The organism is Klebsiella sp. Q2 (genome assembly GCF_009900705.1).
GTDB lineage: Bacteria > Pseudomonadota > Gammaproteobacteria > Enterobacterales > Enterobacteriaceae > Klebsiella > Klebsiella quasipneumoniae.
Map to the genome: position 1 here is coordinate 561,306 of NZ_JAAABE010000002.1, position 56,464 is coordinate 617,769.

Annotated in this window: 53 protein-coding genes, 2 pseudogenes and 1 riboswitch (1 of these 56 running past the window's edge); of the genes and pseudogenes, 28 read left to right on the forward strand and 27 right to left on the reverse strand. The window is 58.0% G+C overall.

Annotated elements, in window-relative coordinates:
• The first annotated feature begins 193 nt into the window (after positions 1-193).
• On the forward strand, positions 194-538 hold the full coding sequence (locus tag GT756_RS10435; RefSeq protein WP_160124753.1) for a hypothetical protein: 345 nt from the start codon (positions 194-196) through the stop codon (positions 536-538).
• Positions 539-754: 216 nt separating this feature from the next.
• Positions 755-1,609, forward strand: a complete 855-nt coding sequence (locus GT756_RS10440) for a hypothetical protein (protein ID WP_160124754.1) — start codon at positions 755-757, stop codon at positions 1,607-1,609.
• 800 nt (positions 1,610-2,409) lie between these two features.
• On the opposite strand, the gene GT756_RS10445 is transcribed toward GT756_RS10440, so the two are convergent.
• Positions 2,410-3,135 carry a type 1 glutamine amidotransferase gene (locus tag GT756_RS10445; RefSeq protein WP_048294885.1) on the reverse strand — a complete coding sequence of 242 codons (726 nt, stop codon included), beginning with the start codon at positions 3,133-3,135 and terminating at the stop codon, positions 2,410-2,412.
• Positions 3,136-3,227: 92 nt separating this feature from the next.
• On the opposite strand from GT756_RS10445, the gene GT756_RS10450 reads away from it, so the two are divergent.
• Positions 3,228-4,028, forward strand: a complete 801-nt coding sequence (locus GT756_RS10450; protein ID WP_174562434.1) for a helix-turn-helix domain-containing protein — start codon at positions 3,228-3,230, stop codon at positions 4,026-4,028.
• A 461-nt stretch (positions 4,029-4,489) separates the two neighbouring features.
• Here the strand turns inward: GT756_RS10450 and GT756_RS10455 are convergent, their stop codons facing one another.
• The 3 genes from GT756_RS10455 to GT756_RS10465 form a co-directional block, all read right to left on the reverse strand.
• Positions 4,490-5,389, reverse strand: a complete 900-nt coding sequence (locus GT756_RS10455; protein ID WP_072042515.1) for a hypothetical protein — start codon at positions 5,387-5,389, stop codon at positions 4,490-4,492.
• Positions 5,390-5,592: 203 nt separating this feature from the next.
• Positions 5,593-5,949: an ASCH domain-containing protein gene (locus GT756_RS10460; RefSeq protein WP_072206853.1), complete on the reverse strand. Its 357-nt coding sequence runs from the start codon at positions 5,947-5,949 to the stop codon at positions 5,593-5,595.
• A 251-nt stretch (positions 5,950-6,200) separates the two neighbouring features.
• Positions 6,201-7,136, reverse strand: a complete 936-nt coding sequence (locus GT756_RS10465; protein ID WP_002905496.1) for a LysR family transcriptional regulator — start codon at positions 7,134-7,136, stop codon at positions 6,201-6,203.
• Positions 7,137-7,234: 98 nt separating this feature from the next.
• On the opposite strand from GT756_RS10465, the gene GT756_RS10470 reads away from it, so the two are divergent.
• Both GT756_RS10470 and GT756_RS10475 read left to right on the forward strand, forming a co-directional pair.
• Positions 7,235-7,669 carry a DMT family transporter gene (locus tag GT756_RS10470; protein ID WP_160124812.1) on the forward strand — a complete coding sequence of 145 codons (435 nt, stop codon included), beginning with the start codon at positions 7,235-7,237 and terminating at the stop codon, positions 7,667-7,669.
• Positions 7,670-7,678: 9 nt separating this feature from the next.
• Positions 7,679-8,170, forward strand: coding sequence for a DMT family transporter (locus tag GT756_RS10475; RefSeq protein WP_064177806.1), 492 nt, complete (start codon positions 7,679-7,681; stop codon positions 8,168-8,170).
• A gap of 3 nt (positions 8,171-8,173) precedes the next feature.
• On the opposite strand, the gene fabF is transcribed toward GT756_RS10475, so the two are convergent.
• The 5 genes and pseudogenes from fabF to GT756_RS25860 all read right to left on the reverse strand — a co-directional run.
• Positions 8,174-9,448 (reverse strand): beta-ketoacyl-ACP synthase II, encoded by a 1,275-nt coding sequence (gene fabF, locus GT756_RS10480; protein ID WP_064177807.1) that lies wholly within the window; start codon positions 9,446-9,448, stop codon positions 8,174-8,176.
• A 19-nt stretch (positions 9,449-9,467) separates the two neighbouring features.
• Positions 9,468-11,030 carry a DHA2 family efflux MFS transporter permease subunit gene (locus tag GT756_RS10485; protein WP_160124755.1) on the reverse strand — a complete coding sequence of 521 codons (1,563 nt, stop codon included), beginning with the start codon at positions 11,028-11,030 and terminating at the stop codon, positions 9,468-9,470.
• Complete coding sequence (locus tag GT756_RS10490) at positions 11,027-12,067, reverse strand: HlyD family secretion protein (protein WP_160124756.1); 1,041 nt, start codon at positions 12,065-12,067, stop codon at positions 11,027-11,029. The genes GT756_RS10485 and GT756_RS10490 overlap by 4 nt, the downstream gene beginning before the upstream one ends.
• The gene (locus GT756_RS10495; RefSeq protein ID WP_053810366.1) at positions 12,051-12,608 is read right to left on the reverse strand and encodes a helix-turn-helix domain-containing protein; all 558 of its coding nucleotides are present in this window, start codon (positions 12,606-12,608) and stop codon (positions 12,051-12,053) included. The genes GT756_RS10490 and GT756_RS10495 overlap by 17 nt, the downstream gene beginning before the upstream one ends.
• Positions 12,605-12,724 (reverse strand): annotated as a pseudogene (locus GT756_RS25860) (hypothetical protein); the annotation flags it as partial. The pseudogene GT756_RS25860 and the gene GT756_RS10495, both read right to left, overlap by 4 nt.
• 190 nt (positions 12,725-12,914) lie before the next feature.
• Here GT756_RS25860 and asd point away from each other — a divergent pair.
• Positions 12,915-14,033 (forward strand): aspartate-semialdehyde dehydrogenase, encoded by a 1,119-nt coding sequence (gene asd, locus GT756_RS10500; RefSeq protein ID WP_160124757.1) that lies wholly within the window; start codon positions 12,915-12,917, stop codon positions 14,031-14,033.
• A 140-nt stretch (positions 14,034-14,173) separates the two neighbouring features.
• On the opposite strand, the gene GT756_RS10505 is transcribed toward asd, so the two are convergent.
• The 5 genes from GT756_RS10505 to hpxW form a co-directional block, all read right to left on the reverse strand.
• A complete protein-coding gene (locus GT756_RS10505; RefSeq protein WP_160124813.1) occupies positions 14,174-14,596 on the reverse strand; it encodes a GNAT family N-acetyltransferase in 423 nt (140 codons plus the stop codon).
• Positions 14,597-14,682: 86 nt separating this feature from the next.
• Entirely contained in the window at positions 14,683-15,069 is a 387-nt protein-coding gene (gene hpxZ / locus GT756_RS10510; RefSeq protein WP_023289760.1) for an oxalurate catabolism protein HpxZ, read from the reverse strand.
• Positions 15,066-16,463: an AtzE family amidohydrolase gene (locus GT756_RS10515; RefSeq protein ID WP_160124758.1), complete on the reverse strand. Its 1,398-nt coding sequence runs from the start codon at positions 16,461-16,463 to the stop codon at positions 15,066-15,068. Before GT756_RS10515 ends, hpxZ begins: the two co-directional genes overlap by 4 nt.
• Positions 16,460-16,645 carry an oxalurate catabolism protein HpxX gene (hpxX, locus tag GT756_RS10520; protein ID WP_004205830.1) on the reverse strand — a complete coding sequence of 62 codons (186 nt, stop codon included), beginning with the start codon at positions 16,643-16,645 and terminating at the stop codon, positions 16,460-16,462. Before hpxX ends, GT756_RS10515 begins: the two co-directional genes overlap by 4 nt.
• 10 nt (positions 16,646-16,655) lie before the next feature.
• Positions 16,656-18,242, reverse strand: a complete 1,587-nt coding sequence (hpxW, locus tag GT756_RS10525) for an oxamate amidohydrolase (RefSeq protein ID WP_146410877.1) — start codon at positions 18,240-18,242, stop codon at positions 16,656-16,658.
• A gap of 179 nt (positions 18,243-18,421) precedes the next feature.
• Between hpxW and hpxU the strand changes: the two genes are divergently transcribed.
• From hpxU to hpxK, 7 genes are all read left to right on the forward strand, one after another.
• Positions 18,422-19,261 (forward strand): MurR/RpiR family transcriptional regulator HpxU, encoded by an 840-nt coding sequence (hpxU, locus tag GT756_RS10530; protein ID WP_023289756.1) that lies wholly within the window; start codon positions 18,422-18,424, stop codon positions 19,259-19,261.
• A gap of 214 nt (positions 19,262-19,475) precedes the next feature.
• A complete protein-coding gene (locus GT756_RS10535; RefSeq protein WP_160124759.1) occupies positions 19,476-20,261 on the forward strand; it encodes a transporter substrate-binding domain-containing protein in 786 nt (261 codons plus the stop codon).
• A 9-nt stretch (positions 20,262-20,270) separates the two neighbouring features.
• Complete coding sequence (locus GT756_RS10540) at positions 20,271-20,936, forward strand: amino acid ABC transporter permease (RefSeq protein WP_002905296.1); 666 nt, start codon at positions 20,271-20,273, stop codon at positions 20,934-20,936.
• Positions 20,936-21,592, forward strand: a complete 657-nt coding sequence (locus GT756_RS10545; protein WP_002905295.1) for an amino acid ABC transporter permease — start codon at positions 20,936-20,938, stop codon at positions 21,590-21,592. Before GT756_RS10540 ends, GT756_RS10545 begins: the two co-directional genes overlap by 1 nt.
• Positions 21,573-22,310, forward strand: coding sequence for an amino acid ABC transporter ATP-binding protein (locus GT756_RS10550; protein ID WP_002905293.1), 738 nt, complete (start codon positions 21,573-21,575; stop codon positions 22,308-22,310). Before GT756_RS10545 ends, GT756_RS10550 begins: the two co-directional genes overlap by 20 nt.
• Positions 22,311-22,325: 15 nt before the next feature.
• Complete coding sequence (locus tag GT756_RS10555; protein ID WP_043519588.1) at positions 22,326-23,567, forward strand: alanine--glyoxylate aminotransferase family protein; 1,242 nt, start codon at positions 22,326-22,328, stop codon at positions 23,565-23,567.
• Complete coding sequence (gene hpxK / locus GT756_RS10560; RefSeq protein ID WP_135729948.1) at positions 23,564-24,823, forward strand: allantoate amidohydrolase; 1,260 nt, start codon at positions 23,564-23,566, stop codon at positions 24,821-24,823. The genes GT756_RS10555 and hpxK overlap by 4 nt, the downstream gene beginning before the upstream one ends.
• A gap of 32 nt (positions 24,824-24,855) precedes the next feature.
• Here the strand turns inward: hpxK and GT756_RS10565 are convergent, their stop codons facing one another.
• Positions 24,856-25,833 carry a nitronate monooxygenase family protein gene (locus GT756_RS10565; protein ID WP_065877637.1) on the reverse strand — a complete coding sequence of 326 codons (978 nt, stop codon included), beginning with the start codon at positions 25,831-25,833 and terminating at the stop codon, positions 24,856-24,858.
• Positions 25,834-26,007: 174 nt separating this feature from the next.
• Between GT756_RS10565 and GT756_RS10570 the strand changes: the two genes are divergently transcribed.
• Positions 26,008-26,913 (forward strand): LysR family transcriptional regulator, encoded by a 906-nt coding sequence (locus tag GT756_RS10570; RefSeq protein ID WP_074384556.1) that lies wholly within the window; start codon positions 26,008-26,010, stop codon positions 26,911-26,913.
• Positions 26,914-27,001: 88 nt separating this feature from the next.
• Positions 27,002-27,490 carry a hypothetical protein gene (locus GT756_RS10575; RefSeq protein ID WP_004205841.1) on the forward strand — a complete coding sequence of 163 codons (489 nt, stop codon included), beginning with the start codon at positions 27,002-27,004 and terminating at the stop codon, positions 27,488-27,490.
• A 229-nt stretch (positions 27,491-27,719) separates the two neighbouring features.
• Here the strand turns inward: GT756_RS10575 and GT756_RS10580 are convergent, their stop codons facing one another.
• Complete coding sequence (locus tag GT756_RS10580) at positions 27,720-28,820, reverse strand: NADH:flavin oxidoreductase/NADH oxidase (RefSeq protein ID WP_023289748.1); 1,101 nt, start codon at positions 28,818-28,820, stop codon at positions 27,720-27,722.
• Between the two features lie 107 nt (positions 28,821-28,927).
• Positions 28,928-30,535, reverse strand: a complete 1,608-nt coding sequence (locus tag GT756_RS10585) for an FAD-NAD(P)-binding protein (RefSeq protein ID WP_160124760.1) — start codon at positions 30,533-30,535, stop codon at positions 28,928-28,930.
• 276 nt (positions 30,536-30,811) lie between these two features.
• On the opposite strand from GT756_RS10585, the gene GT756_RS10590 reads away from it, so the two are divergent.
• Complete coding sequence (locus tag GT756_RS10590) at positions 30,812-32,044, forward strand: MFS transporter (RefSeq protein ID WP_004205848.1); 1,233 nt, start codon at positions 30,812-30,814, stop codon at positions 32,042-32,044.
• 39 nt (positions 32,045-32,083) lie between these two features.
• Here the strand turns inward: GT756_RS10590 and GT756_RS10595 are convergent, their stop codons facing one another.
• Complete coding sequence (locus tag GT756_RS10595) at positions 32,084-32,998, reverse strand: DMT family transporter (RefSeq protein WP_114465409.1); 915 nt, start codon at positions 32,996-32,998, stop codon at positions 32,084-32,086.
• A gap of 203 nt (positions 32,999-33,201) precedes the next feature.
• Between GT756_RS10595 and GT756_RS10600 the strand changes: the two genes are divergently transcribed.
• Positions 33,202-34,302 (forward strand): iron-containing redox enzyme family protein, encoded by a 1,101-nt coding sequence (locus tag GT756_RS10600; protein ID WP_114465407.1) that lies wholly within the window; start codon positions 33,202-33,204, stop codon positions 34,300-34,302.
• Here the strand turns inward: GT756_RS10600 and GT756_RS10605 are convergent.
• The gene (locus GT756_RS10605) at positions 34,278-34,856 is read right to left on the reverse strand and encodes a TetR/AcrR family transcriptional regulator (protein WP_160124761.1); all 579 of its coding nucleotides are present in this window, start codon (positions 34,854-34,856) and stop codon (positions 34,278-34,280) included. The genes GT756_RS10600 and GT756_RS10605 overlap by 25 nt on opposite strands.
• A 153-nt stretch (positions 34,857-35,009) precedes the next feature.
• Between GT756_RS10605 and GT756_RS10610 the strand changes: the two genes are divergently transcribed.
• Together GT756_RS10610 and GT756_RS10615 are read left to right on the forward strand one after the other, a co-directional pair.
• Positions 35,010-35,612, forward strand: a complete 603-nt coding sequence (locus tag GT756_RS10610; RefSeq protein ID WP_023318284.1) for an HAD-IB family hydrolase — start codon at positions 35,010-35,012, stop codon at positions 35,610-35,612.
• 71 nt (positions 35,613-35,683) lie between these two features.
• Positions 35,684-36,220, forward strand: a complete 537-nt coding sequence (locus GT756_RS10615) for a GNAT family N-acetyltransferase (RefSeq protein ID WP_057215306.1) — start codon at positions 35,684-35,686, stop codon at positions 36,218-36,220.
• Between the two features lie 38 nt (positions 36,221-36,258).
• Here GT756_RS10615 and oxlT read toward each other — a convergent pair whose 3' ends face one another.
• On the reverse strand, positions 36,259-37,515 hold the full coding sequence (gene oxlT, locus GT756_RS10620) for an oxalate/formate MFS antiporter (protein ID WP_064150025.1): 1,257 nt from the start codon (positions 37,513-37,515) through the stop codon (positions 36,259-36,261).
• A 475-nt stretch (positions 37,516-37,990) separates the two neighbouring features.
• Positions 37,991-38,089: riboswitch (guanidine-I (ykkC/yxkD leader) on the forward strand.
• Between the two features lie 56 nt (positions 38,090-38,145).
• Between oxlT and GT756_RS10625 the strand changes: the two genes are divergently transcribed.
• The 7 genes from GT756_RS10625 to atzF all read left to right on the forward strand — a co-directional run bounded on the left by GT756_RS10625 (position 38,146) and on the right by atzF (position 47,761).
• Positions 38,146-39,204 carry a putative urea ABC transporter substrate-binding protein gene (locus GT756_RS10625; protein WP_048324232.1) on the forward strand — a complete coding sequence of 353 codons (1,059 nt, stop codon included), beginning with the start codon at positions 38,146-38,148 and terminating at the stop codon, positions 39,202-39,204.
• 24 nt (positions 39,205-39,228) lie between these two features.
• Positions 39,229-40,044, forward strand: coding sequence for an ABC transporter permease (locus GT756_RS10630; RefSeq protein WP_043519578.1), 816 nt, complete (start codon positions 39,229-39,231; stop codon positions 40,042-40,044).
• The gene (locus GT756_RS10635) at positions 40,041-40,817 is read left to right on the forward strand and encodes an ABC transporter ATP-binding protein (protein WP_004205863.1); all 777 of its coding nucleotides are present in this window, start codon (positions 40,041-40,043) and stop codon (positions 40,815-40,817) included. The genes GT756_RS10630 and GT756_RS10635 overlap by 4 nt, the downstream gene beginning before the upstream one ends.
• A 4-nt stretch (positions 40,818-40,821) precedes the next feature.
• Positions 40,822-41,550 carry an urea amidolyase associated protein UAAP1 gene (locus tag GT756_RS10640; RefSeq protein ID WP_043519577.1) on the forward strand — a complete coding sequence of 243 codons (729 nt, stop codon included), beginning with the start codon at positions 40,822-40,824 and terminating at the stop codon, positions 41,548-41,550.
• A gap of 10 nt (positions 41,551-41,560) precedes the next feature.
• Positions 41,561-42,196: an urea amidolyase associated protein UAAP2 gene (locus GT756_RS10645; protein ID WP_017900291.1), complete on the forward strand. Its 636-nt coding sequence runs from the start codon at positions 41,561-41,563 to the stop codon at positions 42,194-42,196.
• A 166-nt stretch (positions 42,197-42,362) separates the two neighbouring features.
• Positions 42,363-45,968, forward strand: a complete 3,606-nt coding sequence (gene uca, locus GT756_RS10650; RefSeq protein WP_108450427.1) for an urea carboxylase — start codon at positions 42,363-42,365, stop codon at positions 45,966-45,968.
• Entirely contained in the window at positions 45,965-47,761 is a 1,797-nt protein-coding gene (gene atzF / locus GT756_RS10655; protein WP_160124762.1) for an allophanate hydrolase, read from the forward strand. The genes uca and atzF overlap by 4 nt, the downstream gene beginning before the upstream one ends.
• 42 nt (positions 47,762-47,803) lie before the next feature.
• Here atzF and GT756_RS10660 read toward each other — a convergent pair whose 3' ends face one another.
• Positions 47,804-48,442, reverse strand: a complete 639-nt coding sequence (locus GT756_RS10660) for a hypothetical protein (protein ID WP_012968198.1) — start codon at positions 48,440-48,442, stop codon at positions 47,804-47,806.
• Between the two features lie 454 nt (positions 48,443-48,896).
• On the opposite strand from GT756_RS10660, the gene GT756_RS10665 reads away from it, so the two are divergent.
• Entirely contained in the window at positions 48,897-49,517 is a 621-nt protein-coding gene (locus tag GT756_RS10665; protein WP_064189632.1) for a LysE family translocator, read from the forward strand.
• 51 nt (positions 49,518-49,568) lie between these two features.
• On the opposite strand, the gene GT756_RS10670 is transcribed toward GT756_RS10665, so the two are convergent.
• From GT756_RS10670 to GT756_RS10695, 6 genes and pseudogenes are all read right to left on the reverse strand, one after another.
• Positions 49,569-50,195 carry a helix-turn-helix transcriptional regulator gene (locus GT756_RS10670; protein WP_032456064.1) on the reverse strand — a complete coding sequence of 209 codons (627 nt, stop codon included), beginning with the start codon at positions 50,193-50,195 and terminating at the stop codon, positions 49,569-49,571.
• A 135-nt stretch (positions 50,196-50,330) separates the two neighbouring features.
• Entirely contained in the window at positions 50,331-50,843 is a 513-nt protein-coding gene (locus GT756_RS10675; RefSeq protein WP_032456063.1) for a fimbrial protein, read from the reverse strand.
• Positions 50,844-50,853: 10 nt separating this feature from the next.
• A pseudogene (locus GT756_RS10680) lies at positions 50,854-51,854 on the reverse strand (fimbrial protein).
• A 34-nt stretch (positions 51,855-51,888) separates the two neighbouring features.
• Positions 51,889-54,423: a fimbria/pilus outer membrane usher protein gene (locus GT756_RS10685; RefSeq protein ID WP_135729940.1), complete on the reverse strand. Its 2,535-nt coding sequence runs from the start codon at positions 54,421-54,423 to the stop codon at positions 51,889-51,891.
• Between the two features lie 28 nt (positions 54,424-54,451).
• The gene (locus GT756_RS10690) at positions 54,452-55,129 is read right to left on the reverse strand and encodes a molecular chaperone (RefSeq protein WP_160124763.1); all 678 of its coding nucleotides are present in this window, start codon (positions 55,127-55,129) and stop codon (positions 54,452-54,454) included.
• A 57-nt stretch (positions 55,130-55,186) separates the two neighbouring features.
• The gene (locus GT756_RS10695; protein ID WP_064183388.1) at positions 55,187-55,717 is read right to left on the reverse strand and encodes a fimbrial protein; all 531 of its coding nucleotides are present in this window, start codon (positions 55,715-55,717) and stop codon (positions 55,187-55,189) included.
• Positions 55,718-56,157: 440 nt separating this feature from the next.
• On the opposite strand from GT756_RS10695, the gene GT756_RS10700 reads away from it, so the two are divergent.
• Positions 56,158-56,464 carry the 5' portion of a winged helix-turn-helix transcriptional regulator gene (locus GT756_RS10700; RefSeq protein WP_049092266.1) on the forward strand. The gene runs 353 nt beyond the window's last position, so only the first 307 of its 660 coding nucleotides appear in the window; it begins with the start codon at positions 56,158-56,160; the stop codon falls past the right edge of the window.

Sequence of the window (56,464 nt, forward strand, 5' to 3'; positions counted from 1 at the left end):
ACAGCAGACTTGTGTCAGAAGTAGAGTTAATCAAATCGTACGAGAAGATATTCCATATTGCGGCCAATGTTTGCAATCCACAGCATTGGAAATATGGAGGCTCTCTATTTATATCTTTTCTCGTGAGTATGGATCATAGTTCTAGCCCGAAGCGTTTTATTCTCTTTACACATCAAAAACCAAGGATAAATAAATGCCGCACATTGCCAATCTACAAGAAATACAACCGCTTAGTCACTATAAAGCCACATTTGACCTGTTTTATGAGCTTGTAAAAGGTCAAGTTAAAAGTGATATGAAAGCAGAACAGTATATTCAACTTCAAACAATTGCCGAACCTTTGGATTTTTCAAAGAATTACTGTTGGTTTTCATATTTTACTTATTTAAATAAAGTCGACCAAATAATAAAACCCGAACCTCTGAGTGATCAGTTTTCCGTTACAGATAGAACGCTAGCGCGAGAGTATGAGAGGTTTGTTGAAACCGCCTTGCAACTTGTAGAAGCGATCGAGCTTCCTCCTGAGGTGGTCAGCTAAATCAACGCTAAAGTTGTACGTTTAGACAACATCAAAAAAGAGGTTCGCCGTCTTGTACGAGAAGAAGCTGATGCATGGAAAGAGTATGCGGAGCTTCGCGGCATTCCATCTGGGGACCTGTCTCAATACTTACAATGGAGTAACCGCTATGGAAATGCAAACGACATAGATGCTCAAGGTAAAGCACTTGCTGACACCTACGGAACGCTTGAACGCTTGAGAAGACGACAATACTCTGATGTGGATCAACGGGAAATAAAGGAGGCGTGGGACAAGCTGATCTCGGTCGGGGCTCGCATTAGATATCCACGTCGACCTGATGATGAGTATCCTGATGGTTCAAAGTTTTCATTACCTTACCTTGCATCGCTAGCCACAGGGGATACTGCACTATTTGCCGATAGACCTGTGATATTCCCCGATATGTCTTTTGATACTATAGCTGGCGGTCCGCTCGGTCACTTTAGTGCTGGAATTAACGAGTCTAGTACTGCGAAAGAGAGTATGTCCGTTGATTGGTCTGGTTCAGCATCTGGTTCTTATGGCTGGTTTAGCGCATCAGTCAACGCTTCTTCATCAACTAAGATCGAAGAAGAGTTTTCTCACACTAAAGATGTAATGTTAGGGTGCAAAGCATGTATGATAGTGCCCGTCCAGCCTCCATCATGGTTTAATTCTAATCTCTTTGAAAATCAGTTAATACTTAAAAATAAAAGAACCTTCGAAAGATTCCTTGGAGCTAAAGGTACCCTCCTCTATTACCCCAAAGCATTGGTTGTTATGAGAGGATTTAATGTAATCTTTAAGTCTACTAATATATGGAAGTACGATTATGTTCGCGATTTCTCTGTCGGCGGTAGTGGTTCTGTTCGCTTGTTTGGAATTGGTCTTGGCGGAGGCTACAAGCGTCATGAACATCAGGAAAAACACACTGTTGAACAAAATGGTGATGAGCTACGCTTTTCTGATGGTGACTCAAGCCTTCGAGTACTTGGCTACATCGTTCAAAAAAATACCGCTTTTGAAAAGGATATACTTACAGAACTTTCAAACATTAAGTTGTTGCCATGACTTGCCAGTGCAGAAGTTTTATCGCAATTACGCAGATATTTTTACTAGCTGCTTGCGCTAATCAGCAACCGAGACTTCTACCGATATGCAACCTCCAGTGTGTATCCGGAGAGCAGTGTACTAAGGAACATTCTGTATCAACCAAAGATATCGAGACACTTACAGAAAAATTAAGTGGTTCTTTCCTCGCGCATAGAGTCGATGTTATTTCGGTTACATCTGGCTATGCAATTGTGTTAACTAATGACGAAACTGATCAGAAAATTCGTGAGTCTTGGGGAGCGGTTGGCTGTTTTACTGCAACAACTCCACCCAGCAGAGTTGATTACGCTCGACTTGAACAGTGTATATCCGGAATGACCAAATGGATTAATTTCCGAAATCCAAGTGAAGCACGAGACCTTATGCTTGATTCATCATTTCGCCAGACCTGTATGAATTCAACAGAGCGTTAAATTGTCTAACAACGTCGTGTGAAAGTACCCGAATACCAATGCAATTTTATTGGCTGAGGATATGAAGAAGAGTCGTCTCTGTTATCGGCTCTTCTTCGCCCTCTATTAAACTGAAGTATTCCATACGATCTGCCTTAAACATGCCAATTTTAGAAGTCTTCTATTATATTGAGCATTTACTTGCCATCCGTTAGTCAATGTACATGGATAGCCTTAAAACAGTGAAGAAAATTTCAAACGTCCGCTCCTCGTTCATAGCGGACCTTCAACTCAGGAAGCTTGTCCGCTCTGTGCCAGGAGCGGACATTAAAATCAAAACCGATGGCAAGCTTACCGAGCATGACATTATGCTTGCGCTGCTTTGTAACGTGCCTCCAGCTTATCCAAAAAGCCAAAAAGTACTTGATTCATTTCACTGTAATCGTGCGCCCGGAGCGCTTCAGGCGTGTCAACGAAACGATATTCTGCTGCACGGCTCAGGTCTTTCTCAGAATGAGCGATCAGCCGCTCTACAACGTCCAATGTGAGCTCCATGTGGCACTGGAAACCAAAGACGCGGTCTGAATAGGCAACGATCTGCCGCGGACAGCCTTCGCTGTAAGCAATAATTTTGGCCTCTGGCGTCAAACCCGGCATATCGTTATGCCAATGACCCACTGCCAGTGTTTTCCCAAAGTGAGAGAACATCTCATCCTTCCTCCCGTCTTCGGTCAATGTGATCGGGAATTTACCAATCTCTTTTTCCGGGCTATGAGAGAACGGTGCGCCCAGCGCTTCACCGATTAGCTGTGAACCCAGGCAAATACCGATCACCGCCTTACCGGTTTTAACCGCGGAAGCAATCAGCGTCTGTTCCGCTTTAGCATTAAAGTGCGGGCACGCTTCAAGCGTTGTGTCCGGATCTTGCGGGCCGCCCATAACGATAAGAAAATCGATGCCTTCGGCGTCAGCAGGTAGCCGATCGCCTGCATAGACGCGTGAGTAAGTTACATCATGACCCTGGTTTATTGCCCAGGTTGCATATGCGCCCGGGGCTTCAAAACTTTCATGTACGATAAAGTGTACGCGCATGAGGTTAAGCTCCTGTAATATCTTTGATGATCAGAATGATAAGTCACGCACCCATTGCCTAAGGCTATACTCCGGGTGGTTCCAGTTTCGATATGATAATGGCAGGGGCTAAATCTGAAATGCCAGGTAGTATAGATAAAGCGCCAAGACATGATGAGGCCACAGGCTGGTCCAGTACTGCGATAAGCTATCAACGCGGCGAGGCAGATCCTCCCCATCATCATGTTGAGGGGCAGCTACTCTTCGCCACCAGAGGGGTTATGCTGGTGCAAACAGAGAGTGACCGGTGGGTGATCCCTCCTCAGCGGGCATTATGGCTACCGCCTTTGCATATCCATAGTTATCATCTGATTTCACAAACCGATCTGAGGGCGATCTATTTCAGCAGTAGCCTTATCGCAGAATGTACGAGCTTTACGAAGAGTCAGCAGGTGCATGTGATCACGGCTACGCCGTTAGTCAAAGAACTTATCGCTGGGCTGTTCAGTGAGGACTACGCCAGACCGATTCAACGGAAGATAGCTTTGTTGCTTCTGGAAATTCTCAGCGAGGCTCCACCTTTAACGATGGCGCTACCCATGCCGAATGATGAGCGATTATTTAGCGCGGCCAGATCGCTACTGGTCAATCAGCGCTGGGAGGCATCGCTGAGCGAGCTGGCTTTTATGTCGGCCATGTCGGAACGGACCTTTTCCCGCTTGTTTATGAAGGATACAGGCTTTAGTTTTAGAACATGGAAGCAGAGAGCCAGAATTTGCGCTTCGTTGGATCTTCTTGCGAACGGCGTTCCAATCAAACAGGTCGCTTACCAGCTTGGTTTCTCATGCCCGGCGGCCTTTACCGCTGCTTTTCGCTGCATTTTGGGGGCAACGCCGCGCGATTATGTGCCTTAAACCGGGAAACCCTCAAAGCGGTCTTTGAGACTGTCATGGGCATATTACCAGACGCAGAAACCCTGCGAGGGTAGGCGTATCCCGCCTTTGCTGTTGAGAAAGGTAGTTTAATTTGCACCCGACACACTCTCATTGATTAAAGCACGGAGTGGAGATTACTGCGGTCCACAGTTCTGACAAACCGTGAAAGAGAAGGCCTGCGTGAAGAAAAAAGGTGTCGCGATACGTTATGAAATTACCTTATGACAGACCTTGCGGTGATTTACGGCACCGGGTGGATTCCGGACGCTGTGAACCGACTCATTGCTACGAAGCCTGATTCTGCTGTACCTCAGGCCATATGATAGCCTGCACAACAATCACATACCGCCCATTAATGCGTCCAGGGGAGTACACCCGGGCCCTTGACGTCCCCTGTGTGCCAAAAGCGGAAGTAGGCTGAAGATAAATTCGCATTGCTGTTAGTCGTGGGTTCTGCAGATGGGTAGAAATTGATAACTTAGGATGCAAGTTCGTCCCGCTCTTTCTGCAGTTTTCATCGAGGGAATATTCTCCGGAATAATTGTGCCCATATACAAAGATAGTTCAGAATCGGAATGAGTTAATAATCGGTACAGCAGGCGTTGCGCTCGGGCTGACAATGATCGACCACGAAAAGCAGGAAGTATTACTTTGTCAGTAATACGATATCCTCGCAGAAAAGCGATGTTTCCTTTCTGGCATATTAGCAACCCGGCGCGAACGTCGTTTTCATAGATAATATATACTTCTCTCTCAGAAATATGATCACACAACTCTTCGTCATCAACTGCTACCAAATTGTTTGCAGACAGTTCGCGAACTGTCTGCCATGTATGCTTATAGGCATCGCCCAGAGCCTGACAACACCAGTCAAAATCTTCGTATGTCGCCACTTGCAAAGTAAGAGATTTATCATTGAATTCAGGGGGTTCAGAAAAAGAGGTGGCGTATATATACTGGTCGGGAATACCCTGCGGGAAGGACTGGCCGGGTACAAGAATGCGAACATACTGAGCTCTGAGTTGTGACCATTCCTTACTAATGAGTTCTAATGCAGTATGATTTAGGTCAGAATCCATACCTACAATATCAATAAAAGGTTTGTTAATATTTCCGCCCTGATAACGGGGGCCAGTAAGAAATTGCTTTCCATCAATTTTGAGTTTTCGTTGTAAAAAATATTCCTGACATAATCCAGTTTCTCTCCAGGGAAATCGCGCCGAGAAACTTCTGTCTGTACACATCGATTCCTGCTCTGACAACCATTGTTTTAGCCATGAACGTAGGGTAAATTCAGGCACAGGTAGCCTGGCATATTGAGATAGCATGTAAGATAGCATAAAAAATATTTCGCCCTTGGATGTAAAAATGTTCTTTATAAACAAATTAGAATAGCTCTACTCTCATTTTATTACCAATTATAGCTGGCACGTCCGCTCCTTGCTCAATGCGAACCTTTAGCTCGATAGCTTGTCCGCTCCGCGCCAGAAGCGAACAGTGTTATCAGTGGCGATTGATAAAACGTCAGCCCGTTAACCTTGTCTCACAGCACCTCCACCACTTCAAATTCTTCTGCAATCAACTCCATATCTTCAGAAAAATGACCTTCGGAGCTGAAAAATCTCTGATGCTCTCTCTTCCAGTATTCAAGGCTTAAATCGCCTTCACCTTCTTTGCGGGCGAATGCTTCAGTGACATCACAAAAACGAACCAGCTGCATCGAAACCAGTCTGATCACGCAAACTGGAACATTCTGGCCATCAAGAATAATGTGATAACTCCCTATCCTCGGGGCAGATTTTTCCTGCTGGTAAGAGGCAAAAGATCCGCAAGAGGCCGTTTTGATCCCTTTTTTGATCAGGTCAGCAAGCTCGTTAGCCAGCTCCGGACTGTCACCCATTTGCCAGGCATCTGCGCCGGGATACTTCTTTTTTATTTCCTCAACCTCAACCATGAAAATCCCTTCGTTATCGTCAATGAAAAGAAATGGCATACCTTTTTAACATGAGCGGTCCCAACATTATCAGCGATATCTTTCTTTAGATAGTGTGGTCCGTTTTTCGCTTAGAACGGACCTTAAGGGCATTGAACGCGTTTGCTCTGCGCCAGAAACGGCAGTTAACTTCAAGACGAACCATAAAGTCGCCTGTCTTATTCAGACTGCCAGTAAAGCGGTGAACCGAACGCGTCGATGTAGTAATCGATAATCGCCCGCACGTTCAGCGGAGGGTGGCGGGCATTCGGATAGATTGCCGCGATATGCTGTGGCTCCGTTTTTATGGACCTATCCAGCTCCGGCAGCAGTTCGATAAGTTCGCCGCTCTTTAGCCGGTCTCCAATCAGCCAGTCAGGAAACAGCACAATCCCCATCCCTCCGAGTGCGGCAATCAGCAGGGTTTCAGCATTATTCGATGACATCAGGGGCGAGACGGGGTAGTGCACCCATTCCTCTCCGTGCCGGCGCAGCAGCCATTGGTTTGGTCCTGACGAACCGCGGTAGACCAGGCATTTATGCCGGGCGAGCTCTTCGGGCGATCCCAGCATGCCGTGCCGGCGGATATAATCCGGTGACGCGGCAAGATGATAGCACTGCTGGCCAAACACGCGCGCATGAAATGCGGAATCCGTCAGCACGCCAATCCGGAAAATCACGTCAGCCGGCTCACGGTGCGGATCGATGTAATCATCAGTCAGCGTAAGCTCAATGCTGAGCTTCGGATATCGCTCCGTCAGGCCCGGTAACGCGGGTGCGACATGGCGCTGTCCAAAGAATACGGGTGCGTTTATGCGGACCATTCCGGAAGGCTCAAGCGTTCTCTCGTTGAGTTCCCGCCGCGCCTCCTCCATGCTGCCAGTCATCGCTCGCGCATAGCGGATAAAAAGATGGCCGCTTTCCGTCGGGATTATCGCCCGGGTATTGCGGTAAAAAAGCTGCTGGCCGAGCACATCCTCCATCTGATGGATGACCCGCGATACCTGAGAGGCCGATATCCCTTCCCGCCGGGCCACCACAGAGAAATTCTGCGTCTCATAGACGTCTATAAAAATCAGCAGGGCGCGAATACTGATGTTCCCAAGCTCATTCATTAATGCATATCCTGCACAGGTGTTTATCTCATTATGGCATTTTTCTCATCCATATTAAGCCGTAATCTCCTCCGCCTGGACTACTGGAGATGATTGCTATGCAGCTAATATTGATTTTTATCGTCATTGCCGGAGGCATGGGACTGTCCATAGAGGCAGGATTGCTCGGACCATTGGGTGGGGAGGTCGGTGACCTCTGGGCGACCTTCAGCATATTCGGCGTGGGCGCGGCGCTGACCTTTCTGCTGATGCTTTTTTTCAGCCCGCGCAACAGTCCGTCGTTCTTTGCGCAACCAGCGTGGCAGCTGCTTGGCGGCGTGCTTGGGCCGATTTACGTCATCATCCTGACCGTAGTAACGCCGGCAATCGGCATCGCCATGACGATGATCGGCATCCTGGCAGGCCAGGTGTTCAAGAGCCTGATTATTGATCACTTCGGTCTGCTCGGTACGTCGCGCAGGAAAATTGACCGTAAACGTATCATTGCGCTGATTTTCATCATTGCAGCGCTGGTTATGGTTGCACAGGGGTAAAGTAACATTATGACTATTATCATGATTCTGCTCGCCGTTGCCGGTGGCGCCATGCTGAGTATCCAGGCGGCTATCAATGGCCAGCTGGGCAGCAAGGTTGGCGTATTCAAAAGCGCGTTCCTGACATTTTCTGTCGGCGCCCTGGTGACGGGGCTGCTGATCTTTTTCTTCGAACCCAAACACACCCTGACGCTGATGGACGTGCCTAAATGGCAACTGCTGGGCGCAATGTTTGGTGTGCCTTATATCGTTATTATGGTACTGGCCGTCCAGCGTATTGGCGCGGCAGTGGCTACGGTCGCTGTCATTTTTGGTCAGTTGACCATGAGCATGCTGATCGATAACTTCGGCTGGCTTGGCAATGCGTCGATTCCATTCTCGATGAGCCGAATCGGCGCCATTGTCTGCCTGGGTATCGCGCTGTTCTTCATTTACTCCAGCAGCAGGGCAAAAGCTGCCACGGCGAAAATCCCCCGCCAGCCATCGCCGGGGGGGAGTTGACGATTATTCCCAGCGTTTCAGCAGCAGGCTGGCGTTAACGCCGCCAAAGCCAAAACCGTTCGACAGTGCATAGCGCATCTTCTGCGGGCGGGCCTGCAGCGCCACCAGGTTCATGCCTGCCGCCTCTTCATCGGGGTGATGCAGGTTCAGCGTCGGCGGCACCACCTGGTCACGCAGCGCCTGAATGGTGAAGATGGCCTCGATCCCGCCGGCCGCGCCTAACAGATGGCCGGTGGCGGATTTCGTCGAGGTAATGGCGACCGGATGCGCGCCAAACAGCGTTTTAATCGCCGCCAGCTCACCTTTATCACCGACCTGCGTCGAGGTGGCGTGGGCGTTGATATGGTCAATCTCGTCGACGGTCACCCCGGCCTGGCGAATAGCGGTCTCCATTGCCCGACGCGCGCCGTTCCCGTCTTCCGGGCCTGCGGTCAGGTGATAAGCATCTGCGCTGGTGCCGTAGCCGACCAGCTCGGCCAGCGGCGTGGCGCCGCGCGCCAGCGCGTGCTCCAGTGACTCGATCACGATAAGCCCCGCGCCTTCTCCCATTACAAATCCATCGCGGTCGCGGTCAAAGGGGCGGGAAGCGGCTTCCGGCTGGTCGTTGGAGGCGCTGGAGAGCGCCCTTGCCGCGGCAAACCCGGCCAGGCTAACGCGATGAATTGCCGCTTCCGCGCCGCCGCAGAGGGCAATATCCGCCTCGCCGCTGCGGATCATCCGCGCCGCATCGCCAATGGCCTGGGCACCCGCTGCGCAGGCGGTGACCGGCGCGCCGATGGGGCCCCGGAAGCCGTGGGCGATGGACACATGCCCGGCGGCCAGGTTGGCCAGAAAAGAGGGGATAGTGAACGGCGAGAGGCGACGCGGCCCGCGTTCATCGGTGGTATGTACCGCATTGGCGATCTCGCTGAAGCCGCCGATCCCGGTGGCAATTACCGTGGAGGTACGTTCCTGTTCGGCCGCAGATGCTGGCGACCAGCCGGCCTGGGTCAGCGCTTCACGGGCGGCGACCAGCGCAAACTCGATAAAGCGATCCATCTTTTTGCGCTCTTTCGCCGGGATGGTCGCCAGCGGGTCGAAGCCGTGCAGCGGATCGCTTTCAATGGACGGCACCTGGCCGGCCACTTTGCAGGGAATATCCGCGACCAGCTGCTCGCTGAGCCGGGTGATCCCTGACTTTCCTGCCAGCAGCGACTGCCAGACGTGCTGTACGCCGCAGCCCAGCGGGCTGACAATCCCCATCCCGGTGACGACAATGCGTTTAACGGAAACGCCCATAGTTTACTCTCCTGTAGTATCAGTGTGCCGGCGGCTTTTTCATCAAGGGAACCAGCAGCGCGGCAAGCAAAAAACCCATCATGATGAGGTAGAAAGCATCGGAAAAGGCCTGGGTTCGCGCCTCCCGCAGCGCCAGCGCGGAAAGATTTTTCAGCGCCGCCGTCTGCGCGGCATCCGGCGAGATCCCCTGGACGGTGAAGTTTGCCGCGCTGCGCTGAACAAAATCGCTCATCGCCAGGTTGGCGTTATTCAGATGGTCCGCCAGGCGGCTGTAGTGCAGATTGGTTCTGTCGTTAAGCACCGTGCCGCACAGGGCGATGCCGATAGCGCCTCCGAGGTTGCGCATCAGATTAAACAGCCCGGAGGCCAGCTTCAGGCGCGCGGGCGGCAGGCTGCCTAGCGTCAGGGTCACCGTTGGCGCGACGGCAAACTGCTGCGCCAGTCCGCGAAACGCCTGCGGGAGCAGCAACTGGTCCGCCCCCCAGTCATGGGTTATCGGGACGAAGCTGTACATCGACACCGCAAAGCCGATCAGCCCGGCCATCAGCAGCCAGCGCAGGTCAACGCGGTTGGCCAGCCACGAATAAAACGGAATAGACATGACCTGGAACAAGCCGGTGGAAAATACCGCCAGGCCGATCTCCAGCGCGCTGAAACCGCGCACGCTACCGAGATACAACGGGGTTAAATAGATGGTGGCGAAGATGCCGACGCCGGCCATAAACGAGAAATAGCAGCCGAGGCTGAAAGTTCGGTCCTGCAGGGCCCGCAGATCCATCACCGGCTGCGGATGGCGGAGGGTGCGGATAACAAAAGCCACGCCGCAGAGCAGGGCGACCCAGGCGGTGGTCGTCAGGGTCGCGTCATCAAACCAGCCCCAGCGAGGACCTTCTTCGAGGGTATATTCCAGGCAGCCGAGGGACACGGCCAGCAGCAGAATACTGAGATAGTCGGCGCCGCGCAGCAGAGTGGGGTCGGCGCTGTCTACTTTCACCAGCAGCGGCACTGCCACCGCGATGTAAATCCCCGGAACAACGTTGATAAAGAACAGCCAGTGCCAGTTGTAGTTTTCGGTGATCCAGCCGCCCACCGTCGGGCCCAGCGTCGGGGCGAGGGAGGCCAGGCCGCCGATTGTCGCCGCGGCAATGACCCGCTGTTTGCCCTGAAAAAAGGCGAAAGCGGTGGTGAACACCAGGGGGATCATCGACCCGCCCGCCAGCCCCTGCAGGGCGCGGAAGGCGATCATACTCTGGATGTTCCACGCCCAGCCGCACAGCAGGCTCATCAGTGTGAAGCCCGCCGCGGAGGCGGCAAACAGCCAGCGGGTCGACATGACCCGGGCCAGCCAGCCGGAAAGCGGGATAATAATGATCTCGGCGATCAGGTAGCTGGTTTGTACCCAGACGGTCTCATCGTCGCCCGCCGACAGGCCGCCGCCGATATCCCGCAGCGAGGCGGAGACAATCTGGATATCGATAAGGGCAATAAACATCCCCACGCACATGCTGGCGAAGGCAAAGATCTTCTTTGCCGTCGGCATCGACAGTCCCTGCGGGGCAGACAGCGCCTGAACGGTGCTCATCGAGGGCTCTTTTCGTTCACGGTGACGATCACCGACAGTCCCGGGCGCAGGACGTCAAGCTTTGCCCCGTCACCTTCCAGCGCAATGCGGACCGGCACCCGCTGCACGATTTTAGTGAAATTCCCGGTCGCGTTCTCCGCCGGCAGAATGCTGAAGCGTGAGCCGGTCGCCGGCGCCAGGCTGGCGACATGGCCCTTAAAGGTATGGTTCGGCAGCACATCGGCGACGATGGTCACCGCCTGGCCGGCGCGCATATGCGCCAGCTGGTTTTCCTTGAAGTTGGCGTCAATCCACAGGCCGTGCGCGGGCACCAGGGAGAGCAGCTGCGTGCCGCTGCTGACGAAGGAGCCGGACCACGCGCGGCGGTTGCCAATCACCCCATCGAACGGCGCGCGAATGTCGGTATAGCTGAGGTTCAGCCTGGCCATCTCGAGGTTAGCCTGGGCCTGCGCCAGGGCAGCCAGGGTTTGCTGCTGGCGAGCATTCAGCACCGCCAGCTGACGTTCGGCCACGGTTTTATCCGCTTTGGCTTTCTCCTGCTCGGCATGCGCCCGGCGATAATCGGCGGAGGCGTTATCGCGGATCTGTGCGGAAATCGCGCTCGACGCGGCCAGGGCGTTATAGCGTCGGTTGTCGTTAGCCAGTTTTTCGGTTGCCGCCGTGGCGGCCAGTAACGAGGCCGTAGAGCCGGCAATGGTCGCCTGCTGTAGCTGGCGGGTAGCCTGGATATCGGCCAGCGCGGCCTGCTGCGCCGCCACTTCTCCGGCGGCTTTCGCAAGGGCGGCGCGGTAATCGCGGTCGTCAATGCGGATCAACAGGTCACCTTTTTTCACCGCCATATTGTCCTGCACCGCCAGCTGCTGGATATAGCCGGAGACTTTGCTGGAGATGGCGCTAATGTCGCCGCCAACATAGGCGTCATCGGTGGTCTGCAGAAAACGTCCGGTTTGCCACCAGTACGCGCCGTAGCTCGCTGCCGCCAGAACGGCGGAGAGGGCCGCCAGGACGAGGACGCTTTTCTTACTGGCCAGCTTCATGGTTGGCATCTCTGTAGGGTTCAGGCTGGAATTTTTGCCCGCTATCGCCTTCGCGTTTGCGCAGCAGATATTCATGACGATATTGCATCAGCGGCGAGGCTGCGGGGCCCGGCACCATGGCGTATTTACCCGGGATAATCTCTTCCCCGGTCGCTTTATCCACCATGACTGGCTCCACCCGGCGCTGGGTGGCGGTTTCCACCAGCTGCATCTGACGGCCTTCGGGAGCGAAGTGGCGGTTACCCCATTCCGCCAGCGCCAGCAATACCATGCGAAAATCGCGGCCGCGTTGCGTAAGGTGGTATTCGTAGCGCGGCGGGGTGCTGCTGTAGCAAACCTTCTCCAGCAGCCCGTCGTCGACCAGCGCCTTCAGGCGGCGCGACAGAATATTGGGCGCGACGTTACTGCTCTTCTGGAACTCGTCAAAGCGGGTAAAGCCCGCGAACGCGTCGCGCAGGATCATGATGCTCCAGCTGTCACCGATGCGTCCCAGGCTACGGGCGATGGGGCAGGGAGCGTGGCAAAGCGGTTCATTTTTCATGGGCTGTCCAGTAACAAGGTGGCTTTTGCCAGCAAATTGACATAGTCACTATCAAAATGCAAGTGACTATTTATGGCAGCCAGGGGAGAAGCCGCTGCCGTTCCGCTACGTCGTTTCTCCCTTTGAACAGTCTCCGCCGCCTATATCTGCTTGACCGTAATAAGAGATAACTATCGCTGATGGCAGATGAAACATTTTAATAATGATAAAAATCGATGTGCTGGGTAATGACCTTTATTGGGGGATACGATATAAGGTATGGCGACACTCAAATTAACATTCTCATAACTTTTTAAGGTTAAATAAATGAAGCAGGTGGGTATTGTTGGCTGGCGGGGCATGGTTGGCTCAGTATTGTTGCAGCGCATGATCGAAGAAAATGATTTCGACGATATTTCAGCGCATTTTTTTAGTACCTCCAGTGCGGGTGCCGCTGGCCCGGTTATTAATGGTAAAAGCGACAAACTGAAAGATGCGAATTCCCTTAGCGCCCTCGCCGAAATGGATATTATTATAACCTGTCAGGGTGGGGATTATACCAAAGCCATCTATCCTGCGTTAATTAACTCTGGCTGGCAAGGGTACTGGATTGACGCCGCTTCGGCGCTGCGGATGGATGACAACGCCTGCATTATTCTCGACCCGGTCAACCGCGATAATATCGATCGCGCGGTGAAAGCGGGAATGAAACTGTTTGTCGGCGGCAACTGCTCCATCACGCTGAGCCTGATGGGGCTGGCCGGGCTGATCAAGGCTGACCTGATTGAATGGATGAGCGTGATGACCTATCAGTCTGCCTCCGGGGCGGGCGCCAAACAGGTGCGGGAATTAATCGCGCAAAGCGCGTATATCAGTCAGCATTTATCTGCGGATGAACTGACGGCATCAGGTTCCGTGCTGCCTTTAGTCAATAAAGTGAGTGAGTTGATTAATAGCGCCGGCATGCCGGTGGAGAATTTTGGCGTCCCGCTGATGGGCAGCATCATTCCCTGGATCGACAGCGATTTAGGCGATGGAAACAGCCGCGAAGAATGGAAGGGCGAGGCGGAAACCAATAAAATTCTTGGCCTTGCACCCGGCACCATCCCGGTCAATGGCTTATGCATTCGGGTCGGCGTAATCCGCTGCCACAGCGCTGCCATTACCCTTAAACTGAAACGTGAGGTCAGCGAAGCGGAATTTGCTGAGTTAGTGACCCATTCCCATCCGTGGGTAAACTATATCCCCAATAATAAGCAAGAGAGTGTCAGTAAATTGACCCCGGCTGCTATTAGTGGTTCGTTGCAGGTAGGAATTGGTCGCTACAAGAAAATGTCGCTAAATAATGAACCCGTCTACTCGGTGTTAACGGTTGGCGATCAGCTATTGTGGGGCGCGGCGGAACCTTTACGCCGCATGTTAAATATCCTGCTTGGCAAAGTGTAACTGATATTATCCGGACAAAAAGCACCTGCCTGAGGTGCTTTTGTTATATCCGGAAGGCGCCCGGGCTGCATTATCGCAATATTAACGAACATGTTGCTGTTCATGCGCCGCAATCGCTCCGTTTAAAGACTTCCTGGCGGCTAAGACAAACTTTTAACGAAGCGTTTGCGGACTTCCTTATAGCCGTTATTTTCATAAAATTGATGCGCTCTGGTTCTGTTTTCACTGCTTGAAAGCTCAATATGAGCGCATTGTTTATCGTGGGCGAGGCGCTCTGCGGCATGGAGAAGCTGGTGGCCTATCCCTGAACCCCGTGACGATTCCTCTATCACCAGCGCGGAAATTAATGCCCACAATCGGTTTTCATGTACCGGTAAGATAAAATTGATAACGACCACGCCACACACGGCGTTTTCTGCTTCAGCCACCAGCGTATGCATCATACTTTGGGGTTCAGTGATGCGTTGCGCTAAGATCGCCGTCTCCGTCTGATAGCCCAGCTGCAGAAATAGCGTTTTCAGCGCGGGGATATCTTTTGATTCAGCAGCCCTGATTAACACCATGACCATCGTCTCCTCACGTATTGATACCGGGCGGGTGCGGGCCGGTGGATAGCCTCATTCCCCCGGCCCGCGTCAGTGTATGCCTCTCAGTCCATCAGACTGACCTGGGCGGCGACAATCCGCCAGCCGTAGGGAAAGCGCACCCACGTTTGCTGCTGACGCCCAGGGCGCGCGCTGCCTTCGCGGGTAAACTCGGTGCTGCATACCGCCATGTCCGCGCCAAAGGTGGTGATGGTGGTATGGCGCAGGTCGCGGGCCAGACCGGCGGCGGGGCGGGCGGCGCGAAAGGCGCGGATCGCCTCAATGCCATACAGATTTTCGCCGGCCCCCAGCCGCACGGTGCGCGGATCGTGCCAGAACAACGCGTCCAGCGCCTCGATGTTATTGCTGACCAGCGCCTCTTCATACTGATAAAACGCCGCCGTCACCTCGGCGAGGATCGCCGGGCGGTCTACATTGTCCAGATTGATCATGCTGCACTCTCCGCCACTCGGGCATCGGTAACGCCCATCGCTTCCAGCGCCCGCGCGGCGCGAAGACAGGCTTGTTCGTTAAACGGCGCGGCTATCAGCTGCAGGCCAATCGGCTTGCCGCTGGCGGTACGCAGGGGCACGGTCACCACCGGCAGCCCGAGGAAGGAGATCGGCTGGGTCAGCATACCCATGCTGGCGCGCACCGGCAGCGGCTGGCCGTTAATCACCATCTCCTCCGCGCCAATCGGCGTGGCGCTGCATGGAGTGGCCGGGGCAATCAGCACGTCGGCCTGACTGAACAGAGATTTCATCGCCTGACGGGCATGACGGCGGAAGCGCTGGGCCTGCAGATACCACGCCGAGGGGATCATCGCCCCGGCCAGCAGCCGCTCGCGGGAGTGGGGTTCAAAGCGCTCGGGCGACTGGCGAAGATCCGGCAGATACTGATTGCCGCCTTCGCTGGCGCTGATGATAAAGGCCGCCGAGCGGGCCAGGGCGGCATCCGCGAACTGCAGCTCGCTGTCGGCGCCCAGCGCGTGGGCGACCCGATCCACGGCCGCCCGGGCGTCGTCATCGCACCAGGTGGTGAAATAGCCCCCCAGCCGCGCGCAGCGCAGCCCCTCCAGTCCGCGCTCCAGCAGGTTGCCGGTGCGCTCGCTGGCTTTATCGGCCTGAAAGTCATCGGCCGGGTCGCGCCCCTGCAGGGCGTCATACACCGCGGCGAGGTCGGCCACCCGGCGGGCAAAGGGACCAATATGATCCAGACTGGCGACAAACGGATGGCTGCCGGAGCGGGAGAGGCGGCCGAAGGTGGGTTTCAGGCCAAAGATCCCGCACAGCGACGCAGGGACGCGAATCGAGCCGTTGGTGTCGCTGCCGAGGCTGAAATGGACCAGTCCGGCGGCCACCGCTGCGGCCGAACCGCCGGAGGAACCGCCGGCGATCCGCGTCAGATCGTGCGGGTTACGCGTCGCGCCATAGTGGCTGTTTTCGGTGGTGAAGCCGTAGGCGTAGGCATCCATATTGAGCATCCCGCTGAGCAGGGCGCCGGCGCTGTGCAGCTGGCGCACCGCCCAGCTGTCGCTGGCGGCCGGCGGCCGGTCGCTCAGCAGCTCCGCCCCGGCGAGGGTGGTGTGCCCGGCGACATCAAACAGATTTTTCACCGCATAGGGAATGCCAGCCAGCGGCGGCAAGGGGCGCTTTTCCCGGCGCAGGGCGTCGATGCTGTCGGCCTCCGCCAGCATGCGCTGGGCGGTGACCTCGGTCCAGGCGTTGATCTGCGGATTAACGCGGGCGATATCGTCCAGCGTCTGGCAGGCGATCTCCCGGGCGCTCAGTTTGCCATCGTGCAGCGCACGCTGGATCTCGGCGATGGTGAAATGGTGAAGTGTCATGCTTTATACACCCCCGCAATGTCGTCGCGCGGCCCGAGCGGATAGTCCATCAGCGGCTGCGCCATAGCGGCGATGCGGGCAAACTGGCGCTCCAGCTCCTCGCGGCGCGGCGCATCCAGCTCCATATCAAAAAGGTGAGTCATCTGCGTCAGATACTCGCTCCAGTCAGGCTGTGTGGTCATGGTCTGCTCCTTAGTATCCGGCGGCGGCGCCGTTGCTGCGTGGATCGGTAGCCCCTTCAAGCAGGCCGTTGGGATGGCGGACAATGGCCCCGGCGTGGCCCATCGCTTCGCTGAAATCGGCCAGCACTTCCACCTCGTGCCCCAGATCGCGCAGACGCGCGATGCAGGCGGGGGCAAAGCGTCCCTCCAGCTTCAGTGAATCCGAGGACTGCCCCCAGGTGCGGCCCAGCAGCCAGCGTGGCCGTGAGATGCTCTCCTGCAGCGGCGCCCCCTGCAGGATATAGCGGGTAAACAGCGCCGCCTGGGTCTGTGGCTGACCGTCGCCGCCCATCGAGCCATAGACCATCACCCGGCCATCGTTCAGGCGCGCGGCGGCAGGGTTGAGGGTGTGGAATGGCTGTTTGCCAGGGGCCAGCGCCAGGAGATGCTGCGGATCGAGGCTGAAGGCCGCCCCGCGGTTTTGCCAGACGATCCCGGTGTCCGGGATCACCACGCCGCTGCCGAACTCGTGATAGATACTCTGAATAAACGACACTGCCAGTCCGCTGTTATCCACGACGCCCATCCAGACGGTATCGCCCGGGCCTTTACCGCCGCCCCAGGGGGAAGCGCTGGCGTCGTCGATGCTGTCGGCCAGCGGCTGCAGGGCTTCCGGGGTGAGCAACTGCTGTACATCCACATCCAGATGGCGCGGATCGGTGATATGCGCATCGCGCAGGGCAAACGCCCGCTTGGTGGCTTCGACGATACGGTGCACCGTTTGCGCCTCGTCGGCGTCGGCCATCTTCAGACGGTCGGTAATGCCAAGGATCGCCAGCGATACCAGCCCCTGCGTGGGTGGGGCAAGATTCCACAGCGTTCCCTGCTGGTGCTGGAGCGTCAGCGGCGCCGGACGCCGGGCGCGGTGGGCCTGCAGGTCGCCGAGGGTGACAGGCATCCCCAGCGCGGCCATCCCCTGGGCGAGACGTTCAGCCAGCGGACCGCGATAGAAACTGTCGAGACCGTCGCTGGCCAGCATGCGCAGGGTACCGGCGAGGGCGGGCTGGCGGAAGCGGCTGCCGGGCCGCGGGGCCTCGCCCGCGACCAGCCAGGTTTCGCTGAAGCCCGGCTGATGGCGCAGCTCTTCCAGTTTGCTGGCGGTGGCGTGGGCCTGCGAGGCGGTGACCGGAATGCCGTCTTCGGCATAACCGATCGCATCGGCCAGCAGGCGCGCCACCGGCAGCGCGCGGCCGGTTAAGTCCCGAGAAATACGCAGCGCCTCGTCCCAGCCGCTAACGGTGCCGGCGACGGTCAGCGCGGCCTGCGGCCCCCGGTGGGGGATATGCCGCTGACCGGCATAGGCCTCGAGGGTGGCCAGCGACCCGGCCGCACCGCTGGCGTCAATGGCGATGGGATCCCCCCCGGGAGGCACGATCAGCCAGAAACCATCCCCGCCCAGGCCGTTCATGTGCGGATAGACGACGGCGATGGCTGCGGCGGCAGCCACCATCGCTTCAATGGCGCTGCCGCCCTCGCGCAGGATGGCCAGCGCGCTCTGGCTGGCGAGGTGGTGAGGAGCGACCGCCATGCCGTGGGTCGAAACGTTGCTACTGTGCATAAATTATCCTTTCTGAACGAATCACCCGCAGAACACTGCAAAAGCTGTTCCAGCTCTGAACGTTTCGTTTCATTGATAAAAACAATGACCGGAATTTTCCCGCTGGCACGCTATGTGTAAGGCATAGCAGATACAGTATGATGAGGGATGGATGATGAAACGAAAGTTACAGGGGCGCTATGCAACAACTCGATGAACGACTGAAAGGGCAATACGCCTCGCTGTCGCCGCAGGAGCAGCGGGTGGCGGATTTCATCTTTGACCACTTTGATGACCTGATAAGCTACAACAGCGCCGAGCTGGCGCAGCTGAGCGGCGTGTCGAAAGCCACCGTCAGCCGGCTGTTCAAGCGCCTGGGCTATGACAAATATAAGGACATGCGCGATGAACTGCGCACCCTGCGCCAGAGCGGAATGCCGCTGACCGACCAGCGCGACGCGGTGCAGGGTAACACGCTGCTGGCGCGTCATTATAAGCAGGAGATGGCGAACCTCACCCAATGGGTCAATGCCCTTGACGCTCACCAGTTCGCCGAGGCGCTGACGGCGATGGTGGCCGCGCGCCGCATTGTGGTGATTGGCATGCGCAATGCCTATCCGGCGGCGCTGCACCTGCGCCAGCAGCTGCTGCAGGCTCGCGGTCAGGTGCTGGTGCTGCCCCAGCCGGGGCAGAGCCTCAGCGAAGAGCTGGTCGACCTGACCGCCGATGACCTGGTGGTGATGATGGCGTTTCGCCGGCGGCCGCGGATCGTCCGCCCGCTGCTGCAGCAGCTGCAGCGCGACGGGGTGCCGGTTCTGTTAATGTGCGAGCCGCAGGCCCACAGCCTGTTCCCGCTCTCCCGCTGGCAGCTCTGCGCGCCGCTGGACAGCGTCTCGGCTTACGACAGCTATGCCTCGGTCAACAGTCTGATCAATCTGCTGGCCAATGCCTTTCTGCATGAAACGCTCGACAGCGGTCGTCCGCGGATCCACGATATCGCTACGCTTTATCAGCAGCTGGACGAGCTGGAACAACGCTGATGGGGCGCCAGCGTGGTGCTGTGCATCAATATGGTGCATTTGGTTCCGCGTTCTGGCGCCGTCGATTTTTACTCTTCTGCTCCTTACTGCCTGTCCGTTCTCACTTTTTGCCTTAATTCCTCGCCAACCCGCGCATCGACCGTATCTGGCACATTAGTTGCAAAAACAGATTCAAAGAATCTTTTGTTTCATGCTAACGTAACGGGTAAACATCATGAAGAAACTGTTGATCGCACTGGCCGGGGCCGCTTGTCTCCTTTCGTCTGTTTCTGCTGCGCAGGCTGACCAGCTCCAGGATATTGAAAAACGCGGCGTCATCCGCATTGCCGTGCCCCAGGATTTTCCGCCGTTCGGCTCGGTGGGGACCGACCTGCAGCCGCAGGGGTATGACATCGATATGGCGCGCTATCTGGCGAAGTCGATGAAGCTCAAGCTGCAGCTGGTCCCGGTGACCAGCGCCAACCGCGTGCCGTATCTGCAGACCGATAAGGTGGACCTGGTGATCTCCAGCCTCGGCAAGAACGCCGAGCGCGAGAAAGTGATCGACTTCAGCCGCGCCTACGCCCCGTTCTTCCTCGGGGTGTTTGGCCCGAAAGGGGCGGAGCTGAAGGACGCGGCCGCGCTGAGCGGTAAAAGCATCGGCGTGACCCGTGGGGCGGTGGAAGATATGGTGCTGACCAGCGTGGCGCCGCAGGCGGCGCAGATTAAGCGCTACGAGGACAATAACACCACGCTGTCGGCCTATCTGTCGGGCCAGGTGCAGTATGTCGCCACCGGTAACCTGGTGGTGGCGGCCATCTCCCGGCAGTACGCTGACAAAGCGCCGGTGCCGAGCTTTATGCTGAAGGACTCGCCGTGCTTTATCGGGCTGAAAAAGAACGAACCGGCGCTGAAGGAGAAAGTGGATACCCTGATCGAGCAGGGCATTAAGGACGGCACCCTCAACGGTTTGTCTGAGAAGTGGCTGAAAGCGCCGCTGCCTGCCAGCCTCGGCGCGTAAGGTCTGTGGATGACGGAGCAACTTCATTTTTCTGAGCTCTGGCCGCACTGGCCGGAGCTGCTGGCCGGTCTGTGGGTGACGGTGCAGCTGACGGTGCTGGCGACGATCGGCGGACTGGCGATTGGGATCCTCGGGGCGGCGATCCGCAGCGGCCGCCCGGGCGTCCTCAGCCGGATCTGGGGCGGATATGTGGAAATCATCCGTAACACGCCGTTCGTGGTGCAGCTCTTTTTTATCGTTTTTGGTTTACCGAACCTGGGACTGAAGATGACCGCCGGCGAAGCGGCGCTGCTGGCGATGGTGGTTAACCTTGGGGCTTACAGCACCGAGATCGTGCGCGCCGGCATCCAGGTGACGCCGAAAGGCCAGTGGGAGGCCGGACGCGTGCTCGGGCTCAGCCGGACGCAAACTTTCGTTCGCGTGGTGCTGCCCCCGGCGCTGCAGCGGATTTATCCGGCGCTGGTCAGCCAGTGCATCATCGTGATGCTCGGCTCGTCGGTGGTGTCGCAGGTCTCCTATGAGGAGCTGACCTTCGCCGCCAACCTGATCCAGTCGCGGACGTTTTTGAGCTTTGAGGTCTATCTGGTGACCACCGGGATCTACTTAGCGTTATCGATAGCGATGCGCCAGCTGCTGATGGCGGCGGGGCGTAAATGGCTGGGGGTGCAGGCATGATGACCACCTTTACCGACTGGGACATTATCCGCAACCTGCTGCTGGCCGGTCGCTGGACGGTGCTGCTGTCGCTGGTCGCGTTCACCGGCGGGGCGCTGGTGACCTTACCGCTGCTGCTGCTGCGCCTGACTGGCGGACGGCAGGTGAAACGGCTGATCCGCGGCTACGTCGAACTGTTTCAGGGGACGCCGCTGCTGATGCAGCTGTTTCTGGCATTTTTCGGCGTAGCGCTGTTCGGCATCGACGTCTCGGCATGGACCGCGGCGTCGGTGGCTCTGACGCTTTATACCAGCGCCTTTCTGCTGGATATCTGGTTCGGCAGCATTCGCGCGCTGCCGAAAGGCCAGTGGGAAGCCTCGCGCTGTCTCGGGCTGAGCTTCGGCCAGACCCTGTACCGGGTAGTGGCGCCGCAGGCGCTGCGCATCGCCATCGCGCCGACGGTGGGGTTCGCCGTGCAGGTGATCAAAGGCACGGCGCTGGCGTCGATTATTGGCTTTGTGGAGCTGACCAAGGCGGGAACCATGCTGACCAACGTCACTTACCAGCCGTTTAAAGTGTTTGCCCTGGTGGCGCTGGGCTATTTCATTCTGTGCTATCCGCTGTCCCGCTACAGCCGTTATCTGGAGAACAAATTCAATGCCTCTCATCACCATTAATCAGATGCAGAAGTACTACGGCGACAACCATGTGCTGAAGGGCGTCGATCTGGATATCGACATGGGGGAAGTGATCTCGATTATCGGCCGCAGCGGCTCGGGCAAAAGCACCCTGCTGCGCTGCATCAATGGTCTGGAGGGGTACCAGGAGGGGAGCATCAAGCTCGGGGGCATGACCATCACCGACCGCGATTCCCAGGCCCGGGAGATCAGCCGTTCTATCGGCATGGTGTTCCAGAACTTCAATCTCTTTCCGCACATGACGGCGCTGGAGAACGTCATGCTGGCCCCGCGGCGGGTGCTGAAGAAGTCCCAGGCCGAATGTCGCGAGCTGGCGCAGCGGATGCTGGAGAAGGTCGGTCTTGGCGATCGTCTGGATTACTATCCGGCCAACCTCTCCGGCGGCCAGCAGCAGCGCGTGGCCATCGCCCGGGCGCTGGCCATGTCGCCAAAAGTTTTACTCTGTGACGAAATCACTTCGGCGCTCGACCCGGAACTGGTGGGCGAAGTGCTGAAGGTGCTGGAGCAGCTGGCGGCGGAAGGCATGACGCTGATCCTCGTCACCCATGAAATGAATTTTGCCCGCGAAGTGGGCGACCGCGTGGTGTTTATGCATCAGGGGCGCGTCTGGGAGCAGGGCGACAGCAAAACGCTGTTCGCCAGTCCGCAGACAACCGAACTGAAACAGTTTATCTCCTCGGTGCGCGGTCTTAACTAACGTAAGGAATGGCAGATGGATATCACTCAGTTTTCGCAAATTAACCCGCCACAGCGCCTGCTGATGGGCCCGGGGCCGATCAACGCCGACCCGCGCGTGCTGCGCGCCATGGCGAGCCAGCTGGTGGGTCAGTACGATCCGGCGATGACCCACTACATGAATGAAGTGATGGCGCTGTACCGCGGCGTATTTCGCACCGAAAACCGCTGGACGATGCTGGTGGACGGCACCTCCCGCGCCGGTATCGAAGCGATTCTGGTGTCGGCGATCCGGCCGGGTGACAAGGTGCTGGTGCCGGTGTTCGGCCGGTTTGGTCATCTGCTGTGCGAGATTGCGCGCCGCTGCCGGGCAGAAGTACACACCATCGAGGTGCCGTGGGGGGAAGTCTTTACCCCGGACCAGGTTGAAGACGCGATCAAGCGCGTGCGCCCGCGCCTGCTGCTCACCGTGCAGGGCGATACCTCGACCACCATGCTGCAGCCGCTGGCGGAGCTGGGAGAGATTTGTCGTCGCCACGATGTGCTGTTCTATACCGACGCCACCGCGTCGCTCGGCGGCAACCCGCTGGAAACCGACGCCTGGCAGCTGGACGCGGTGTCCGCCGGGATGCAGAAGTGCCTTGGTGGCCCCTCCGGCACCTCGCCCATCACCCTCAGCCCACGGATGGAAGAGGTCATCCGCCGCCGCCGCTGCATTGAGCAGGGGATCCGCACCGATGCCCACCACGATGGCGTCGACGAGATGATCTACTCCAACTATTTCGATCTCGGCATGGTGATGGATTACTGGGGGCCGGAGCGCCTGAACCACCATACCGAAGCGACCTCGGCGCTGTTCGCCGCCCGGGAGTGCGCGCGCCTGATCCTTCAGGAGGGACTCGACAATGGCATCGCCCGCCACAAGCTACATGGCGATGCGCTGCTGAAAGGGATCCAGGCGATGGGTCTTGAGACCTTTGGCGACCTGCGGCACAAAATGAATAACGTGCTGGGGGTGGTGATCCCCAACGGGATCAACGGCGATCAGGTGCGGAAGCTGATGCTGGAAGATTTCGGCATTGAGATTGGCACCTCGTTCGGCCCGCTGCACGGTAAAGTCTGGCGCATTGGCACCATGGGCTATAACGCGCGTAAAGACTGTGTGATGCAGACGCTCAGCGCGCTGGAGGCGGTGCTGAACTACCTCAAGTTCACCACCACCCAGGGCGCGGCGATGCAGGCGGCCTGGGATCACTACCGCAACGAGGCCACCCTATGAGTGATACCGTCCGCCAGCTGGCGGAGAGAGAGGCGGCCGCCAGCCGGGTGATGGCGCGCGCCGACCAGCTGGCCGCCCTCAGCGAAACCGCCGACGCCCTGACCCGGGTCTATCTGTCGCCGGAACATCTGCAGGCGAACCAGCTGGTGGGCCAGTGGATGCAGGCCGCCGGCATGATGGTATGGCAGGACAGCGTCGGTAATATCTGCGGTCGCTATGAAGGCGTGCAGGAGGGGGCGCCGGCGGTGCTGCTGGGCTCTCATCTCGACACCGTGCGCAACGCCGGGCGCTACGACGGCATGCTCGGCGTGCTGGCGGCGATTGAGGTGGTCCAGCGTCTGCACCAGCAGGGGCGACGGCTGGCGAAGGCTATCGAGATCGTCGGCTTTGGCGATGAAGAGGGCACCCGCTTCGGCATCACCCTGCTGGGCAGCCGCGGCGTCACCGGCACCTGGCCCGAAAGCTGGCTGTCGCAGTGCGATGCCGACGGGGTGAGCGTCGCCCAGGCGCTGGTGAATGCCGGACTCGATCCGGCGCGGATCGCCCATGCCGCCCGCAACCTGCAGGATATCGCCGCCTATCTCGAACTGCATATCGAGCAGGGGCCGTGCCTGGAGCAGGCGGGTCTGGCGCTCGGCGTGGTGGAGGCGATTAACGGCGCCCGCCGCCTGACCTGCCGCTTTACCGGCGAAGCCGGCCATGCCGGCACGGTGCCGATGCTCCATCGTAAGGACGCGCTCGCCGCGGCGGCGGAATGGATGGTGCAGGTGGAAAGCCTGACCCGGCAGCGCGGCGGCAACCTGGTGGCGACGGTCGGCACCCTGCGCTGTGCGCCGGGCGCGGTGAATGTGATTCCGGGCGAGGTGCAGCTGACGCTGGATATTCGCGGCCCGCAGGATGCACCGCTTGCGGCGCTGCTGGAAGAGCTGCTGGCGCAGGCGCAGGCCATTGCCGGGCGCCGCCAGCTGAGCTTCACCGCCGAGGAGTATTACCGTATCGCCGCCACCGCCTGCGACAGTCAACTGCAGGCGGTTCTGAGCGAGGTGGTGACGGCGGTGCAGGGGCGTTCACTGACGCTGCCGAGCGGCGCAGGGCATGACGCCATCGCCATCGCCGAGCGCTGGCCATCGGCCATGCTGTTTGTGCGCTGCCTGGGGGGCGTCAGCCATCACCCGGCGGAGTCGGTCACCGCCGCCGACGTCGGGCTGGCTATCGACGCGTTCTCCCGGGCGGTAGAGAAGGTAGCTGACGCCTGATCGCGCCGGTTACCATGCCCCGGCTGGCGGCTTCACACCGCCAGCTGGTTGACTACCTCGGCGACGGAGGCGATGGCATGGATGTTGCCGATCCCCGCCCCCAGCGAGATATACCCCTCATCGGTATTCCCCTCCAGCATGCCCAGCCGCATTCCGCGCAGACCGCCCATCGCCTGGGCCAGCTCGGCCTTTGAGGCTCCGGCCCGGTCCATGGCCACCAGCTTGTCGCTCAGTTTGCCAGGCAGGGCGCGGTAGTAGTCCGGCAGCGTACGAAACAGCCGCAGATCCAGGCCGTTGGCGGCGAGAATTTTCGCTTTCACCGAGTCGGGAACGCGACTTTCGACGGTGCTGATGAATACCGAACCGGCGAAGACGCCTTCCGCGCCGAGGGCGTGAGCAGCGCGCGCTCCCCGGGCGTCGGTGATGCCCCCCGCGCCCATCACCGGAACCCGCTGAACAGCGTCAACGATCAGCGGGACGATAGTGAAGGTCCCCATTGCGGTAGCCGGCAGCGTGCCGCCTTCGTCAAAGCCGGTGGCGACGATGATGTCCGCTCCGGCCTGCTCCGCGCGACGGCTGTTCTCCGGCGTCGGGTTAATATCGCGGTAGATAATGGTGATCCCGGCGGTTTTCAGCTCATCGAACAGCGCCGGTTTTAACGAACCGTCTCCGTAGCCGGTGTAGACCACCACTTTAACGCCTTCCTCTTTGATCACCGGAAGGATCGCCGGCGTCCAGATGTCGTTTTCCGCCGTCGGGATCAGGTTGACGCCAAAGGGTTTCTCGGTCAGCTGTTTGGTTTTGCGGATCTCTTCGCGCATTTTCTCTGCCGTCGCCTCCGGCGTGGAGACGGCGGTTGCCGCCGTCAGGCCGGCGTTCGGGCCCAGCACCCCGAGACCACCGGCGTTGCCGACGGCCGCCACCAGACGAGCATCGGTCAGCCAGGAGAGCGGGCCCTGGACTACCGGTTTTTCAATACCCAAAATGCGGGCCACACGGTTAGTTTGCATGATATTTTTCCTTGTTCGTTAATGAGTTATCAATTTCTTCGCCCCAGCGATGCGGCAATGAGGGCAGTGTAGGCGCCTTTATTGTTTTAAAAAATGAGCAAAAACTTTCATCACTGTTATTAAATTGGTAATAATTGAGGCAGGCGAAGAGACGGGGAGCGGGCCGTTATGCAGATGAATCTGTTTGAAAATATTAAAATCTTTATTGAAATCGTCGACGCCGGCAGCTTTGCCCAGGCGGCGGAAAATTTGCAGATCCACCGGCCGGCGGTGACCAAAGCGCTGCAGCAGCTGGAGCGGGAGAGCGGTGTCAGGTTGCTGCAGCGCACCACCCGCCGCCTGTATCTCACGCCGGAAGGAGAAGAGTTTTATCGTCGCAGTAAACCGCTGCTCTCCCAGGCCGACGATCTGCTGGAGTCGTTCGCGCCGGACCGGCCGATCCGCGGCCAGCTACGCGTCGATATGCCAATCGCTTTTGCGCGGCTGCTGGTGATCCCGCATCTGGCGGATTTTTATCAGGCCCATCCGGAGGTGGAAATTGTCCTCAGTAGCTCCGATGTGCGCCGGGATATGCTGCGCGATGGGCTGGATTGTCTGCTGCGGGTGGGGGATCTGGAGGATGGCGACTATGTGGCGCGCTCGCTGGGGGAGGTGGCGTTAACCACCTGCGCGAGTCCTGCGTATCTGGCTCGCTATGGGGCGCCCGCCACGCTGGAGGAACTGCAGTCGCACCTGGCGGTGAACTGGGTAAACAGCAGCAGCCGACAGATTATGCCCTGGCGATTCCAGACCCCGGAGGGCATCAGGCAGATCGCTATCCCCGGTAAACTGGTGCTGGACAACTCAGAAGTTTTTACCGCCGCCGGGCTGGCAGGGCTGGGCATGCTGCAGGGAATGCGATTCTTTCTACAACCCTATATCGACAGTGGGGAGCTGGTAGAAATTCTGCCGGACTTCCCGGCGCCGCGTCGGCCACTGTCGCTGCTCTATCCGCACCGGCATCTCTCGCATAAGGTGCGGGTTTTTGCCGAGTGGCTGCAGGGGCTGGTGGCGACGCTGGATCGACCGGTGTCGGCTTGACTCTGCTGGCTGAGCGTTTATATATAAAATGTGAATGCTATTAAGGCAATAAATCACAAGGCTGGATAATGACTCAACCTGTAAGGGAATGCTGATGAAACTCTGGAATAAAACACTGCTTGCTTCCGCCCTGTGCCTGACCCTGTTTGGCTGCGACGATGCGTCGAAAGTGGATAACAAACTGGATAAGGCCAAAGATAATGCGGAGCAGATGAAGGATGCCGCGGCGGACAAAGCCCAGGCGATTAAGCAGGATGCGGATAAGCAAATTGATACGCTGAAAAGCCAGGCCGACGCCGAGGCCGATCGTCTGAAGGATCAGGCCAGCGCCATCAAGGCGGAGGCGGACAAGAAAGCGGATGCCATCGCCCAGCAGGCGAAAGCCCAGGCCGATGCGGTGAAGCAGAATGCAAAGCAGGAAAGTGACCGCATAGTCAAAGAGGCGGGTCAGATTAAAGACAACGCCATCGGTGATGCCAATCAGCTTTCGGCGGAAGCGGCGAGCAAAACCAAAGCCATTCAGGACAGTATCGCGAAGGATAAACAGAACACCACGCCACCGCCCGCCCAGCAGTAACTCGCGGTGTTTGCCGGGCCGTCGCCCGGAAATATAGGGAGCGGAGCCTGATAGATTGCCCGGCGGCGCTGCGCTTGCGCGGGCCTACGCAGGGGGCGGGTTGGCTGCGCAATGACCGGGCATCACCCTTTTGTAGGCCGGGCAAGGCGACGCCGCCCGGCATATGGACCGCAATAACATCCTGCTGAGGGGTATCTTACGATACCCCTTTTTTATGCCCGCCGCGGGTTCAACGGTTTGGCAGCAGGGTGCCTTTCAGGCCGTGTGGCTCGGAGCGCAGATATTGCGAAGGAACGCGAACCTGGGCGCCGAGGCTGGCGGCAGCGTGCCATGGCCAGTGCGGATCGTAGAGCACCGCGCGGGCGAGGGCGATCAGGTCGGCATCGCCATTCTCCAGCGCCGCTTCCGCCTGCTGCGGGTCGGTGATCAGCCCTACGCCAATCACCGGGATGGCTACCTGCTCGCGAATGTCGCGGGCGAAAGGCAACTGGTAGCCCGGACCGACGGTGATGGCCTGCTGCGGCGACAAACCGCCGCTGGAGACATGGATATAGTCGCTGCCCAGCGCTTCCAGCTGCTGGCTGAACTGAATGGACTGCTCGCCGTCCCAGCCGCCTTCAACCCAGTCGGTCGCCGACAACCTGACGCCCACCGCCATGGCGTTGCCCACCGCCTCGCGGATTGCCTTAAACACTTCCAGCGGATAGCGCATTCGGTTTTCCAGCGAACCGCCATACTCGTCACGGCGCTGATTGCTGAGCGGTGAAAGAAACTGGTGCAGCAGATAGCCGTGAGCGGCGTGCAGCTCAATCAGCTCAAAGCCCAGGCGTTGGGCGCGCAACGCGCTGGCGACAAAGGCCGCTTTGATGCGTGCCAGATCGGCATGGCTCAGCTCCGCCGGGGCGCGGTCGCCGTCGTGAAACGCCACCGCGGAGGGGGCGACGGTCTGCCAGCCGCCCTGGTTGAGCGCCAGCTGATGGCCACCCTGCCAGGGGGCCGCGCAGGAGGCCTTGCGCCCGGCATGCCCCAGCTGGATCCCCAGAGGGATCGGTGACCAGGCCCGGATATCCTCCACCACGGCACGCAGGGCGTTTTCGGTTTCATCATCCCACAGCCCCAGATCCCCAGGCGAGATACGTCCCGCCGGCTCTACTGCCGTGGCTTCCAGAATTAACAGGCCGGCGCCGGAGAACGCCAGCTGCCCGAGGTGGATCCGGTGCCAGGAGGTTGCCTTCCCCTCGTCGGCAGAATACTGACACATGGGGGCGATAACGATACGGTTATCCAGCGTCAACTGACCAATACGCGTCGCGCTAAAAAGATGACTCATGAGTACCTCGTAAATGTTAGACGTGGTCTTGCACGGGGGCGAACAGCCACTGTTTATAGCACGCCTGCTGGCCCCCCTTTATTCGGATATTGCGTTTAAACGTCCTGCTATTCGATAAACCAGAGACGACGCCGCCGGCCAGTTGCCTGCTGGGAGACCGCGCGGGCCATTGCGCTGCCAATCTCGGCGCTGGCCGTCAGCCCCTGGACAAAGGGGCGATCGTGCATCAGCCAGGGAAGAGCGCCGAAGGCGACCCGGCCGCGCACGGCCTCCGGCGCCTGCAGCGTGTAGTCATCGCCAACGTCAGGAATAGCGTCGCCGCAGGCCAGCAACTGCTGGCGCAGTGAAGGAAAGGGCAGATCCCGGGTTTTCAATGCTTTCTGTCCGCGGGCATCGATAAAGACATCGAATTCACAGCGCTGCTGATGATGGACAATCAGCGTCCGGTCAGACTCGCGCTGCAGCTCGTAATCCTCACCCAGCGCCACAATTCGCAGAATGCCCGCCTGATGCAGGGCCAGCAACCGGCGAATGGACTCCGGCGGGATCGCAGCGTAGTTATCAATAAACACGCGGGCGAGCCCCTGGCGGAAGCGACGGCTGTCCTCGTCGTTGAGCTGCGGCACCACGGTTTCAATCGCCTCGTGCAGGCGGAGAATGGCATAGCGCCAGGGCACCGTGTGGCGCTCGCGCTTATTGCGCTCCACCTCCTGCAGATTGTGCTGCGCCCACTGGAAGGGGTCATGGGTGAGACGGTCGGCAAACCAGGCGTCGGCGATGCTGTCAGGCGTCAGCTGGCGCAGCCCCGTCGCCTCGCACCAGGCCGGGGCGGCATATTCCAGCTCATGGACGATCAGCTGGAACACCCGATCCAGCAGGCCGTCGCAGCCCTCAGCGACGGCCGCCTCAAGGGCGGCGGGGGTGGCTATCTCCAGCGGCTCCCACGGGATCGGGCAGTAAAAATCGGCCTCCGGCAGCACGCCGTTACGTGACATCAGCGTGATCTCCAGCGCGTCGCTGCCGGGATGCAGGGAAAAATGGGTGATTTTGTCGTGATCAGTATGGAAAACGCCGTGGCGGGCCACCACCGCCACGGCGGCATCAATCGCGCTTAAGGAGGTCCCGAGGATCCCGACCCGACAGGGGGCTATGCGGGCCTCCATCAGGCCGGTCCACGGACTGGGGAAGTACTGCCGGCTGGCGCGTTCTTCTTCAGGCCACAAATGGCCGGTGGCAATCACCACCAGATCGACCATTACCGGCTGTGCCGCGCCGTCGGTGTGGATGGCGATCCCGACGGGCTGCACCGCAATATCTGTGACCTCACAGGACTCGCAGACGCTCACCACGAAGCCGGCGTCTCTGGCCCGTTGCACAAGATATAGAAAGCGGTCGCGGTAGTACTCGCCGAGGATCACCCGCGGCAGAAACTGGCGCTCATGCAGAGCCTGCCGTTCAAGACCGCGCGCCGCCAGCCAGTCGTCGCTCTGCTGCTGCAGCCATTGCAGATAGGTCAGGTCAATAGGGGGGATCTCAATGCTGGCAATATTGGCCAGCATCTGCGCCGCGGTATTATCGTCGCTATAGGGCATACCCACCCCGGCCTGCGCCTCTTTTTCAAACAGCGCGATCGATAGCGGCTCACCGCGCTTCACCAGTTCATACAAGGTGTAAATCCCCGTCGGCCCGGCGCCGACGATGGCGATTCTCTTCATGATTCTCTCCCTTCCTGTGGGTGGATGCGGCATCTGGGGCAGTGCACTGAAGCCAGCCTGTCCTTAATTCTGGTCGAAAATTAGCGAACCGGTGGGCCGTCGCACGCAATTTGAAACAAATTAGCGTGCTAATAAACTTGCCGACGGCCAGAAAAGGGGTGTAATTAACAAAAGAGCAACTTTCTATACAAACAATTTACACAAGCGGTGGCACCAGCCTGCTCTGCCGGACGCCGCGCAAGCTCCCGGCAACGCCGTCGGGATAGGGATGACAAGATGCACGGCTGGACTTCACGACAGCGCAACGCGGCGATCGCCAGTTTTTTAAGCTGGACGCTCGATGCTTTCGACTTTTTCCTGTTGGTTTTTTTACTGAGCGATATCGCCCATTCGTTTCACGTCGACCTTGAAGAGGTCACCCTGGCGATTCTGCTGACCCTGGCCGTGCGGCCCGTTGGCGCGCTGATCTTCGGCCGGGCGGCGGAGAAGTTTGGCCGCAAACCGATCCTGATGCTCAACATCGTTTTCTTCTCCGCCTTTGAGCTGCTCTCCGCCGCGGCGCCGTCGTTGATGCTGTTTTTTCTGCTGCGGGTACTGTACGGCGTGGCGATGGGCGGGATCTGGGGCGTGGCTTCGTCGCTGGCGATGGAGACGATCCCTGACCGCTCGCGCGGCCTGATGTCCGGTCTGTTCCAGGCGGGGTATCCCTTCGGCTATCTGCTGGCGGCCGTGGCCTACGGGCTGTTGTTTACTCAGCTCGGCTGGCGCGGGATGTTTGTCATTGGCGCCGCCCCGGTGCTGCTGTTGCCGTTTATCTATTTCTGCGTCGAGGAGTCCCCGGTCTGGCTGGCGGCACGGCAGAGTAAAGCGAGCACGGCTCTGCTGCCGGTGTTGCGTAGCCACTGGAAGCTGTGCCTGTACCTGGTGGTGCTGATGGCGGCCTTTAACTTCTTCTCCCACGGGACGCAGGATCTCTACCCGGTCTTTTTGAAAGTCCAGCACGGCTTCGAGCCTAAAACGGTCAGCATTATCGCGGTGTGCTACAACATCGCCTCGATCATCGGCGGGGTTTTCTTCGGCTCGCTGTCGGAGAAGATTGGCCGGCGCAAAGCGATTATGAGCGCCGCCCTGCTGGCGCTGCCGGTGATCCCGCTGTGGGCATTCGCCAGCGGCTCGCTGGCGCTGGGGGCCGGGGCGTTTCTGATGCAGTTTATGGTGCAGGGCGCCTGGGGGGTGATCCCTACCTGGCTCAACGAACTGGTTCCGGCCAACACCCGGGCAGTGCTGCCCGGCTTCGTCTATCAGCTGGGTAACCTGCTGGCCTCGGTGAATGCCACCCTGCAGGCCTCCATTGCCCAGCACCACGGGCATAACTACGGCCTGGCGATGGCCCTGGTGGCCGGGACGGTGGCGATCGTCATTACCATTCTGACCTTCTTTGGCCGTGAAGGCCGGATGACGCAACCCGCCGGGACGGCGCCTCACCAGCCGCTCTCCACCAGCCGTTAAGTGCTGACGCCGGGCGTTGTCAGACGCCCGGCAGACAAGCTAACCGCGCAGGCGAACCGTCGCCGCCTGGCGTTTCTCCAGCGAGCAGATGCCAATCCCCAGCATAATGAACAGCGCGCTGAACAGGTGCCAGGCATGGGGCTGGGTATGCAGGAAGAGGATGCTCAACACCCCGCCGGAGAGCGGGATGATATGGGTGTAAATTTCCCCCCGCGTGGCGCCAATCGTAGCGATACCTTTATTCCAGAAAAGATAGGCCAGCCACGACGGGAAAATCACCAGATAAGCCAAACCGCTGAGGAAAAACGGCTCGCGCCAGGCGGTCCATTCCTGCGCCGGGTGGCGCATCAGCCAGAAGGCGACGATTGGCAGCAGGAGCAGGGCGCCGAGCAGCGAGCTGACGGCGACAAAGCCATTCGCCGGGATGCGGCGGTCCTTCAGACGTAACAGCGAACAATAGAGCGCCCAGCTCAGCGCCGAACCCATCGCCCACAAATCGCCGACGGAAAAGGTATGCAGCGAGGCGGCATGCAGCGGATCCCCCTGGAATAAGAGGATCATCACCCCAAGAGTGCTGAATACCACTCCCAGCCAGTTGCGGGCCGATACCGGGTCGCGAAAAATCAGCCGGTTAATCAGCAGCACCATGCTCGGCGTGGCGGACATATAGATGGCGGCGTTGAGGGCGGAGGTGGTTTGCAGACCGATATAGAGCGTGAGCGGGAAACTGACCTGACCGCACAGGGTGAGCACCAGCACCGCCGGGGCGTTTTCCTGCAGCAGGTGACGACTGTCGGCAATCTGCCGGCGGTAGAGCAGGCCCAGCAGCAGCGCCGTCAGCGCCCAGCGCGCTTCGGTCATCAGGATCGGATCCACGCCCTGAACCAGCACGTGACCGACAACGTAATTCCCCCCCCAGAACAGGGCGGCCAGCGTCAGTAACAGATAGGGCATAGTGATTCCTTGTGTCGTTTGTTACTGTACTGGATGGTAACTTTATTATTTTTATAATATCAATAATATTTTAGTGGTTTTTGTTTTTTTGGTTTAAATTCTCTAAAAAGACAGCACGTTATCAATATGAATGAAATTTACGTTGCCGCATTGTGAGCGGTACTATACCGTATAGTCGCCATGCATTTCACAGGGATAAATTCATGCGTAATACCGACAATGGGGTCATTGGTCGTGACCAAACCGCGGTGATGGCCAGGCTGGCGCTGGATGAGTTAATTGACCAGCTTCTGCACAGTAACGCGCTGTCGCTGAAGTTGACGGCCAATCCGCAGGTCGCCGACAGAGCCTGGCATCTGACTGAGAATACCTGCATCCGCGCCTTCTCCGCTGACGACCCGCAGGCCAAAAAGCGCGCGCACCATGCGCTGTTCATCCTCTATCAGTCCTGGCTTGCCGACCCGCTCTCGCCGGCGGCTGCCAATCAGTTTCATCCACTGCTCTCCGGGATCCGAAATTACATTGAGTCTGAGTGGCTGCGGGCGGAAAGCAAACGTTTCCATCGCCAGCGACCGGTGCTCAATGCCGGCAATATCGTCGACGAACTGCGCGCTCTATGCCAGCAGCACCAGGCGTCTCATCATCCGCTGTTCGATTTCCTTGCCAGCGAGGCCTCCGCCGCGCAGATCGACTATTTCTTCAAAAGCGACAGCGCGCTGAATCTGCTTTTCTTCGATCTGGTGGCGATGGGGCTGGTGGGCTCGTTGCCGGAAACCCGCGCCGAGATTGCGCAGAATCTGTGGGATGAGATAGGTCAGGGCAGCACTGAGATCACCCACGTCAATCTGTATAAGGATTTACTGAAGCGGCGGAATATCGCCTTACCGGACAATCATTTCGCCCATCTGTACGAGTGGCAGGGGCTGGCCGGGTATAACGCCTTTATGGTCGGCGGCGTAAATCGTCAGCATTACTACAAATCGCTGGGAGTGATGGCGATGACCGAACTGCTCGACCCGCCGCAGTATGAAAAACTGGTGGCGGGCTGTCGGCGGATTGGGCTTTCCGATCGCGACGTGCATTACTATGCCGAACATATCACGGTCGATATCGGCCATGCGGACGGTTGGCTGAACAATGTGATTGTGCCGATTGGCAAAAAACATCCGGCGGCGATGGAGGAGGTCTACTTTGGCGCCGCGCTGCGCCTGCAAACCTGCAACGATTACTATGATGGTCTGCTGGCGGCGCTGCAGTCGCTGGACGGCAGCGCATCATCTCACAGCGTACCGCCTTCTGAGTAAATAAGCGCTTTGGCCGCGCTCCAGGCGGTCGTCCCCGGCGGGATCTCCCGGCATTCGGCGGACTCGGCCTGCTGGGCGGCGATGGCGCCATCGATGAGCATCACCATCATCATAGCGACCCGTTCGGCAGGCTCTGGTTTTAATACCAGAGTCAGGATATCGCGGAAAAACTGCCACAGGCGCGACTTGAAGCGGGAGCACTGCTCCCGGATCGCCGGCGATGACGCGCCATATTCGAACAGCGCGCGGGTGAACATGCAGCCGTGGAACGTTTCGCAGGTCAACCAGCACTGATAGTAGTCGAACACGGCGAACAGCTTCTCCCGCGCGGTGGCTTTATCCGCGGTGATCTGCGTCAGATCCTGCATAAACTCGCTCTCTTTTTGCCGGAGGATAGCCAGAATGAGCGCCTCTTTATCGGCATAGTAGCGGTAGAAGGTCATTTTGGAGATGCCGGCATGCTCAGCAATCCGCTCGATGCTGGGGGACTGATATCCTTCGCGATTAAACAGCTCGCTGGCGTGGCGGAGAATGTCCGCTTGTTTTGGCTTCATGCGTTTTCCTGTCGACTGGTTCGCTGTCACGACGGCCGGAGACTCGGCCGTCCTGCGACAGCGGTGCATTATGCCGGATCTTGCCGCCAGGCGGGTAAAAAGTAAATCAGCCGCACCTTTGCGGCGCCGGTGTGTCTGTATAAGGTTACAAGGATGAAGAAGAACATTGCCTTTTTTGACTTCGATGGCACGATCACCCACGAAGATACGTTTACCCCTTTTATTTATCAGTCCCTCGATGCGAAAGCCATTCGTCAGGGCAAATTGCGGCTGTTGCCGTATATTCTCGCCTGGAAAATGGGCTGGCTTTCCGCCTCTGCCATCCGGCAAAAAGTATTTCATTATGCTTTTGCCGGGAAATCGCAACCTGAGATCCTGCAGCGCGGGAACGATCATAGCCAGGTATTTATTCCCCATACACTGCGGGAGAACGCGATGCAGCGCATAGCCTGGCATCAGGCGAGAGGGGACACCGTGGTGGTGGTTTCAGCCTCGCTGGATGTCTATCTTCGACCGTGGTGCCAGCAGCATAATCTTGAGCTGCTGTGCAGCGAAGTGGAATTTCAAAACGGGGCAGCGACCGGAAAGTATCAGGGGGGAGACTGCAGCGGCCTGGCCAAAAAGGCGCGTATCCTGGCGAACTACTCCCTGGCCGATTACGAGGAGATCTTCGCCTACGGCGATACGCCGGAAGATTTCGCCATGCTGGCGCTGGCCACCACTCAAATCTATCGCTGGGATGAGGCTCCGCCATGAGCCTGGCAGCGCCAGGCTGCGCAGGTTAAGATGACGCGCTATTGCCCGGCTCACCAGGAAGAAGAGAAGAGATGTTGCTACCCCTGACCACGCCCCGGCTGCTGCTGCGCCGGTTCAGAACGGAAGATCTGCCGTCTTTCAGCCATTATCGCAACCTGCCGGAAGTGGCCCGCTTTCAGAGCTGGAGCCATTACGGGATGGCAGAGGCGACAGCCTTCTATGAACAACAGCGTTCGCTGGCCTTTGCTGAGGATGAAAGCTGGTTCCAGCTTGCCGTAGCGATCCAGGCCAACGGTGCGCTGGCGGGAGATGTGGGGATCCATTTTTTCGATCGGGGCAGACAGGCCGAGCTGGGGATGACCTTTTCCCCGGCATATCAGCATCAGGGGTATGCCCGGGAAGCCATGAGGGCGGTGATAGCCTTACTCTTTGAGCAGTTAGCCCATCACCGGCTAATAGCGGTGGTAGACACTCGCAATACCGGGGCGATCAAACTTCTGGAAGGGCTGGGCTTTCGTCGCGAGGCGCATTACCGGCAGAATATCTTTTTTAAAGGCGAGTGGGGCGATGAGTATCTGTACGCGCTGCTGCGCAGCGAATATCAGTGAAGTGACGGCATGGCCGTCACTTCTGTCCGGCCGGGCGATCAGCTATGTTGGCGGATAAAGCGCGCGCGCCACGGTTTTAGCACCCACAGCGCGAGGGCAGCGGTGATAAAATCCAGACCAATGGCGCAGCTGAAAACCACATGCCAGCCGTGGGTGTACTGATAGAGCAGAGCCGCCAGCGGGCCGCCGAAGATGGACCCGATGCCCTGCGAAATATACAGCCAGCCATAGTTGCTGGCGGCATGTTCGCTGCCAAAGGTATCAGTGAGCGTCGACGGGAAGAGCGAGAAGATCTCCCCCCAGCCAAAGAACACCACCCCGGAGAGCAGGACAAACAGCAGCGGATCTTCCCGGCACGCCAGCCAGAGCGTCATCGCCACTCCCTCCAGCGCAAAGGCGATAAACATGGTTTGCTCGCGGCCGAAGCGGTCGGAAATAAAACCAAACAGCGGCCGGGTTAAGCCGTTGGTGAAGCGGTCTATCGTTAACGCCAGCGGCAGCGCCGCCATGCCAAACACCACCGCCTGGCTAATGCCGAAGTCCTCGGCGAACACCGCCATCTGCGAGGTGACCATCAGCCCGGAAGTCGACATCATCGCCATCATGGCAAACATCAGCCAGAACAGCGGCTGGCGCAGCATTTCCCGGGAGGTAAACGATCTGCTGCTCTGCGCCACCGTCTGGCTGACGGGCAGGGAGACAGCAGGCGGCGGCAGCTTCAGCCCCTGACTGGCGAGGAAGCCGACGAGGGCGAAAAGGATCCCGAAAGTTGTCAGCGTGTGTTCAAGGCCGTTAGTGGTCAGCGACAGGGAGATGGGGAAAGTGGTTATGATCGCCCCCATCCCGTAGCCCGCCGCCACCGCGCCGGCGGCAAAACCCCGCTGCCTTGGGAACCATTTAACCATCAGGCCGACAACGCCGATATAGACGATCCCGGTCCCGAGGCCGCCCATGCAGCCATAAACCAGCCACAGCGTCGCCAGGCCCTTCACCTGCGCAGAAAGCACCCAGCTCATTCCGGCCATCACCGTGCCGATAGCGATCAGCCGCCGTGGGCCAAATTTTTCCACTAACCGCCCCTGAAAGGGCGAAAAGAAGGTCTGGAGGATGATCAGCAGCGAGAAGGTGACCTGCAGCTCGGGCAGACCGACGCCCAGCCTGGCGGCCAGGGGTTTCGTCAGCAGCGTCCAGACATATTGCGGGCTGGAGATGGCGGCCATACAGATCAAGCCCAGCACCAGCTGGCGCCATTTGCCATATTTCGGGGTAACCAACGGTTCGCTGAGTGTCGTCATGTTGTTCTCCGTTTTCAGTTAACAGACTTCCGTGAAACGCATTCACCCTGGATGCCTCACGGAAAGGGGAAGGTGGCGACCGCAGAGTGACGACGTGTTGTGGCCATACGGCATACGATCTTGTCCACATCGCGGTATACAAGCGCACAGCATTAAACGTGCCACCTAAAATAATCATTTATATTCAAGATATTAATGTGATGAGGTGGGATCTGAAGGGATGCGGCATGGTGAGCAAGCGGCACTGAGGCGGTGCAAATGCGTGATTGCGGTGCGCGGGGAAACACGCCGATATGCGGGAAGGCATGCTTATCTTTCCTGCACCAAAGCCATGCAATGCCCCACTTTTACTCCCCATTTTTGGGAGGCGATGCCCCGGTTGGCGGTAAATCACCGATGGAACGGCTATTTGGCTCCTGGCATGGCGCTTGCAAGAACATCGGCAGAAAGCAGCGCAACAGACAATTCAGATCACACAATAGCTGGCTAGGGTTCCGGTTCACCGCGGTGAACGTCTGGTCCGAGAGCTGGCGACCTCGGCGAGGTTACACGGCGGGATAAAAGCCCGGGAGACAGCAGCACCGTTGGGTGTCGCGCTGCTCCGTTTCTCGTGCTAACCAGAGGTCCACCATGAAAACATCGCCGCTCCTCCGCTCACTCGTCCTGTCGCTGACGCTGCTGACCAGCGTCCCGTCCTTTGCCGCCGTCAAAAAAGAGTTCAACGTCTGCTGGACCATCTACGCCGGCTGGATGCCATGGGGCGCCATCAGCAATGAAAAGATCATTGATAAATGGGCCAGCAAATACGGCATCAAAATCAATATCGTTCAGCTCAACGATTACATCGAATCCATCAACCAGTACACCGCCGGGCAGTTTGACGGCTGCACGATGACCAACATGGACGCGTTGACGATCCCGGCGGCGGGCGGTGTCGACAGTACGGCGCTGATCACCGGCAGCTACTCCGACGGTAACGACGGGGTGGTCCTCAAAGGGGCGGATAAAAAGCTCAGCGACCTGAAAGGAATGTCGGTGTATCTCCCGGAGCTGTCGGTATCCCACTATCTGCTGGTGCGCGGCCTGGAAAAAGCCGGGCTGCAGGAAAAAGACGTCAAGGTGGTGAATACCTCCGATGCCGATATCGTCTCGGCCTTCGGCACCAGCGGCGTGCGGGCGGCGGTGGCCTGGAATCCACAGCTGTCGGTTATCAAAAAGACCCCGCAAACCAGCGAAGTGTTTAGCTCCTCGCAGGTGCCCGGCGAGCTTATTGACATGATGGTGGTGAATACCCAGACCCTGAAAGATAACCCCGCGCTGGGCAAAGCCCTGACCGGCGCCTGGTTTGAAATGATGGCCAAAATGAAGGCCGGGGATAGCCAGGCGTTGAGCGCCATGGCCGCCGACGCCGGTACCGATCTTGCCGGCTATCAGGCGCAGCTGAAAACCACCCATCTGTTCTGGACGCCTGCCGACACCCTGGCGTTTATCTCCTCGCCAGATCTGGCGAAAACCATGCAGCGAGTGGCGCAGTTCTCGTTCGATAAAGGCCTGCTGGGTGAAGGGGCGCAGAGCGCGGACTTTATCGGCATGACCTTTCCGGGAAATGTCACCCTCGGCGATGCCGCCAACCGCAAACTGCGCTTTGACGACAGCTACCTGAAGCTGGCCGCCGCGGGCCAGCTCTAATGATTGCCGCCGGGAGACCACGCCATGCGCCACATTAACCGTTATCCCCAAAAGGGGATGCGCCTGACGCTGATGCTGCTGCCTTTTGTCGTGCTGATCGCCGCCTGGTTTATGGGATCGGCGGTGCGGCTGGAAGCCAATCCGCAGGACAAGTTGCTGCCAGGCCTGTCGCAGATGGTGGCAGCCATTGACCGGATGGCGTTCACCCCGGACAAACGCAGCGGCGAGTATCTGCTGTGGGCCGATACGCTGATCAGCCTGAGCCGTCTGCTGACGGGCCTGGCCGTCTCGTCGCTGATCGGCCTCGTCATCGGCATCGCCGCCGGCGTCTTCCCGATGTACCGCGCGGCGCTGTCGCCGCTGCTGACGGTGGTGTCAATGATCCCGCCGCTGGCGATCCTGCCGGTGCTGTTTATCGTCTTTGGCCTGGATGAGCTGTCGAAAGTGATGCTGATCGTCATCGGTATTACGCCGATGCTGGCGCGCGACCTGGAGCAGCGGGCGCAGGAGATCCCGGCGGAGCTGTTTATTAAGGCGCAGACCCTCGGCGCCAATAGCTGGACCCTGGTGCTGCGGGTGGTGCTTCCCCAGCTGCTGTCGCGGCTGATCACCTCCCTGCGCCTGCTGCTGGGCTCGGCATGGCTGTTCCTCATCTCCGCCGAGGCCATCTCCGCCACCGCCGGGCTGGGGTACCGCATTTTCCTGGTGCGGCGCTATATGGCGATGGACGTGATTATTCCCTATGTCATCTGGATCACTTTGCTGGCATGGCTGATGGATCTGGCGCTGCGCCAGCTGCACAAGGCCTGTTTCCCGTGGGCGGAAGGAGGTCGGGGATGAGTTTTATCGACATCAAAAACATCTGGCAGGAGTACGGCGACCACGTGGTGCTGGAGCGCATCAATCTGCAGGTGAAAGAGGGCGAGTTTTGCTCGATGGTCGGCGCGTCCGGCTGTGGTAAATCGACCTTTCTGCGCCTGCTGCTCGGTCAGGAAAAACCGACCCGTGGTGCCATCCTGCTCGACGGCCAGCCGCTGGCGGCGGAGCCGGACCGCAGTCGTGGAGTGGTCTTCCAGCGCTATTCGGTGTTTCCGCATCTCAACGTGCTGGATAACGTCGCCATCGGCCTGGAGCTGCCGGCGTCCCCGCTGCTGGGGCGCCTGTTTGGCGGCAGAAAGCGCGAGGCCCGGCAACAGGCCCAGCGGATGCTGGAGAAAGTGGGCCTGGGACACGCCCTGGATAAATACCCGGCGCAGCTCTCGGGCGGGATGCAACAGCGGCTGGCCATTGCCCAGGCGTTCGTGATGCAGCCGCGGGTGCTGCTGCTGGACGAGCCCTTCGGCGCGCTGGATCCCGGCATTCGCAAGGATATGCATGCGCTGCTGCTCCAGCTGTGGAGCGAAACGCGCATGACGGTGTTTATGGTCACCCACGACCTGGCGGAAGGCTTCAACCTCGGCACGAGGCTGCTGGTGTTCGACAAAGTGCGCATCGACCCGCAGGCGCCCAACGCCTGGGGAGCGCGTATTACCTACGACATCCCGCTCAATGAAGCGCGGATGGCGCAGCTGGCCGCCGGTAGCGACACCAACGTTTACGCATTAAGGAGATAAATTGATGACTGAACTGCTTCACTCCACCCCCAGCCTGCGCGAAGAGCAGCTTCCCGGCGGGGCGCACACCTCGCTGATTTTGCGCAAAGGGCAGATCCTGCGCCTGACCGATATCGACGGCGGGGCGAACGTCAGCATGATGATGCTCAACCCCCATGAGAAAAGTGAGCGTCTGAACCTGCCGGATACCCTCAAGGGGCAGCATACCGCGCGTCTGACTGCCGGGCACTGTTTCTACTCCGATATGGGCCGGGTGCTCGCCGGGATCGTCGCCGACAGCTGCGGCTGGCACGATCCGTTCGGCGGGGTCCTTAACGCCGAAGAGACGCACGACAAATATGGCGCCGGACGCTACCAGGAATTACGCAATGGCTTCTACCGCAACGGCGTCGATAACCTGCTGGTGGAGATGGGGAAATGGGATCTCGGTCTGGAAGATCTGCTGATGGTGGTCAACTTCTTCAGCAAAGTCACCGTCGATGACGAGGGGCGCTTTCACTTTGTCTCCGGCAACAGCCGCGCCGGGGATTACGTGGAACTGTATGCCCCGATGGACGTCCTGCTGGTGCTCACCGCGCTGCCGCATCCCCAGGATCCGGCCACCGAGTATGCCCCCCGTCCGGTGCAGCTGAGCTGGTATCAGGCCGACGATGAAGACGCAGCCACCCAGGCGCTCCTGACCCGCGATGAGAACCAGCGCGCGTTCCGCAATACCCAACTTTTTGCCCTGTAAGGAGGCGTTTATGACCCTTATCACCAGTAACCGACGCCCGGAAGAGGCCGTCTATCGCCATGTGATCCCCGCTGGGGAGCCGTGGCTGTTTGAGGTAAAAAAAGGGCAAACCCTGCGCCTGCTCGATCTCGAAGGCAACCAGGCGATTGATACTCTGTTTTACAACGCCGACAACCCGCGCGAGCGCTACGATGCGCAGCGCACGCTGCGCCGCCAGGGTAACGCCTACCTGACCGCCGGCAGCGTGCTCTATTCCAATCTTGGTCATCCGCTGATGACCATCGTGGCCGATACCTGCGGGCGGCACGATACCCTCGGCGGCGCCTGCGCCCAGGAGAGCAACACCGTGCGCTACGCTCTCGACAAGCGCTATATGCACAGCTGCCGGGACAATTTTCTCTGCGCCTGTCTGCACGATGGCCGTCTGCATAAACGCGATATCGGCGCCAACATTAACTTCTTTATGAACGTGCCGGTGACGCCGGAGGGGGGGCTGACTTTCGAGGATGGCATCTCGGCGGCGGGAAAATACGTGGAACTGCGCGCGGAGTGTAACGCCATGGTGCTGATCTCCAACTGCCCGCAGCTCAACAATCCCTGCAACGGCTGGAACCCGACCCCCGCCGAGGTGCTGGTATGGAACTGACCCGCTGGCAGCGCTGGCGTTTGCTGGCCTTTCGGCTGTTCGCCGTTCGCGCCGACCGCCTGAACCACACGCCGACGCGCCACCTTTAAGCGCCGGCTCTCCCGGGGACGACCTCAGGGGAAGACGAATTATTGCGGGACGACCCGCTTCGCTGTGAGTTCCGCTTATGTTTGATACCTTACTGATTGCTAACCGCGGGGCGATTGCCTGCCGCATTCTGCGCACCCTGCGCGCCATGCAGGTGAAGGGCGTCGCCGTTTACGCCGAAGCCGACCTGAGCAGTCTGCACGTCCGCGAAGCGGATGAGGCGCTCAGCCTTGGCGAGGGGCCGGCAGCGCAAACCTATCTGATGGTAGAGAAGATCATTGCCGCCGCGCTGCAGAGCGGCGCCCGCGCTATCCATCCCGGTTACGGCTTTCTGTCGGAAAACGCCGCCTTCGCCGAAGCCTGTGAGGCGGCGGGACTGGCGTTTGTTGGCCCGACTCCGCAACAGCTGCGAACCTTCGGCCTGAAGCATACCGCCCGCGCCCTGGCGAAGGCGGAGGGCGTTCCGCTGCTGGAAGGCAGCGAACTGCTGGCCGACAGTGAGGAAGCCTGCCGGGCGGCTGAGGCGGTGGGCTACCCGGTGATGCTCAAGAGCACGGCGGGCGGCGGAGGGATTGGCATGCGCGTCTGCCGCGACGCCCGCGAACTGAGCGAGGCGTTTGCCACGGTACAGCGGTTGGGGCAAAACAACTTCAGCGACGCCGGGGTGTTTCTCGAAAAATATATCGAACGCGCCCGCCATCTGGAGGTGCAAATCTTCGGCGACGGGAAGGGGGAAGTTATCGCCCTCGGCGTGCGCGACTGCTCGCTGCAGCGACGTAACCAGAAAGTGATTGAAGAGACCCCGGCGCCAAATCTGCCGGACGGGATGGCGCAGGCGCTGTGTAGCGCGGCCATTGCCCTTGGAAAAGCAGTGAACTACCGCAGCGCCGGGACGGTGGAGTTTGTCTACGACAGCGCGGCGCAGCGTTTCTATTTCCTCGAGGTCAATACCCGACTGCAGGTGGAGCACGGCGTGACGGAGCAGGTGTGGGCCGTGGACCTGGTGCACTGGATGATCGCCCTGGCGGCAGGGGATTTACCGCCGCTGAGCGAGCTGGCCGCCGGGCTACAGCCCCGGGGCCATGCTATTCAGGCGCGAATTTACGCCGAAGATCCTGGCCGCCAGTTTCAGCCTTCTCCCGGACTGTTAACCGACGTCTGGTTTCCACCGGCGGACGGCGCCACCCTGCGCATCGATCGCTGGGTGGAGGCCGGGTGTGAGGTGCCGCCGTTTTTCGACCCGCTGTTGGCGAAAGCTATCGTCTGGCGCCCCAGCCGCGATGAGGCGATCGCCGGCCTGGCGCAGGCTCTGGCAGAGACCCGCCTGTACGGCGTCGAAACCAACCGCCAGTACCTGCAGCAGATCCTCAGCTTTGCGCCGTTTACTGCCGGAGAACCCTGGACTCGCTGTCTGGAGCAGTTGCGCTACCGGGCCGATACCGTGGAGGTTCTGAGCGCCGGCACCCAGACCAGCGTCCAGGACTACCCGGGACGTCTGGGGTACTGGGCGGTGGGTGTACCGCCCTCGGGACCGATGGATGACCGGGCGCTGCGCCTGGGCAACCGTCTGCTGGGCAATGCCGAGGGCGACGCTGCGCTGGAGATCACCCTTAGCGGACCCACCCTGAAATTTAATACCGCCGTACAGGCGGTGGTCTGCGGCGCGCCGCTGGCCGTAACGCTCGACGGCGTCGACCAGGAGATGGACTGCGTATTCACTATTCCGGCGGGTGCGACCCTCAGGCTGGGGGCGATAAGCGGGCCAGGGGTCAGAAGCTATCTCTGCCTGCGCGGCGGCATTCAGGTGCCGGATTATTTGGGCAGTAAAAGCACCTTTACCCTCGGTCAGTTTGGCGGCCACGGCGGACGGGCGCTGCGCGCCGGCGACGTGCTGCATCTTGCACCTCCGGCTGAGACCACGGAAAGCGCGGCGCTTCCTGCAGGGTTGCGCACTGAGCTTGCGGCAGTGCGAACGCTGCGGGTGATCTATGGTCCCCACGGCGCGCCGGAGTTCTTTGCCCCGGCGTATATGGCGACCTTTTTTGCCACCGACTGGGAGGTGCATTTTAACTCCAGCCGCACCGGCGTGCGCCTGATCGGGCCCAAGCCGGTCTGGGCCCGCGACAGCGGCGGCGAAGCCGGGCTGCATCCGTCGAATATTCATGACAACCCCTATGCCGTGGGGGCGGTGGATTTTACCGGCGATATGCCGGTGATCCTCGGGCCGGACGGCCCAAGCCTCGGGGGCTTCGTCTGCCCGGTGACGGTGATCGAAGCCGATCTCTGGCAACTGGGCCAGCTTAAGGCGGGGGATAAAGTGCGCTTTGTGGCGGTGGACGTCCCCACCGCCCGGCGACTGGCGGCAGGCCGTCGCGCGGAGCTGGCGACCCTGCAGGCGCAGGACGTTGCCTGGCAGCCTGTGCCGCTTACCTCGCCGGTGGTGATGACCTGCGGCGACGCTGACAAACGCCTGGTGGCGCGCCTCTCCGGCGATACCCATCTGCTGCTGGAGGCCGGTGAGGCGGAGCTGGATCTGGTGCTGCGCTTTCGCATCCATGCCCTGATGCAGGCCCTTGAGGAGCAAGCCCGGGAAGGGATCATTGATATCACGCCGGGGATCCGCTCCCTGCAGCTGCATTACCAGCCGGAAACGCTGGCGCTGGAGACCCTGCTGGCGTGGGTCCGCGAGGAGTGGGCCACGGTCTGCATGAGCGACGATCTGCAGGTGCCTACACGGGTGGTGCATCTACCGCTCTCCTGGGACGATCCCGCCTGCCGCAAGGCGATCGACAAATATATGACCACCGTCCGCCCGGACGCCCCCTGGTGCCCAAGCAACCTCGAGTTTATTCGCCGGATAAACGATCTCCCGGATGAGCAGGCGGTGTGGCAAACGGTGTTTGACGCCAGCTATCTGGTGATGGGGCTCGGCGATGTCTATCTCGGCGCACCGGTGGCTACCCCCCTTGATCCGCGCCATCGGCTGGTCACCACCAAATACAACCCGGCGCGAACCTGGACGGCGGAAAACTCGGTGGGCATCGGCGGAGCGTATCTGTGCGTTTACGGCATGGAAGGCCCGGGTGGCTATCAGTTTGTCGGCCGCACCCTGCAGATGTGGAGTCGCTATCACGAGGTGGCTGATTTTGCTGGCAAGCCCTGGCTGCTGCGCTTTTTCGACCAGCTGCGTTTCTATCCGGTCTCGGCGGAGGAACTGCTGGAGATTCGCCGCGATTTCCCGCTCGGACGCTACCCGCTGCGCATCGAGCACAGCACGCTGCGGCTGGCGGAGTACCAGCAGTTTCTCGCTCGCGAGGCGCAGAGCATTAGCGCATTTCGCGACCATCAGCAGCGGGCGTTTAACGACGAGCGCGAGCGCTGGATCGCCAGCGGCCAGGCTCATTTCGACAGTCAGGAGGGCGCGACAGAAGAGGCGGGCGATGCGCCGCTGCAGCCGGGGGAACAGGGGGTGGAAAGCCCGGTATCCGGCAATCTGTGGCAGGTGCAGACCGCGGTGGGCCGCCAGGTACGTGCCGGCGATGTGCTGGTGGTGCTTGAGTCGATGAAAATGGAGATCCCGCTGCTGGCGCCATGCGATGGCAGGGTTCAGCAGGTCAATGTGCAGCCAGGCAGCGCGGTGCGTGCCGGGCAGCGGGTGGCAGTGATTATTGAGGAGAAGGCATGATGCAGCAGACGTTTGATTTACGCCTGGCGACCCTGGCGGCGAACTATCGTATCGGCAACACCACCCCGCGCGCCCTGCTGGCGGCGATCCGCCAGCGGGCGGAAGCGCTGAATCCCGAGTTTAATCTGTTTATTCATCTCCTGAGCGAAGCGGAGCAGGCGCCGTTTCTGGCGGCGCTGGAAGGCCATTCGCCAGAGACGCTCCCGCTGTACGGGGTGCCGTTCGCGATCAAAGATAATATTGACCTTGCGGAGATCGTCACCACCGCTGCCTGTCCGGCGTTTGCTTACCGGCCGACGCAAAGCGCGACCATTGTCGCTCAGCTAATTGCCCTGGGGGCGGTGCCGGTGGGCAAAACCAATCTCGACCAGTTTGCCACCGGCCTGAACGGGACCCGTTCGCCGTATGGCCGCTGCCGCAACGCGTACCATCCCGCTTATCCCTCCGGCGGCTCCAGCGCCGGCTCCGCGCTGGCGGTAGCGCTGGGCGTGGCAAGCTTCGCGCTGGGGACCGACACCGCCGGCAGCGGTCGCGTCCCGGCCGGGCTGAATAACCTGGTGGGGCTGAAAGCGACGAAAGGGGTGATCTCTACCGCTGGAGTGGTACCTGCCTGCCGGACGCTGGACTGCGTGACCTTTTTCAGCGCCACCGCCGACGAGGCCAGCCAGCTGCTGGCGCTGGTTGCCCGATCCGATCAGCAGGATAGCTACAGCCGCCGCAATCCCCAGTGGAACAGCCGTCAGGCCTTCGGCAGGCCGTCCGCCGGGTTTCGCTTTGGCGTCCCGCGGGAGCTTAACTTCCTCGGCTGCCGCGTCAGCGAAGCGCTGTTCGCCCAGGCCGTGCAGCGGCTGACGGCGCTCGGCGGCGTGCCGGTAGCGATCGATTTCGCGCCATTTCTGGCCGCCGCCCGCCTGCTATATGACGGACCATGGGTTGCTGAACGCTATGCGGTGGCTGGCCCGCTGATTGAGCAGCAGCCGGATGCCGTGCTGCCGGTCATTCGCGATGTGCTGGCGAAAGCGCCTGATATCGACGCGACGGCGACTTTTAAGGCGATGTATCAGCTGCAGGGGTATAAAGCGCAGTGCGATGCCATTCTCGAGACGCTGGACTGCGTGCTGACGCCAACCGTTCCGCGCCCGGTAACGCTCGACGAGCTGGTGGCGGAGCCCATCGCCCGCAACGCCGACCTGGGCTACTACACCAACTTTATGAACCTGCTGGACTATGCGGCGGTGAGCGTGCCGTGCGGGTTTATGCCTGACGGATTGCCCTCCGGCGTCACGCTGTTTGGCCGGGCCTGTACCGATCAGTATTTGCTGAGCCTGGCCGACGCCTTCCAGCGCGCGGAGCGGCTACCGCTGGCTGGCGGCGCGCGGCTGGAAAGCCCGCCGCCTGCGCATCCCGCGGGTCATGATCGGATGGCTCTCGCGGTATGCGGCGCACATCTGTCCGGCCAGCCGCTGAACGGTCAATTGCTGGCGCGGGGCGGCAGGCTGCTGCAGGCGACCCACAGCGCGCCGCGCTATCGGTTGTATGTCCTTCCGGATGGCAAGCGCCCGGCGATGGTGCGTGACGAGCCAGAGGGGGACGCGATAGCCGTGGAAGTCTGGGAGATCCCCAGCGCCGAGGTGGGGTCGCTGCTGGCCGCCATCCCCGCGCCGCTGGGGCTGGGACAGATTGAGCTGGCCGACGGCCGCTGGGTGACAGGCTTTATTTGCGAAGCCGGAGGGCTGGGCGCGGCCACAGAGATCACCGCCTGGGGCGGCTGGCGTCAGTGGCTGGCCAGGTAAACCGGAAACCCTCTGCGGTAGCGCCGCAGAGGGAACCCTCGCTTATAACGGGCTGTTCTCATCGAGCAGGGTGACGCTCCAGACGCGGGCGTGCGTGTCATCGATGCGATAGTAGCTTTTCACGCTTGCCGTACCGCCGATGGCGTAGCCCACCAGAGCGACAATGTTGAGCTGATGCCCTTGCTTATCGGTAAACGCATAATACTCATCCAGCACATAACCGCTGGCGCTGGCCGCTGATTCCAGACGATCGTCCCTGGCTTTCAGGTCCGGGGTATAGTCGGCGATGGTTTTCCCCACATAGTTTTTGGCGACGTCCTGCTTTTCGTCATCGCTGACGATAAACGCCGCACTGGCAGGAAAGTGCTGAACCACCTCAGCCAGGGTTGGTTTCGGCGCAGCAGAGGGGAATAACGTATGATCGATGGTGTAGGCCTGTAGCCAGCAGGAGAATAACGCCGCTTCCGCCGCACGGCCATCCGGGTCGGAAAGCCCGGGCAGCGCATCGACGGTCTCTCCCGCTTTACGCAGCGCAATGAAATCGGCACAGGAAGAGACCCGTGCCTGATTCTGATCGCTCAACACCAGCGTCAGGGGAGACTGGTTAATCTCAAGCTCGCCCGCCGCCAGCACCGGCGTGCTCAACAATAACGTCACCGCCATACCGATAAAATATTTCATCACATAGCCTCCATGAATATCGTCGTATCCTGATCCGAGGTGACAGGGAAAGCAAGCGATGGATGACGTTTCTTCCGCACGTCCGGGCGATGGCTCATGCCGCCAGCTAGCAGGATCGCGCCTTGTCCACGCGCGGCCATCCGCGCAGAGACCGCTTTGATGGCGGCATACCCGGGTATTTATCGACACGGTATGCCAACAGCTGGCGTCATCCCCGCTGTGGCAGGGCGAGTTGAAGCGATAAGCAGGGGTTGCCGATGGCGCGGGGAAGCACAAGGCTTCGAAGTAGTACGGAACAATAAATTAATCTTCGGCCAGATAATGCCCCTGCTGACTTTCTTCGTGCAGTAAGAAGGTTCAAATCTCTCGAGTTAATAAAGAATAACAAATACTAAACATTCTTGTTGCAAAAATGGGAACGCTTCAGTAGCCTTGTCTCTTTCGGAGACAGGAAATGCTCGTCACTGATTCACTTCTTGCTTACACTCTCGCTGCCACGCTGCTTACCCTGACGCCAGGTCTGGATACTGCTCTTATCCTGCGCACGGCGACCGCGGAAGGGGGACGCAAAGCCTTGCATGCCGCGTTAGGCATCGATCTCGGGTGCTTTATCTGGGGCGCGCTGGTGGCCTTTGGTTTGGGCGCGCTACTGGCGGTTTCTGAACTGGCTTACACCTTATTGAAATGGTGCGGCGCGGGCTACCTTTGTTGGCTGGGCATCCAGCTGCTCCTGCGCCCACGCCAGCAATTTAACACCCACCCGACCGAATCCAATTCCACGAGTAACTGGTTCCTGCGCGGGATGTTGGGGAATGTGCTTAATCCCAAAATGGGCGTCTTCTACGTTTCGTTTTTACCTCAGTTTATCCCCGCCGGGCATTCACCCGTCAGTTGGACCTTTCTGCTGGTCACTATCCATGTATTGATTGGGACGCTGTGGTCGTTAACGCTGATTACCGCCACTCGCTATGCCGCGGGCATCCTGAAAAAACCGGCCGTGGTGAAATGGATGGACCGGACGACCGGCTGCCTGTTTCTGATATTCGCCGCGAAGCTGGCGATGAGCCGGCGGTAACCATGCAGGGGCTCGCGCCCCTGTGTCAGTTGCCTTCTCAGCGCATTGGTATCACTGGCTAACTTTTATAAAGCCATTTGGCCAGTCGTTATTTTTTGTCAGTTTATTGAGCAGAAGCATTAGCTCATAATCGTTGCGTAAGTTAAATTTACTCATGACCATATATTTATGCGCATAGACCGTTTTCTCACTGATCATAAGCTCATCGGCAATTTGCGTTACCGACATCCCCTCATATAAACAGATCATGATGCGGATTTGCTGCGGTGACAATTTGGTCGGCTGACAGTCAAAACATGACGCGGGTGACTGTCGATAATTTGTCTGCTGCAGCCGGTGCCAGGCCGTATGTACTGCTCTACGTAACTGTCTCACGGAATGCCGGCGAGAGATAAAGATAATATCCTGAAAGCAAGAGGGGAGCGCAGAGGCTCGCATATCATCATCAACAAAACCAATCACAATGCCTTTTTTTCGCTTCTGTAGTTCAGGGCAGCAAATAAAACATTCGCCTGGACATAATGCCAGCACAATGACGTCTGCTAGCTGAACGCTTTCTGACGTAAAGTTAAAATTGAAATCAACTGTAGTATTGTGTTGGGAAAAGAAATCACTAAAAAAAAAGGTCAGACCACATTGGAAGAGGGTATCCGACTCTTTTATTACAATATTAACCATTTACCATACCGAAACATATTTATTAAGCGCTCCTGCATTCGGGTAATGATAGACGCAGCACATTATTTCACCCTGTTAGCTTCCTGAAGGGGATGATGACTAACGCGCCTATGACCCTCTATAGCCAGCGCCCCATCAGTTGTATTGCATTGTTAAAACGACGACGGCGCGAATGGAACCTGGTGTCGGCCTTCCCGCCACGGAGGTCACCATGGCTTTCATCGGTATCGTCGCCGTTCTGTCTTCAGCTATATTTTGCGTGATGCTGGATCCGCTGCCCATCAACAGACCCGTTGTGGCATCAGACATCGCAATGGCCACGCGGGTTGCCGTGCCGCTGTTTTGGTAATAATTCACGCCCGCTTCCGGGTCAGGCGTTCCGCTAAAACGGGTCGTCACGCTCAGCGTGCCCGGCGGACAGCGGGTAAACAGGAGATGAAAAGTAACCGGATCGGAAGAAGACCCGGGGGTGAACATGTTTGTTGCTTGGATATTGCCAAGATCAACATTCATATTTTCACTACCACCGTTAAAGACGCAGGGCGCAGCGATAATACGCCCGGTGACTTTGATATCTACATTGTCTGCGGACATTGCAGGTAATACCATTGCGCATGCCATCAGCAAGATTAGTTTATTCATCTTCATTTAACAGCCTTTATTGATAGGTAAGACTCAGCGTTGCGGACGCATTTGCGATGCCGGTGGTTACCGTTGTATTGGTCTGATAATAGCGTGCGGTTAACGGGAACATCTCCCGGCCGCCATTGGTTCTCTTCAGAACAAGATTATTGCCAAGGATTAGAGGGGTATTGTTATAAACCAGCTGCACGCCAACCCCCTGTGCGACGCCTGCGCTTCCCTGACCGGTTAACGCCAGCACGGTATTATCACTGACGTCAGGATTCTGTGCGCCGGAGAGCATGACGTTAATATTGGCTCCGGCATCACAGTCCAGAATGAGATTCTGCGTTTTCTGCGCATTAGCGGGGGTTAATCCCACCGTAGAACCAAACTCAGTGACCAAAACGTCACCCAGTTCAAATACAATATTCGATGTTGTCACCGCACATGCCACCTGGGTAATAGATCCGGCCCCCGCATTCACGGGAATCTCAGGCGCTTGTTCTCCGCCGAGATATTGCATCGTAAAGGCGACAAACGATGCCAGTTGCCCCGTTACTGAGCCAGAGGTAATATCACCAATCTTCCAGAATTGTATAACTGGCTGATAATCGTGAATAACCAGTTCTCCAGGGTTTGATGACCAACTGGACATTGAAGCGTTACCGCGGTCAATATAATCGGTGCCGCTAAACGTCGACGCGCCTGCTTTGGAGTTCATGTAAAAGCCAAAAGAAATACCCACCCCAGGCACATTGGTTTGATAAACGCGCCGTACGTCGCGACATAGGGTAAAATAGCGCTTTTCATTCCTGAGCTTGACCCTTCATTGCCGGTGGTGACGCAGGTATAAGCATGTGCTAAGGAACCATATATCTCATTGCTTATTGCTTGCCCAACGGGAACATCGCGCTGAACAATAATATTGCCATAATCCACGGTATAGGGAGAGCCGATGTAAGTATAATCACAACAGAAGCCCGTCAATGGAAACAACAAAGCCAGCATTAATAATGCAGATCGGAAAAGTCGCATATCTATGCACCTGATTTAAAAATTTGGTTCAACGTTAACGGCAAACAGCATTATCGATAATCACATCGTTATTCTGCTTCGTCATGTTTATCGCGTAATAGACCCTGCAGGTGTTTGCGGATTGATTTCCCCATTTCACGATCAGGTTTACCTGGGGATCGAGCCCCGTCAAATACACCTGTCCGCTATCACCAACGATAAAGCTGCTTGGTTCTGCTCCTTCAATGCTGGCCATTGCGCCAAACGGCACTAACTGGCCGTTTCGCTGGGTCAAGGTCATCAACATGCGAACACCGACGCTTGCCCGATAGTTCGCCCTGACAATCGCGCCACGCGTAGGGACCACGGTTTTGACCGTTTGTTCTAACTCAACGTTAGCCGGTAATGTTTCAGTGATTAATGACACATCATTTTTGCGATAAGGCATTAAGTTAGAGGCAACCGTATATCCGCGATAATCGGTTGTCGCTCCAGTCATATTCTGGATGCCTACGCCGGCAGCCCCGGGGGCGGCAATCAGCACGTTGGTTTCGCCCAATGGTTGAGAGAACGTCACGCCATTGGCATGCGCAACCACGCCTCCCTGAATCCCATAGTTCAGACGATCGGTATTTTTGTCATAGCTGTACCCGGCGGTGATTTCACCATAGGTGCCGCGATAATCACCATTCATGTTGCCGGTATAGGCCACGTCGTGAGTGCCGTAACCCTGTTGAATATTCCAGTTGAGCGCATTATTCGGCAGAGCAACACCATTTAACCCAGCGCTGTGTGTCGTACCGTTATTCTTGCTGGCATTCATGCCATAGTTTGCCCATGTCTGCGGCAACAGTTTTTCCAGTGGAATACTGATATTCAGCGCCAGCATCTGGTTTTTATCGTCGCTCTGGGGTGCGCTGTACGTTCCCGCGCCCCCATTCTTACTCAGAGTCCAGGTCAGGCCATAACTAATACTGTGCCAGTAGTTGTTATACCCAACGCTCCATGATTCCATCGCCTTACCTGAGTTCCAGTAATCTTCACGTGCGGCGTTCAGCATCAACGATCCCAGACGGTCTCCCAGCCCCTGGCTCAGCGTCAGCTCAGCACGGTTGCGGCGTCGGTCCTGAAGCGCATGACTGTCACCGTAAGAATCCAGGACCTCTTGCATGCCATAGTAGCCGCTGGTCGAATAGCGGTAGCCGGCAATCGCGAAGTTGGTGCCCGTTGCGGCAAAATTTTTACTGTATCGAGCCCGCCATGATTGCCCCCTGGTTTTCGGCATATTTTGCGGCGTGGACCAGCCCTGGGTGATGTCGCTGGAGATAGCGCCAAAGTCACCCATGTTTTTACCGACGCCCGCGGCGAGCGACTGGTACTTACTCGACTCCTGCAATCCGCCGTAAAACGTAAAGCCGTAGGGCAAGCCGAGAATAACGCTCATCTGAGCAAAGGGCGTTTTGTCCACGCTGCCGTTGTACGAACGATATTGGCCGCCCGTTAACGCATATTTTATTCGGCCTTCACGCTGTAATACGGGAAGGGAGGCAAATGGCACGCTAAAGTGCTGCTCGCTGCCATCAGCCTCTTTAATAGTGACATCAAGATCGCCGGCGCCTCCGGTAGGATACATGTCCGTGATTTCAAAAGCGCCCGGTGCCACAAAGCTCTGGTATATCTGATAGCCATTCTGGCGAATTATCACCTGGGCATTAGTCCGGGCGATCCCACGCACCACTGGGGCATAGCCCTTGAGGGAGTCGGGCAGCATGTCATCATCGGAAGCAAGTTGTCCTCCCCGGAAAGGCATACTGTCGAACACATCTGCCGGGGCAGAGCTGTCACCCAGCGTGAGCTGAGACTTTAACGGGATTATCGTACGTTGAGCATAGGTATAAACCGTCTTCCACGCATCATGACCCTGTGAATCTCGCGACCAGGTGGTGTAGTTTCTTAACCGCCAGGGGCCAATGTTCAGACCAGGACGCAGGTTGGCATACTGATTATCGCTGGTGCTGCTGTTGTTATTTTTGGCCCAGTTATTCGCCCCACTCAGACTGTAGTTGAGCAGGGCGGCGTTAATGCCTTGATCCCAGCGATCCGGTGGCACCGATCCGCGCGCTTGCGCTGAAAGTGCCGCTTGCGGAATGCTCAATACCAGACGTTGCATGGCAAACTGGAAATCCGTACTAGCCTTGGGAATCGCGGACAGGTTCGCACAGGATGTTTCACCCTTTAACGCGGGAAAAAGGCCCGTCTTGACTCCCCAGCTTTCTAATTGCTCAATGGATAAACAGGGGACTAATTTATCATCACCGCCAGGCTCTTTCAGCAACACAAACCTGATATCGCGGGTATCGACTAACCGATCGTCCAGGATGACATCGACATGATAATTCCCGGGGGCTTGCGCGCCAGATTCAAAACCAGAAAGATCGACTTTTTCTGTCCCTGGATTATCCAGTTCAACCAGTTCTGGGTTAAAAAAATCGCGACTATAGCTATTTTGTGTATTACCGAAGAGCGCGATGGTTATCAATAATGCCAACCGTGGAGACCGTGCTTTTATATAATCCATTGCCATCATCATAAATCCCACTCAGTGTCTTTGCGCCGGTCTACAGACTGGCTTTGTGTTCTGCCCCGGGACTGCCATAATCATTAATAATTTTGAATGTCACTGGCCCGCCCGTTACGCCGGAGGGTAAATCGAACATCGCGGTACTGCCGGGTAATACATAACTGGCATCTGGTAATTTTTTACCTGATAGTGAAATCTCGTTAAAATTCATGACATGCTGAGTCGGATTGTTTACCTGTATCTTATTACCAACACGTTGCCAGCGTAGTTTATCGACCTGTTCTTCAGGGGAGGCGCCTTTCATCGCCGCCGGACGGTAGATAAGTTTAATTCTGGTTTTAATGGCAATTTGCAACGTATTGTCAACCTTAGCTGCGGAGGGGATGGCTTTTATATTAAGCCAAAACAAGCTCTCTTTATCCTGAGGTAAGGCTCCGGTGGCAACAATGCGCTCGACGTTTTGTTGGCCATTATTTAGTCGATATAGTGGTGGCGTAATGATAAAAGGCGCCTTTTCGCCACCCCCCCCAGGTGTTTCGATCCACGACTGGATAAGGTAAGGGGTTTTATCAGGGTTATTTATGCCAATCGAGGCTTCTTTTTTATTACCATCAAAAATGACGCGCGTACCACCAATAACGACACCGGCCTGAGCAACGGATACGCCAATACTCAATATCGTGATGGTAAGCAAGATACTGCCAAGAACATTCATTTTAGACCTCTGAAATATGGGGCCGTATCGACCCCATCAGCATTTCTTGAAAGAAAATTAGTTATATACAATGGAGAAGTTAGCAACAGAGTTGGCCGTACCCGGCGTTACTGATGCCGTGGTGGAGATATATTGCGCATAGAATTTCAGCGTATTGTCCTGGGTACTGCTAAGTATGTAGTTATAGCTGTTCTCACCGTGCAAAGGCAGGTCGACTTTATCGGCGGTCATCAGGTTAATCGCCACCCCTGACGCCGCACTGGAGGTTGATGTATCAATAGCCAGCAGGTTAGGGTTGGTCAGATCGGGGGTGCCATCAAAGCGTACTTTGGTCGAAGTCACCGTGGTTGGGCAGTTTTTAAGTACGATATTAAAATCCTTTGCAGCCGCTTTTGTGCCACTGCTCGGAAATTCAGTTTTATAAAAGTTACCGAGATTGACCTGCTGGTTTTGCGATGCCACATCGACTTCACAGGCAGTATCCAGAATATTGCCGACGAAATTCACGGTGCCAGCGGCAGCAAAAGCGTGAGACATAGACAGCGCTGCAGTTGCGGTCAAGGCAACTAAAACAAGACTTTTTTTCATTACTTTGTTTCCTTATTAACTTTGTTTGCCATTTATATTCAGGCAATAGGGTGCCGATGAGCGTTACACTCTTTTTGTACCAGTGCCTTAATTTTCACTGTGCAGCATGGCAGCCATAAATAATTACGGTAAGACCATGAACTGTTCTGCTGACTGGCTAAAATTTATCTAATCATTTTCTTAAACTCAAATGTTTTGTGGGTCTATAAGTAGACTCCCACTTAACGAATAAGCAACATTTCTTCTTTTTTATCATGCTTATTAAGGTCCGGTCTATTTTTAGACTCAAAGACCATGGGACACAAAATCAATAACTTAGAATGCATCTTTTGAGCGGTCTACTTTTAGACCCCAGGCCAATATTTCGCGGCTTCTTAATTTTTAAGATAATTCTTCGGTCGATCAATAAAGCGATCACAGTTGAGGAATTGAGGCTGCATATGAACACGCGCTTAACCACCCCGGAAAACCAAGATAAATCAATTACCCTGGAATTAAAGCCATTCCGGCACATCGAGACTCTGATAAAACATGTGTTGCCAGCAGCAGAAAGAGTAGTGATCGGCAGAGGTGAGGTCGTGCATTATTATAAAGATGATATCCGGCAATGTTTTTTACTATTGCAAGGTAGCGTCGCGCTGCACCGTCGCGGCGATGGCATTGTATTAAATTCTGAATCATCACCGTTTATTCTGGGCGTGAGTAGTCAGTTTTCCTCAGAGCATCTTTATGTGAGAGCGCTGGAGA

Coding starts and splice junctions, on each gene's coding strand:
- GT756_RS10475 (WP_064177806.1), top strand. CDS start 7,679: ATGACTATTATCATGATTCTGCTCGCCGTTGCCGGTGGCGCCATGCTG.
- GT756_RS10610 (WP_023318284.1), top strand. CDS start 35,010: ATGAAGAAGAACATTGCCTTTTTTGACTTCGATGGCACGATCACCCAC.
- GT756_RS10515 (WP_160124758.1), bottom strand. CDS start 16,463: ATGACACTTCACCATTTCACCATCGCCGAGATCCAGCGTGCGCTGCAC.
- GT756_RS10690 (WP_160124763.1), bottom strand. CDS start 55,129: ATGAATGTTCTTGGCAGTATCTTGCTTACCATCACGATATTGAGTATT.
- GT756_RS10435 (WP_160124753.1), top strand. CDS start 194: ATGCCGCACATTGCCAATCTACAAGAAATACAACCGCTTAGTCACTAT.
- GT756_RS10685 (WP_135729940.1), bottom strand. CDS start 54,423: ATGATGATGGCAATGGATTATATAAAAGCACGGTCTCCACGGTTGGCA.
- GT756_RS10485 (WP_160124755.1), bottom strand. CDS start 11,030: ATGAGCACCGTTCAGGCGCTGTCTGCCCCGCAGGGACTGTCGATGCCG.
- GT756_RS10640 (WP_043519577.1), top strand. CDS start 40,822: ATGACTGAACTGCTTCACTCCACCCCCAGCCTGCGCGAAGAGCAGCTT.
- GT756_RS10630 (WP_043519578.1), top strand. CDS start 39,229: ATGCGCCACATTAACCGTTATCCCCAAAAGGGGATGCGCCTGACGCTG.
- GT756_RS10675 (WP_032456063.1), bottom strand. CDS start 50,843: ATGAAGATGAATAAACTAATCTTGCTGATGGCATGCGCAATGGTATTA.
- GT756_RS10595 (WP_114465409.1), bottom strand. CDS start 32,998: ATGCCCTATCTGTTACTGACGCTGGCCGCCCTGTTCTGGGGGGGGAAT.
- GT756_RS10555 (WP_043519588.1), top strand. CDS start 22,326: ATGGATATCACTCAGTTTTCGCAAATTAACCCGCCACAGCGCCTGCTG.
- GT756_RS10670 (WP_032456064.1), bottom strand. CDS start 50,195: ATGGTTAATATTGTAATAAAAGAGTCGGATACCCTCTTCCAATGTGGT.
- GT756_RS10570 (WP_074384556.1), top strand. CDS start 26,008: ATGAATCTGTTTGAAAATATTAAAATCTTTATTGAAATCGTCGACGCC.
- GT756_RS10635 (WP_004205863.1), top strand. CDS start 40,041: ATGAGTTTTATCGACATCAAAAACATCTGGCAGGAGTACGGCGACCAC.
- GT756_RS10695 (WP_064183388.1), bottom strand. CDS start 55,717: ATGAAAAAAAGTCTTGTTTTAGTTGCCTTGACCGCAACTGCAGCGCTG.
- GT756_RS10460 (WP_072206853.1), bottom strand. CDS start 5,949: ATGGGTGACAGTCCGGAGCTGGCTAACGAGCTTGCTGACCTGATCAAA.
- GT756_RS10605 (WP_160124761.1), bottom strand. CDS start 34,856: ATGAAGCCAAAACAAGCGGACATTCTCCGCCACGCCAGCGAGCTGTTT.
- GT756_RS10465 (WP_002905496.1), bottom strand. CDS start 7,136: ATGAATGAGCTTGGGAACATCAGTATTCGCGCCCTGCTGATTTTTATA.
- GT756_RS10490 (WP_160124756.1), bottom strand. CDS start 12,067: ATGAAGCTGGCCAGTAAGAAAAGCGTCCTCGTCCTGGCGGCCCTCTCC.
- GT756_RS10540 (WP_002905296.1), top strand. CDS start 20,271: ATGACGGAGCAACTTCATTTTTCTGAGCTCTGGCCGCACTGGCCGGAG.
- hpxZ (WP_023289760.1), bottom strand. CDS start 15,069: ATGATCAATCTGGACAATGTAGACCGCCCGGCGATCCTCGCCGAGGTG.
- GT756_RS10445 (WP_048294885.1), bottom strand. CDS start 3,135: ATGCGCGTACACTTTATCGTACATGAAAGTTTTGAAGCCCCGGGCGCA.
- atzF (WP_160124762.1), top strand. CDS start 45,965: ATGATGCAGCAGACGTTTGATTTACGCCTGGCGACCCTGGCGGCGAAC.
- GT756_RS10505 (WP_160124813.1), bottom strand. CDS start 14,596: ATGGTGTTAATCAGGGCTGCTGAATCAAAAGATATCCCCGCGCTGAAA.
- GT756_RS10470 (WP_160124812.1), top strand. CDS start 7,235: ATGCAGCTAATATTGATTTTTATCGTCATTGCCGGAGGCATGGGACTG.
- GT756_RS10590 (WP_004205848.1), top strand. CDS start 30,812: ATGCACGGCTGGACTTCACGACAGCGCAACGCGGCGATCGCCAGTTTT.
- hpxU (WP_023289756.1), top strand. CDS start 18,422: ATGCAACAACTCGATGAACGACTGAAAGGGCAATACGCCTCGCTGTCG.
- GT756_RS10600 (WP_114465407.1), top strand. CDS start 33,202: ATGCGTAATACCGACAATGGGGTCATTGGTCGTGACCAAACCGCGGTG.
- fabF (WP_064177807.1), bottom strand. CDS start 9,448: ATGGGCGTTTCCGTTAAACGCATTGTCGTCACCGGGATGGGGATTGTC.
- GT756_RS10625 (WP_048324232.1), top strand. CDS start 38,146: ATGAAAACATCGCCGCTCCTCCGCTCACTCGTCCTGTCGCTGACGCTG.
- GT756_RS10665 (WP_064189632.1), top strand. CDS start 48,897: ATGCTCGTCACTGATTCACTTCTTGCTTACACTCTCGCTGCCACGCTG.
- uca (WP_108450427.1), top strand. CDS start 42,363: ATGTTTGATACCTTACTGATTGCTAACCGCGGGGCGATTGCCTGCCGC.
- oxlT (WP_064150025.1), bottom strand. CDS start 37,515: ATGACGACACTCAGCGAACCGTTGGTTACCCCGAAATATGGCAAATGG.
- GT756_RS10535 (WP_160124759.1), top strand. CDS start 19,476: ATGAAGAAACTGTTGATCGCACTGGCCGGGGCCGCTTGTCTCCTTTCG.
- GT756_RS10550 (WP_002905293.1), top strand. CDS start 21,573: ATGCCTCTCATCACCATTAATCAGATGCAGAAGTACTACGGCGACAAC.
- GT756_RS10495 (WP_053810366.1), bottom strand. CDS start 12,608: ATGAAAAATGAACCGCTTTGCCACGCTCCCTGCCCCATCGCCCGTAGC.
- GT756_RS10575 (WP_004205841.1), top strand. CDS start 27,002: ATGCTGATGAAACTCTGGAATAAAACACTGCTTGCTTCCGCCCTGTGC.
- GT756_RS10455 (WP_072042515.1), bottom strand. CDS start 5,389: ATGCTATCTTACATGCTATCTCAATATGCCAGGCTACCTGTGCCTGAA.
- GT756_RS10545 (WP_002905295.1), top strand. CDS start 20,936: ATGACCACCTTTACCGACTGGGACATTATCCGCAACCTGCTGCTGGCC.
- GT756_RS10615 (WP_057215306.1), top strand. CDS start 35,684: ATGTTGCTACCCCTGACCACGCCCCGGCTGCTGCTGCGCCGGTTCAGA.
- asd (WP_160124757.1), top strand. CDS start 12,915: ATGAAGCAGGTGGGTATTGTTGGCTGGCGGGGCATGGTTGGCTCAGTA.
- GT756_RS10580 (WP_023289748.1), bottom strand. CDS start 28,820: ATGAGTCATCTTTTTAGCGCGACGCGTATTGGTCAGTTGACGCTGGAT.
- hpxK (WP_135729948.1), top strand. CDS start 23,564: ATGAGTGATACCGTCCGCCAGCTGGCGGAGAGAGAGGCGGCCGCCAGC.
- GT756_RS10565 (WP_065877637.1), bottom strand. CDS start 25,833: ATGCAAACTAACCGTGTGGCCCGCATTTTGGGTATTGAAAAACCGGTA.
- GT756_RS10645 (WP_017900291.1), top strand. CDS start 41,561: ATGACCCTTATCACCAGTAACCGACGCCCGGAAGAGGCCGTCTATCGC.
- hpxX (WP_004205830.1), bottom strand. CDS start 16,645: ATGACCACACAGCCTGACTGGAGCGAGTATCTGACGCAGATGACTCAC.
- GT756_RS10585 (WP_160124760.1), bottom strand. CDS start 30,535: ATGAAGAGAATCGCCATCGTCGGCGCCGGGCCGACGGGGATTTACACC.
- GT756_RS10450 (WP_174562434.1), top strand. CDS start 3,228: ATGATAATGGCAGGGGCTAAATCTGAAATGCCAGGTAGTATAGATAAA.
- hpxW (WP_146410877.1), bottom strand. CDS start 18,242: ATGCACAGTAGCAACGTTTCGACCCACGGCATGGCGGTCGCTCCTCAC.
- GT756_RS10660 (WP_012968198.1), bottom strand. CDS start 48,442: ATGAAATATTTTATCGGTATGGCGGTGACGTTATTGTTGAGCACGCCG.